The organism is Psychromonas sp. (assembly GCF_047632995.1).
Lineage (GTDB): Bacteria > Pseudomonadota > Gammaproteobacteria > Enterobacterales > Psychromonadaceae > Psychromonas.
This window is the reverse complement of record NZ_JBLIEK010000018.1, coordinates 1-46,891: the sequence shown is the minus strand read 5'-3', so window position 1 is coordinate 46,891 and position 46,891 is coordinate 1. Positions and strand designations below refer to the sequence as shown.

Annotated in this window: 35 protein-coding genes; 19 read left to right on the top strand and 16 right to left on the bottom strand. The window is 40.3% G+C overall.

Features of this window, described 5'->3' with window-relative positions; all coding sequences use genetic code 11:
- From ACJAT7_RS05260 to ACJAT7_RS05205, 12 genes are all read left to right on the top strand, one after another.
- A partial coding sequence (locus ACJAT7_RS05260; protein WP_415225752.1) for a PKD domain-containing protein occupies positions 1-512 on the top strand: 512 nt, incomplete at its 5' end.
- Positions 513-678: 166 nt separating this feature from the next.
- Positions 679-1,851: a non-hydrolyzing UDP-N-acetylglucosamine 2-epimerase gene (gene wecB, locus ACJAT7_RS05255; protein ID WP_415225754.1), complete on the top strand. Its 1,173-nt coding sequence runs from the start codon at positions 679-681 to the stop codon at positions 1,849-1,851.
- A 48-nt stretch (positions 1,852-1,899) separates the two neighbouring features.
- A complete protein-coding gene (gene wecC, locus ACJAT7_RS05250; protein ID WP_415225751.1) occupies positions 1,900-3,150 on the top strand; it encodes a UDP-N-acetyl-D-mannosamine dehydrogenase in 1,251 nt (416 codons plus the stop codon).
- A gap of 82 nt (positions 3,151-3,232) precedes the next feature.
- Positions 3,233-5,308, top strand: a complete 2,076-nt coding sequence (gene prsK / locus ACJAT7_RS05245) for an XrtA/PEP-CTERM system histidine kinase PrsK (protein WP_415225750.1) — start codon at positions 3,233-3,235, stop codon at positions 5,306-5,308.
- Positions 5,309-5,375: 67 nt separating this feature from the next.
- Positions 5,376-5,972, top strand: a complete 597-nt coding sequence (locus ACJAT7_RS05240) for an XrtA/PEP-CTERM system exopolysaccharide export protein (protein ID WP_415225749.1) — start codon at positions 5,376-5,378, stop codon at positions 5,970-5,972.
- A gap of 1 nt (position 5,973) precedes the next feature.
- Positions 5,974-7,539, top strand: a complete 1,566-nt coding sequence (locus tag ACJAT7_RS05235; protein WP_415225748.1) for an XrtA system polysaccharide chain length determinant — start codon at positions 5,974-5,976, stop codon at positions 7,537-7,539.
- The gene (locus ACJAT7_RS05230; protein WP_415225747.1) at positions 7,536-8,291 is read left to right on the top strand and encodes an AAA family ATPase; all 756 of its coding nucleotides are present in this window, start codon (positions 7,536-7,538) and stop codon (positions 8,289-8,291) included. Before ACJAT7_RS05235 ends, ACJAT7_RS05230 begins: the two co-directional genes overlap by 4 nt.
- Positions 8,281-9,591: a hypothetical protein gene (locus ACJAT7_RS05225; RefSeq protein ID WP_415225746.1), complete on the top strand. Its 1,311-nt coding sequence runs from the start codon at positions 8,281-8,283 to the stop codon at positions 9,589-9,591. The genes ACJAT7_RS05230 and ACJAT7_RS05225 overlap by 11 nt, the downstream gene beginning before the upstream one ends.
- Positions 9,592-9,616: 25 nt before the next feature.
- Positions 9,617-10,969, top strand: a complete 1,353-nt coding sequence (prsR, locus tag ACJAT7_RS05220) for a PEP-CTERM-box response regulator transcription factor (RefSeq protein WP_415225745.1) — start codon at positions 9,617-9,619, stop codon at positions 10,967-10,969.
- 59 nt (positions 10,970-11,028) lie between these two features.
- Positions 11,029-13,665 (top strand): hypothetical protein, encoded by a 2,637-nt coding sequence (locus tag ACJAT7_RS05215; protein WP_415225744.1) that lies wholly within the window; start codon positions 11,029-11,031, stop codon positions 13,663-13,665.
- 683 nt (positions 13,666-14,348) lie between these two features.
- Positions 14,349-14,894 (top strand): PEP-CTERM sorting domain-containing protein, encoded by a 546-nt coding sequence (locus ACJAT7_RS05210; protein ID WP_415225743.1) that lies wholly within the window; start codon positions 14,349-14,351, stop codon positions 14,892-14,894.
- 163 nt (positions 14,895-15,057) lie between these two features.
- A complete protein-coding gene (locus ACJAT7_RS05205) occupies positions 15,058-16,080 on the top strand; it encodes a hypothetical protein (RefSeq protein ID WP_415225742.1) in 1,023 nt (340 codons plus the stop codon).
- Positions 16,081-16,135: 55 nt separating this feature from the next.
- Here the strand turns inward: ACJAT7_RS05205 and pyrE are convergent, their stop codons facing one another.
- The 7 genes from pyrE to typA all read right to left on the bottom strand — a co-directional run bounded on the left by pyrE (position 16,136) and on the right by typA (position 26,184).
- Positions 16,136-16,777, bottom strand: coding sequence for an orotate phosphoribosyltransferase (pyrE, locus tag ACJAT7_RS05200; protein ID WP_415225741.1), 642 nt, complete (start codon positions 16,775-16,777; stop codon positions 16,136-16,138).
- Between the two features lie 4 nt (positions 16,778-16,781).
- Positions 16,782-17,501, bottom strand: a complete 720-nt coding sequence (gene rph, locus ACJAT7_RS05195) for a ribonuclease PH (protein ID WP_415225740.1) — start codon at positions 17,499-17,501, stop codon at positions 16,782-16,784.
- A 107-nt stretch (positions 17,502-17,608) separates the two neighbouring features.
- Positions 17,609-19,831, bottom strand: coding sequence for a transporter substrate-binding domain-containing protein (locus tag ACJAT7_RS05190; protein ID WP_415225739.1), 2,223 nt, complete (start codon positions 19,829-19,831; stop codon positions 17,609-17,611).
- Between the two features lie 176 nt (positions 19,832-20,007).
- Positions 20,008-22,896, bottom strand: coding sequence for an insulinase family protein (locus ACJAT7_RS05185; protein WP_415225738.1), 2,889 nt, complete (start codon positions 22,894-22,896; stop codon positions 20,008-20,010).
- A 71-nt stretch (positions 22,897-22,967) separates the two neighbouring features.
- Complete coding sequence (gene dtd, locus ACJAT7_RS05180) at positions 22,968-23,405, bottom strand: D-aminoacyl-tRNA deacylase (protein WP_415225737.1); 438 nt, start codon at positions 23,403-23,405, stop codon at positions 22,968-22,970.
- Positions 23,402-24,256 carry a virulence factor BrkB family protein gene (locus ACJAT7_RS05175; RefSeq protein WP_415225736.1) on the bottom strand — a complete coding sequence of 285 codons (855 nt, stop codon included), beginning with the start codon at positions 24,254-24,256 and terminating at the stop codon, positions 23,402-23,404. The genes dtd and ACJAT7_RS05175 overlap by 4 nt, the downstream gene beginning before the upstream one ends.
- A 107-nt stretch (positions 24,257-24,363) precedes the next feature.
- Entirely contained in the window at positions 24,364-26,184 is a 1,821-nt protein-coding gene (gene typA / locus ACJAT7_RS05170; protein WP_415225735.1) for a translational GTPase TypA, read from the bottom strand.
- A gap of 382 nt (positions 26,185-26,566) precedes the next feature.
- Here typA and glnA point away from each other — a divergent pair, with 382 nt between their 5' ends.
- The 5 genes from glnA (at position 26,567) to glnG (ending at position 33,693) form a co-directional block, all read left to right on the top strand.
- Positions 26,567-27,985, top strand: coding sequence for a glutamate--ammonia ligase (glnA, locus tag ACJAT7_RS05165; RefSeq protein WP_415225734.1), 1,419 nt, complete (start codon positions 26,567-26,569; stop codon positions 27,983-27,985).
- 315 nt (positions 27,986-28,300) lie between these two features.
- Complete coding sequence (locus ACJAT7_RS05160; protein WP_415225733.1) at positions 28,301-30,475, top strand: glutamine synthetase III; 2,175 nt, start codon at positions 28,301-28,303, stop codon at positions 30,473-30,475.
- Positions 30,476-30,592: 117 nt separating this feature from the next.
- Positions 30,593-31,147: a DUF4124 domain-containing protein gene (locus tag ACJAT7_RS05155; protein ID WP_415225732.1), complete on the top strand. Its 555-nt coding sequence runs from the start codon at positions 30,593-30,595 to the stop codon at positions 31,145-31,147.
- Entirely contained in the window at positions 31,147-32,217 is a 1,071-nt protein-coding gene (gene glnL / locus ACJAT7_RS05150) for a nitrogen regulation protein NR(II) (protein WP_415225731.1), read from the top strand. The genes ACJAT7_RS05155 and glnL overlap by 1 nt, the downstream gene beginning before the upstream one ends.
- A 75-nt stretch (positions 32,218-32,292) precedes the next feature.
- Positions 32,293-33,693 carry a nitrogen regulation protein NR(I) gene (gene glnG, locus ACJAT7_RS05145; protein WP_415225730.1) on the top strand — a complete coding sequence of 467 codons (1,401 nt, stop codon included), beginning with the start codon at positions 32,293-32,295 and terminating at the stop codon, positions 33,691-33,693.
- A 129-nt stretch (positions 33,694-33,822) separates the two neighbouring features.
- Here glnG and putP read toward each other — a convergent pair whose 3' ends face one another.
- Genes putP through recG form a run of 3 tightly spaced genes read right to left on the bottom strand, consistent with a single transcriptional unit; the run spans position 33,823 to position 38,785 of the window.
- Positions 33,823-35,319, bottom strand: coding sequence for a sodium/proline symporter PutP (gene putP / locus ACJAT7_RS05140; protein ID WP_415225729.1), 1,497 nt, complete (start codon positions 35,317-35,319; stop codon positions 33,823-33,825).
- 58 nt (positions 35,320-35,377) lie between these two features.
- Positions 35,378-36,667 (bottom strand): hypothetical protein, encoded by a 1,290-nt coding sequence (locus tag ACJAT7_RS05135; protein WP_415225728.1) that lies wholly within the window; start codon positions 36,665-36,667, stop codon positions 35,378-35,380.
- 45 nt (positions 36,668-36,712) lie between these two features.
- A complete protein-coding gene (gene recG / locus ACJAT7_RS05130) occupies positions 36,713-38,785 on the bottom strand; it encodes an ATP-dependent DNA helicase RecG (protein WP_415225727.1) in 2,073 nt (690 codons plus the stop codon).
- Between the two features lie 103 nt (positions 38,786-38,888).
- Between recG and ACJAT7_RS05125 the strand changes: the two genes are divergently transcribed.
- Positions 38,889-39,746, top strand: coding sequence for a phospholipase A (locus ACJAT7_RS05125; protein ID WP_415225726.1), 858 nt, complete (start codon positions 38,889-38,891; stop codon positions 39,744-39,746).
- On the opposite strand, the gene ACJAT7_RS05120 is transcribed toward ACJAT7_RS05125, so the two are convergent.
- The 5 genes from ACJAT7_RS05120 to ACJAT7_RS05100 form a co-directional block, all read right to left on the bottom strand.
- Entirely contained in the window at positions 39,741-41,135 is a 1,395-nt protein-coding gene (locus ACJAT7_RS05120) for a GTPase/DUF3482 domain-containing protein (protein WP_415225725.1), read from the bottom strand. The genes ACJAT7_RS05125 and ACJAT7_RS05120 overlap by 6 nt on opposite strands.
- A complete protein-coding gene (locus tag ACJAT7_RS05115) occupies positions 41,128-42,561 on the bottom strand; it encodes a DUF2868 domain-containing protein (RefSeq protein WP_415225724.1) in 1,434 nt (477 codons plus the stop codon). The genes ACJAT7_RS05120 and ACJAT7_RS05115 overlap by 8 nt, the downstream gene beginning before the upstream one ends.
- A 17-nt stretch (positions 42,562-42,578) precedes the next feature.
- Positions 42,579-43,283, bottom strand: a complete 705-nt coding sequence (trmH, locus tag ACJAT7_RS05110) for a tRNA (guanosine(18)-2'-O)-methyltransferase TrmH (protein ID WP_415225723.1) — start codon at positions 43,281-43,283, stop codon at positions 42,579-42,581.
- Positions 43,284-43,432: 149 nt separating this feature from the next.
- Entirely contained in the window at positions 43,433-44,026 is a 594-nt protein-coding gene (locus ACJAT7_RS05105) for a superinfection exclusion B family protein (protein WP_415225722.1), read from the bottom strand.
- Between the two features lie 144 nt (positions 44,027-44,170).
- On the bottom strand, positions 44,171-45,580 hold the full coding sequence (locus ACJAT7_RS05100) for a hypothetical protein (protein ID WP_415225721.1): 1,410 nt from the start codon (positions 45,578-45,580) through the stop codon (positions 44,171-44,173).
- Between the two features lie 156 nt (positions 45,581-45,736).
- On the opposite strand from ACJAT7_RS05100, the gene oxyR reads away from it, so the two are divergent.
- Positions 45,737-46,639, top strand: coding sequence for a DNA-binding transcriptional regulator OxyR (oxyR, locus tag ACJAT7_RS05095; protein WP_415225720.1), 903 nt, complete (start codon positions 45,737-45,739; stop codon positions 46,637-46,639).
- 82 nt (positions 46,640-46,721) lie between these two features.
- Here the strand turns inward: oxyR and ACJAT7_RS05090 are convergent.
- The coding region (locus tag ACJAT7_RS05090; protein ID WP_415225753.1) for a bL17 family ribosomal protein at positions 46,722-46,891 on the bottom strand (170 nt) is incomplete at its 5' end.

Below are 46,891 nucleotides of genomic sequence, written 5' to 3'. Positions count from 1 at the left end.
CTTCCGATCTTAAGGCCGGTAACATAGTTGAATTAAGCCCTAAAATCAATGAAGAAAGTACCGCTATAGTCACTTATCAATGGGAACAAACCTCTGGCTCTCTCGTATCTTTGACACCAGAGAATGAGCCATATGCAGAGTTTACGGCACTAGTAAACGACAATTTAACATTTAATCTTATCGCTACTGATGGCGAGGGCAATCAATACTCAGACACAATAAACATAACGGTATTACCCGCGGATGAAATATTAACCAGTGTCACATTAAGCTGGAGCAGCCCGCTTTATAATACAGATGGTTCAGAATTAACAAATTTAGCGGGCTATAGAATCTATTATGGGCAATCAGCAACTCAACTCGATATGCTAATATCAGTTAACGATCCCGAGTTAAGCGCATACAATATCGATAATCTTGTTTCTGGCACGAACTACTTTTTCAGCATTACAGCCTTTAACAGTGCCGGATATGAAAGCGATAGAACCGACACGGTAACACTTGCCTTGTAACTACCTTATAAATAAATTCGAATAACATAAGATTTAAACTTCTGACAAAAAAAAATTTTTGATATAACATGTTAACCATAAGTTAATTTTTTATGATTTATTTAACTTCACATTATTTTTTAGCATTATTAGGTTTTACAATTTATATGGAAATATTCTTGTGTCTATTAAAATATTAACTGTCTTTGGTACTCGACCAGAGGCGATCAAGATGGCTCCACTTGTGGATGCGCTAAAAAAACAGCCCGGTATTGATGCTAAAGTTTGCGTCACTGCACAGCATCGAGAGATGCTTGATCAGGTACTTGAACTGTTTTCAATCACACCAGACTATGATCTTAATATCATGCAACCCGGGCAGTCTTTATCTGATGTAACCACTAATATTTTATCAGGGCTTGAGCCTATTCTAAAAGAGTTCAGACCCGATCTTATCTTGGTACACGGCGATACCTCAACGACATTATCGACCAGTTTAGCCGCCTTTTATCAACAGATTCCAATTGGCCATGTTGAAGCAGGTTTACGTACTGGCGATCTGAACTCTCCTTGGCCCGAAGAAGGCAATCGACGACTGACCAGCGCCATTACTCAACTTCATTTTGCGCCAACCGAAAGCGCGAAAGCGAATTTACTCCGAGAGGGGATCTCCGCTGATAACATTGAAGTAACCGGCAACACAGTGATTGATGCTTTAATGCAGGTAACCAGCAAATTAAAAAACAACACACAACTTTCAAGCACATTAGCGGACAAGTTCCCGCAATTAGATGCCAATAAAAAACTCATATTAGTAACAGGTCACCGTAGAGAAAGTTTTGGTGGCGGATTTGAGAGAATTTGTGAAGCACTGGCAGATATTGCGAGCAGACATTCAAATGTCCAGATAATCTACCCTGTGCACCTAAACCCCAATGTGCGTGAACCGGTTAACCGAATTTTATGCAATCTTGACAATATCCATCTGATAGAGCCGCAAGATTACCTTCCTTTTGTCTATTTAATGGATAAAGCGCACCTTATTTTAACCGATTCTGGTGGTATTCAAGAAGAAGCACCAAGTTTAGGCAAACCCGTACTGGTGATGCGTGATGTCACAGAGCGGCCTGAAGCAGTTGCCGCAGGAACGGTTCAGCTGGTTGGTACGGACAAAAATAATATTATCAATACTGTTGAAAAATTACTGCAGGATGAAGTGATTTATAGTCGCATGAGTCGTGCACATAATCCCTACGGGGATGGTCAGTCTTGTCAGAAAATAATCAATAGAATAATGCATTATTTTGTTACACAAAAAGCGGAAGTAGCCACTGCAGCTTCAGAGTCGATTACAGTTTAACTTAACACCACTATTTAATAGATAAATAAAAGGTTACAGGGAATTATCATGGATTTTGAAAAAGTATCCGTAATTGGACTTGGATATATAGGCCTGCCTACAGCTGCAATTATTGCTTCGCGCGGCATGACCGTGATTGGTGTAGAAGTTAACCAAAACGCGGTAGATACGATTAATGCAGGACAAATTCATATCGTCGAACCGGATCTCGACATTGTCGTTCGCAGTGTTGTTTCCACTGGTAATTTACGCGCAGTAACTGTTGCAGAGCCTGCCGATGTATTTATGATTGCCGTGCCGACCCCTTTTATCCACAGTGATGATGATAGCCACCAACCCGACCTCAGTTATATTGAGTCTGCTGCGAACACTATAGCGCCAGTGCTTGAAAAAGGTAATTTGGTCATTCTTGAATCGACATCCCCAGTGGGAACCACTGAAAAACTGGCCACTTGGTTAGCGAAAGCACGCCCGGATCTCTCTTTTCCACAGGACAAGGGGGATGCAGCCGATATCAATGTAGCGCACTGTCCTGAACGAGTCTTACCAGGTTATGTTCTACAAGAATTAGTCTCTAATGATCGCGTGATCGGCGGCATGAGTAAAACCTGTAGCGAGAAAGCCGTGGCACTTTACCGCACATTTGTGCGCGGTGAATGCATCATCACCAATGCACGCACAGCAGAAATGGCAAAACTGACTGAAAATTCATTCCGTGATGTCAATATTGCATTTGCCAATGAGCTCTCTATTATTTGTGATAAGTTAAAAATAAATGTATGGGAATTGATCAAACTGGCCAACCGCCACCCCCGCGTTAACATTTTAAATCCAGGACCGGGCGTCGGTGGTCACTGTATCGCTGTTGACCCTTGGTTTATTGTCGACAGTTGTCCCGAAGAAGCAAATCTGATTAAACAAGCACGCTTAACCAATGATCACAAACCACATTATGTGATCGGGCAAATAGCGGATGCTGCAGATGAGTTTAAGCGTCCTGTTATTGCATGCTTAGGACTCGCCTTTAAAGCTGACATTGATGATCTGAGAGAAAGTCCAGCGTTGCAAATAGTTGAACAACTAGCCGATAAAAAGGTAGGACAAATTATTGCAGTAGAGCCCAATATTAAATCATTGCCGGACCATTTACTTAAAGCTGATGTGACATTTGAAAGCTTAGAACGCGCCCTCGAGGTTGCCAATATCATCGTCATATTAGTTGATCATCAAGAGTTTAAAACAACAGATAAAGCTCTTTTTGCAACCAAAGTGGTCATTGATACACGTGGAATATTCTAGCCTTAAATCCAACCTACTTGAAAATAGTAGGTTGCCAGTTTTAATTCATCCACAGTATTGATACAAGGAAAACAAAGTGCTTATGATGGATTATTACGCAACGCTAACTACGCCTGATTATTTAATAGCTTGCGTTGAAATTGCTTTAGCTTTGACTGCATTAGTTAAAATCAAAAATTTAAAAATAAAGCTTAGCTTTTGCGTGTTGGCTATTTTTTCTGCGATCTGGCATATCACTTTCAATTCCAACCCATTTTACAATTTACCATCAAGTTATCAATTTCAACTTCTTGAGGTACTGCGTTATATGGGCTGGTTTTTAGTCCTAATTTATCTGCTAATGTATTCGCAGAAAACTCGACTCCCCCTACGCTGGTCTGCCTTAATCTATATCTGTATTGCCGCAGTTTCAGCGCTTTGGATAGATGGTTTAAACGCTGAGTTAATTCCCTTTATGGATCCAAAATCATGGCTCTATATAAAAATAGTGCTCTGTTTAGCGGCCATTGTAATCGCAGAACAACTGCTTAGGCATGACCATTCCAGCCGTGTCAGCAAATTGGTTGCCCTTGTTGCAATAACGCAACTTGCCTATGATATGTTGGTTTTTTCAAATTTGTTATTATTTACCCAGACGAACAATAATCTTTGGTATGCGAGAAGTTTTCTCAATACCGCCACATCATTAATATTGGCGCTCTCTATTATTACCTACCCTTTCCAACAACGACAAGAGAGTAAATTTCAACTGTCCCGCTCAATTATTATTTTTAACATGAGTTTCATATTAGCGGGAGTTTTTTTATTGTGCATGTCACTCTTAGGTCTAATGGTTAAGTGGTTTAATATTGAATGGGCTGAGGTCTCGCAAATACTTCTTTACGTGATGTCGATCTTTATAATAGCAGCACTCTCGTGCGTAGAGAGGTTTCGTCAAGTTGTCACCGTATGGATAAGCAAAAACTTTTTTAGTAACAAATATGATTATCAGAAACAATGGATCGAATTAGATGCGCTTCTTTCACAAAAACGCACCGATAACAATGGTTATGAAATCGCACTCTCCGCCCTTACCACTTTGTTTAATTGCCAAAGTGGTGGAATTTGGCTTGAAGGTCAGCAATTTTACTCTCCAGTGGCATTAAAAAATTTCGAGTTACCCTCCTCGCGCGCAATCGAGGCAAATAATAGTCACTTCATTCAGCTTATGGCGAAAAATGAATGGGTATTTCAAGCACCGCGTCATACTGGCATTAATGATAGGGATAATAATAAATACTTGCCGAAATGGTTCACTGACACTGACGATGCCTGGGTCATAGTCCCACTAAATGCCCACCAAGGACTAATTGGTTTTGCCGTTCTATGTAAAAAATCTATTAATACATCGTTAACTTGGGAAGATTTGGATATATTAAAGTTAACCGGGCGACAAATCGGCAGTTATATTAGCAATCATCGTGCCTCTGAAAAATTAATTCAAAATAAAAAATTTGACTTGTTTAATAAAATCACCGCCTTTGCTGTACACGATATTAAAAATCTGATTGCTCAACAAAGTTTAATGCTTAATAATGCCGAAAAATTCAAACATCACCCCGAGTTTGTTGATGATGTCATTTTGACCATCGCTAACTCGGTTGAAAAAATGGACCAACTTTTAGTCAAGCTGCAAGGCAACCCGCATGGTAAACTTGAATCGGTCAACGTTAACGAACTTCTGCAAAATGCCATTGAAATGAATGCAACGGGATATCCAGAACCCTCGTTATCTGTACAAGGAGAACCTGCTTTTGTGATGGCGGATAGAGACAAATTGCAAATGGCACTTTATCATCTAATCAGAAATGCACAGGATGCCACCGAAGATAGTGGAATAATTACGATAAAATTGACCACTGAAATCGAAGCATTATGGCTAGAAGTCAAAGATACCGGGTGCGGTATGGACAAAGAATTTATTAAAGAACAATTATTTAAACCATTTTCTAGTACTAAAAAAAACCAAGGAATGGGGATCGGTGCATATCAAATAAGAGAATTGATACATTCATTACAGGGTGAGGTTTTTGTTGATAGTGTTAAAAATCAGGGCACTAAATTTTCAATTTATTTACCTTTACAAGTAATTGGAAAGTCAACGAATGAATTACAATGACAAGAAACGCAATAATAACATCAGCAAATTAAAACATAAGTTCATAAAAGAAATCTAAGAGGATTATATGAGAAAGTTTTTACTGTTTATCTTAAGCACATGCATAATTACAAGTTGCGCAGTGCCACTGGAAGTTCCAGAGCAGGGGCTTGAAATACCAGAATATAAAATTGGGGCTGGCGACCAGTTATATATTAATGTTTGGCAAAATCCTGACTTATCATTAAGCGTCCCGGTTCGTCCGGATGGTAAAATTTCAGTGCCCCTAGTCGGCGATGCACCAGCGGTCGGTCTTTCAGCTGAAACATTATCAGAAAATCTAAAAGAACAACTCAGTCAATTCATACGCAATCCGGAGGTTACCGTTATTGTAACTTCAGCTATAAGCGCAGAATACTTAACCCGTGTACGTATCACTGGTGCCGTACAGGCTCCGCAGTCCACTCCGTATCGTCAAGGTATGACAATACTTGACTTGCTTCTGCAAGCAGGCAGTTTAACTCCTTTTGCCAATGGCAATGATGCCATTTTATACCGTAAAACAAAAAGTGGTACGAAACGTTATTCGATCCGGCTGGATAGCATTATAAAAGAGGGTGACATATCAACTAACTATGAGTTGCGTCCATCAGATATCCTAATTGTCCCAGAGAGTATCTTTTAATATGGAACTTAATGAAATATTTAAATATATAACGGTTATATGGCATGAGATATGTCTAAGAAAATTCAAGGCCGCTATACTTGTTACCTTAGTCAGTTTTGCTGTTTTAGGCGTCGGGGTCTATAAACCGTCAGTGTTTAAGAGTGAAGTCACCATTTATGCAGACACGCAAAATGTTATTAAGCCGCTACTTGGCAAACAGACAGCAGTTACTAACGTAAAGGAAAACCGTGCAGCCCAGATTCGGGACATCATCTACTCACCTCGACAATTAAATAAAGTTATTGACCATATTTATGGCAAAAATGCTTTCCCTGATGCAGCTAGCCTCGAAAACAAACTAACCAATTTACGACAAAATTTAAAAGTTGAAGGGCAGTCCGGCAATTATATTAAAATATCTTATCAAGATAACAGTCCCGATAGGACATTTCGATTGCTTAATGAAGTGGTATTGTTATTTGTTGAAGACAGCGCCAGTACCAAAAGAGATGAAAGCCGCAGCGCATATAATTTCATAGAGCAACAGGTTGACAGTTATAAAGCACAATTACTGTTAGCTGAAGACAAGTTAAAAAACTTTAAATCAACTCATTTAGATGGAACAGAAAGTGAGGTGGAATCTCGAATTTCGACATTACGTAATAATATTGAAGATATGAAAATTCAACAGATGGAAAGCTTAACACGTATCTCTTCACTCAAGACGCAGCTATATTCACAAGATAAATTTTCATCTAATGATTATGAAGCATCCCTATATCACAGTAAACTCAAGGCGTTACAACAACATCTTGATAACTTGCTACTCACTTATAAAGACGATTACCCTGAGGTGATCGAAGTGAGATATCAGATCAGCGATATAAAAAACACCATTAAAAATTTAGCTGAGAATAAAAAAGAGACGGTAAATGTTGGAAATGAATTCAACCCGTTATATCAGGAGATCAGCAGCAAACTATCAACCGCACAAGTTTCACATAACACCATAAAAAATCGACTTAGTGCCTTTCAAGTACTACTTGAAGAGGCTTATGAACGACGTAAACGGATCGCCAATAATCAAGCTGAACTTTCTGAGTTGAACCGGGATAATAGTGTCGTCAAAGCCTTGTATGAAGACATGCTTGCTAATAAAGAAAAAGCGCGCTTGTCTATGGTGCTTGATATCGAAGGGCAAGGCGTTAACTATAAAATTCAAGAGCCCGCTACCTATCCTACGGTGCCTTCGGGGCCACGCTTTTTACATTTTTTGATCGCGGGTCCGATTTTAGGATTGGGATGTTTAATCATCCTGTTTATAGCCAAAATATTACTGGATAACAAGATCCGCTTTGCATCTCAATTAGAATCGTTTACCGGAGTGCCTCTGCTAGTGAGTATTAGCCATACCCTCAATCGTTCTGAAAGGAAAAGGCGACGAATTAACAACATCACACTCACTTTTTATCTGTTATCTACCTTTACTATCTATGTGGCTGTTGCCATTGCCCATAAATATGATATCCCTATAGATGAACTGCTCACGACATTCTATTCTCGACTAATGGAGTTAATGAGATGAGATCTGAAAATTCACAGGTGACACCATTACGCAACACAAATGAGGTTGCAGTCTCGATCGAAAATGATGGTCGCCAAAAAATTCGCAATATGAATGAAGATTGCTTACTGACGCCAGATGAGCTTAATGAGCTTAAAGTAATTTACCCTGGCTGCCTAGATGACAAAGCGCTTAATGATTATCGCGAGCTACGCACTAAACTATTAAAAGCGTCTAACAACAAGAATTTTGTATGCATGGTTTCTAGTATCAAACCAGCAGCAGGAACGACTCATGTTGCAGTGAATTTAGCGGCCAGTATTGCCTTAGATCACAGCAAAACCGCATTAATTATTGATTGTAATAGCTATACGTGCGGATTAGACAATTATTTAAAATCAAAACCGCAATTAGGCTTATCTGATTTTCTCGAGGATGATACAGACGACATTGAAGATATTATCTATCCTTCAGGTATTCGTCGTATAAGAATTATTCCTGCAGGAACGAAAACTGAGCATGCGGCAGAAAATTTTTCATCAGAGAAAATGGGACGATTTATAACAATGGTCAAAGAACGTTATCCAGATCGCTTTATTATTCTCGATACGCCTCCGATAGGGATCTTCGCTGAAAGCCAAATTTTAGCATCCATTTGTGATCTGGCAATCTTGGTTGTTCGCTACGGCCAAGCTAATGTATCTCACGTACAGACAGGCATTGATCTGATCAGTAGCGACAAGCTTGCAGGAATCATTCTCAATGATAAATAATATACCAGAAGACATCAGTAAATGGTCAATGTGGGTCTCTATATCCCTTTTCTGCATTGCTTGTGGTTCTCAAGCAAATGCCGCAGCAGCAGATAATGAGAATAGAAGTAAATTTATAGAAGTGGGTACTAGCTATGAATATAGCGATAATATCTATAAATTATCTAATAACGAGAAAAGCGGTAATACCGCTTTAATAGATCTCGAACTCGGCTATAAACAACAGCAAGCAAGCAATAATATTGCACTAAATTATTATACCGAATATGCTAAGGATATTGACAATGACCAACCAGACAGTAGTTATTGGATAGGCAGCTCGTCAATTTCACAACAACTCTTCACTGAAAAACTACTCTTTAACCTTGCACACACTCGCCAACGTTATCTCATTAATGAAAGCAAACCAAAACTCGATGAAAATCAGAGTGAACGAGATCTACTCGATCTGGGTTTACAGTGGTCTATCCCCTACTCCTCACGCACAACCTTTATTCTTGGCCTCACACACACGGAGGCTTGGTTTAATAACAGCAATAGCAGTGATAGCAACACTAATGAAGGGAAAATAAGTTGGCAATATACCCTAAATGAAAAATCAAACGTTCAGCTAAGCTATTTTGGCAGTGAGAATAGGTTTGATGATTTTGATAATACCTACACAAAACAGAAACTGGATGCCCGTTTTTCTAGTAAATACCGACTTGGAAATTATTCTATTAACACTGGCCAAACATGGGTTGACGGCTCCAGTCCCAATGATACATATAGTGGCATGCATTACGGGTTAACTATTGACACGCTTATCCGTAGACATCTATTTGTTCTCAGCGCATCGAGAGAGCAGAGCAACTCTTCGCAACAGATTGGAGAGAGTACTGAATTAGATTTTTCAGAAAATCAATTGTTTTGGCGCACACAAATATCATTAAGTCACCAATACACTATGCTCGATGACCGATTAGTTAGTAATATACGCTTATATTTCAATAATAATGACGTAATAGAAACAATAAACGGCACTGATGCAAGAGATACAAACAAGTATGGAGCATACGGGCAGCTTGTATGGTCGATAACAGAAAAATTAAGTTCCAGTTTATCTGCTGATTATTACGAGTCAGAGCTATCAACGGGGAGTTCAAAAATATATTCACAAGCTGAAATTTATGCAAGATACAATATAATAGATTCATTATACATTCAATGTTCCGCCGCTTTTGAAAAACAAAGAGATATTCAGGGCAGCCCTGGTTATGAAGAACAACATTATACAACCAGAATCGCTTTCAGATATTAAAGCGTTACTATTTTAAGGAGCTATTTTGCAAAAAAATAACGCTGACACTTTATTAATTGTTGAAGACGATATAGGACTACAGACACAGCTTAAATGGCATTTTTCTGATTATAATGTTGTTGTAGCTGCAAATTTAGATGAAGCTATTGTCGCAATCCGCTTACGCGAGCCTCAAGTCATGGTACAAGATCTCGGCTTACCCCCTGATCCAGAGGGTGTTACACAAGGCTTCGCTTTATTACAAAATGCCCTGCAAATAAATCCACATATGAAAGTAATTGTTATGACAGGCAATGATTGTAATGAGCATGCGCTCAAAGCGGTCAGTCTCGGAGCCTATGATTTTTACAGCAAACCAGTTAATCCTGCTACGTTAGCGCTTATCGTGCAGCGAGCCTTTCACATGCATCAACTCGAAACTAAGAATCGTGTATTTAATTTATCTCAAAGCAGCAATCTTGACGGATTGATCACTGCGGATGAGCGGATGTTAAAAGTTTGTAAGCTTATAGAAAGGGTAGCCCCCACCAACGCTGCTTGCTTACTACTGGGTGAAAGTGGTACAGGTAAAGAAGTTTTAGCAAAATCACTGCATACACTGAGCCCACGTAATGAAAGCCCATTTGTTGCCATTAATTGTGCAGCGCTCCCTGAAAATCTATTCGAAAGTGAACTGTTCGGCTATGAAAAAGGCGCATTCACCGGTGCAGTGAAAAGTACACCGGGGAAATTTGAACTTGCTGATGGCGGCACGGTATTTCTTGATGAGATAGGTGAAATGCCACTTTTATTACAATCCAAGTTGCTGCGTTTTCTGCAAGAAAAAGTGATTGAGCGAGTGGGGGGAAGAAAATTAATTTATCTAGATACAAGAATTGTTTGTGCAACCAATAGAAATTTAGAAGAGATGATGGCAAGCGGAGAGTTCCGGGAAGATCTCTATTATCGGATTGCTGAAATACAGATCGACATCCCACCATTAAGAGATCGAAGTTCAGATAAAGTCCTACTGGCTCGTTACCTATTAAAAAAATACGTACAGAAAGAAAAATTAAAAATCATTGGTTTTACTGAAGATGCGATTAGTGCGATTGAAGACTATTCATGGCCCGGCAATATACGAGAGCTGGGTAATAAAGTGACACGCGCAGCAATTATGTGTGACCATAAATACATTAATGCAGAAGATCTTGGCTTAAAATCGGTCGATACGACACCACTTAATTTAAAAGTGATTCGAGAAAGTGCTGAAATTAAGGCGCTCAAAACAACGCTTAGTCTGACAGAAAACAACATTTCTGCCGCGGCAAAATTACTGGGCGTTACTAGACCTACATTCTACGATTTAATGAAAAAACATAATTTAAATACGGACTAGATAATCAAATCGATTAAAAAGACGCTCCCTGAAAGTTAATTTAAATTGGAAATATCAGCATGAAACGAACAAAACTTAATATTCAAATAGAAAAAACATTCGCTGTAATATTACTTTCAGGCACTATCTTGCTGTCAGCTTGCAGCGAATCAAAGGATTCACAAAACATTTCAAAATCAGACGCTTACTTAAAACAAGGTGAGTCATCTCTGCAGATGAACCAATTTAAAGCCGCTTTTAGTGCTGCTAATGATGCGATTAAAGTAGATTCTGCTCGGATCGATGGCTACCTGCTTCTAGCCGAAATTTATCAACAATCGGGGCAACCACTACAGAGCGTTAAATCACTTGAAGCTTTTACTGGTATTAAAAACAGCGAGTATTATTTTTCTCTGCTAGCGGCCTATCAAAAATCAGGAAAATTAATCTCCGCACAAAATCTAATTAACGGGCAGACAAAAACATTACAGGAACAACCACAACGTTTGCAATTAGCACAAGCGCAACAGTTGCTTTATAGTCAGAAATTAGAGCAGGCAAAGAGTGCCTTTGAAGATTTATTAAAAATAGAAAATTATAAAATTGAAAGTATGCTGGGATTAGCAAAAATAGAGGCTTCGTTAAATAACGATAAAACCGCTCTCAATATGCTTGATGACATAATTAAATTAGACTCAAAAAACACTGAAAGTCTACTTATTAAAAGCATGATATATATCAAATCTGGCGATCTTGAAAATGCTGAAAAATCACTATCTGAAGCTCTGACAAAGCTTCCCACCACTGATGTTTTTACCACGCAAAGGGTTCAGATAATTCAAAGCTTGGCCGAAGTATTAACACGTCAAGGGCATAGCACCGAAGCGATGATCTACTCGCAAATATTAAATGATGAATTCCCTGCCGCTGAATCACTATCACTTCAATATAACAGAGCCTTAAAATTATTTGAAAATAAACAATTTTCCAGCGCTAAAAAGATCTTATTAGAAATATTAGACAACAACCCTGGAGATAAAAAATCCGCAACGTTATTAGGGATAATATTCTATCAAGAAGGTAATCCTAAAAGCGCTGAACAATACCTTGAAAATGTAGTTGATCCAGAGACTTCGCCTCTCAAACTTACCCAGTTATATATCGCGACTCAATTACAGCAAAAAAAATCAGATGATGTTTTGGCTTTGCTCGATCTTGTACCTGAAGCCAATAGAAACATCGATACATGGGTGCTTTATGCCAATGCCGCAATCCAACAAAAAGAATTTTCAAAAGCCAAAATGGCAATCGATACAGCGAAATCATTATCACCGCAATCATTTCGCATTGCCTTAACTGAAATTCTTTATTACAACAGCTTAGCCGAGCCAGAGCTAGCATTGCAATCAGCTTCTGCACTTTTAGCTGCCCATCCTGAGAATCAAAAAGCGCAATTATCGTACCTGCAACAACTGCTTATACTAAATAAAATAACAGAAGCTGACGACTATATAGCTCGTTTAAAGGAAAACTATAGTCAAAATACAGATAGCCAATTAATTGTTGCAAATTATTATATCTACCAACAAAAACCAGATCAGGCGAAACAAATAATAGAGCAAATTCTAGCCAAAGAACCGAGCAATCAACAAGCACTTTACAGCCTGGTTAAAGTAAATGGGATGCAGCAAAACTGGTCACTCGTGTTAACCAACTATCAAAACATAATTACTTTTTATCCTTCTGAAATAACTGCTTATCAAGGTGTTGTGCGAAGCCTAATGAAGTTACAACAAGATCCATTAAAAGCAGCTGAGCATATGCCCAGCAATTATGAGATGAGCGTATTGGCATTAACCTTGGCTAATTTAACCCTGCAGCAAAATAGATTAGAGCTGGCAGCTGCCTACGCAAAAGACGCGGGAAATGAACTGCCGCAGAAATACCAAGCAAGCCTAGACAGATTACTATTGCAACTTGACTTAGCCAATGCATCTATTGCTTTCAAAGAAAACGATGATCTCAAAGCAAAAAAAATAGTACTGTCAGCCCTTGAGAAAGCACCCAAAGATATTCCTCTTTTAAGCTTATTAACCCGTATTGAAATCCGCTCGAAAGAATATGAGCAAGCAAAGAAAATTAGTGAACAGATAGGTAGGTTATTACCCGACAGCTCGTTATCCACCCGGTTGGCGGCTGACATATTTAACGCTCAAGGAAAACCGCAACAAGCAATCAATTTATTAACGTCATACTGGCAAAACACAAAAGATGAAGAGGTAGCTACTCAGCTTTATCTTCAATTAAGAGACGACAATTTAGAAGAAGCACTCACCTTTCTTGATAACTGGCAAAAAACATTGCCAGAAAGCCGGATTGCCATGCGCTATAAAGCGATTGCTTTGCAAAATACAGGCAACAAAGAGCAAGCTCTGATTCTCTATGAAGCACAGCTAAAAAAGACGCCGAATGATGTGATCAGCCTAAACAACGCAGCATGGTTGTATTTTGAACAAGGCAATCCTATTGCCATCAGCCTAGCGCAGAAAGCATATCAATTAATGCCAAACAATGGTGCTGTTTTAGATACTTACGGCTGGATTTTATATAAGAATGGAGAATTACAGCAGGGCAAAGAATTAATTGAAAAAGCAGTTCTCTTATCACCAGATGATAATGATATTAAAGCTCACCTGCTTGAAATAAATAATAAATAAATTACAACTTATAGAAAATGCATTAATAAAGTGATTAAGTGATTAAGTGTTGCGGAATGACTTTAAATGGATCTGAAATGCAGCATTTGTTCGTGCTTTATACAAGGTAAAGCCTGCACGGTATAGTTATTATGTATAAGCAGGTGATACCATAGAAAGCACGAACAAATTTCTGCAACAACGAATGCGGAAGGTCAACAACCCTAGCGAGAGATAGCCCATACGCTTTTAAACGCTCTAAGTTAATGACTAATATATTAAGATCCGGCTCGAGTTAGAAACATAGCAGCAATGATCTGACGGAAAAATTTACACTCTGTTTTTAAAAAAAATAGAGTGTAACCAAGAAAAAGAACGGTTGATATATTTGATATAAATAAGATATTAAAAACAATCCCTGTTTTAACAAATAAAAGTCCGTATAACAGCTGACTTACCTCCCTAGCCACTTAAAAAATGCATGCCTAATTTATTGAAAAACAATAATTCATCTATAACGCAAAAACAGCACTGTTGAATAACTTTACAAGTCAAATACCTTTCTCTTTTATTTAGATATCTCCTTACTACAACTTATTGATAATAAAGTGTATTTTAAAAGTGGCACATTACATGCAATTTGTATTGTGAATTGCTAAATATTAACAATTTAGTAAAAAACACCTATTTTAAGGAAACTGAACATGAATAAATTTATAGGTTTATTAACAACTTCACTGCTGCTTTTACTAGCAACCAGTACAGCCTCTGCAAAGCTTATTGATGGGACTATTAATTTCGTTGGTTCCGCTACTGTCTCTACCAATGCAACTGAAGTCACTGCAATGGATTTTAATGGTACAAAAGTTAGTGATTTTGACTCTCTTGTAACAGGTGATTTTGATGGCTTGGAAGATAATATAGCTCCATTTACAGACTTCGTTGTTGGAAGCCCTACTCCTTACGCTTTCTGGTCGGTAGGTGGATTTACTTTTACGATTACAAGCATCAATACTAATACACTTGCATCAATTGGTGGGATAAATTTTGCGATTATTGGTGGTAACGGTACTATTACTAGTACTAATCCGTATTTAGATGAAACGGCTGGCACTTGGATAGTGACTGCAAATGGCGTTAGCGATGATATGTCTTTCTCATCAACTGCAGTTCCTGCACCAGCTGGCGCCGCTTTGCTAGGTTTGGGTCTACTCGGTTTTGGTTTCGCTCGTCGTAACAAAAAAGCATAATCAAACCTAAATAATAAATATCCCATTAAACCCAAGAGTAATAATTTACTCTTGGGTTTTTTTATAGATCTGGAAAACTTCCCCACAAAGATTAACCGGCACTTATCCCCTAGTATGAAATGCGTTATTATCATCTATTTACTTACTTCAATTGGAATGAATAATGGAAAACAATCAAGTTCAGTTGTTACTCAGCTTAGATTATGAGATTTTTTTTGGTAATAATTCTGGTAGCGTTGAAAGTTGTATCATTCATCCGACAAAAAAATTACTTGAACTGTTAGATAGACATAATTACAAAGTCAGCTTATTTGTTGATGCGGGATTTCTCGTTAAACTAAAGCAGCAATCGCTTGAATTCCCTATTCTTAAAAATCAATATGATGCGATTAAAGAGCAATTAAAATCACTCTCTTCACAAGGCCATGATATACAACTACATATTCATCCTCATTGGGAAGATAGCTATTATGATGGCAATGGCTGGGTTATTAATACCCAGCGCTACCGTCTACATGATTTTAGCCCACAGGAAATTGATGAAATAGTCGCAAGTTATAAACAAGAGCTCGAATCATGCAGTGAGCAACCCATATTTGCTTTCCGGGCCGGCGGTTGGTGTTTACAGCCCTTTGAGACAATAAAACAAGCTCTGCAAGATAATAACATTTGGTTAGACAGTACGGTCTTTTCACAGGGGCATTCTGATGATCCAACACGCTGGTTTGATTTTAATGCGATGCCCAATAAAGCCTATTGGTACTTTGATGATGATCCTCTCACTATAGATCAAGACGGCTGCTTTACGGAGCTCCCGATCAGTGCCACTAAAACATCTCCGCTATTTTTTTGGAAGCTCGCACTGCGTAAAAAGTTTTCCAGCCATCTTTTTACCCCCTTTGGCGATGGCCATGCGATGCTGGCCAATCGAAGTTATTATATTGAACGTTTAACTAAAACAACTTATGGGCCAGTTATGATTGATGGTTCAAAAGCAGGGCAATTAGAGAAAGCATTTAAAGAGCATCTAAAATTAGCAGATAAAAACAGTATTTTTAATGTGATGGGCCATCCAAAAAGCTTATCGCCCTACTCTCTCATAAAATTAGAACGTTTTATAAAAGAGCATCACAACGAGTTAACATCTATCACCTATCAAGATCTCAAACATCTTAAAAATAGTTGATATAAAAAAAAGCCACTAACAAGTGGCTTTTGAGGAAGTTTAAAAACGTTACAGTTTATACGCCGTATTGCTCGCGATACGCTTTGACGGAAGCAAGGTACTTTTGCATTTCGGGCTTTGTTTCTAGGTAAGTAATCAGATCACTTAGCTGCACGATAGAGATAACTTTTGCGTGGTAATCACGCTCAACTTCTTGAATCGCTGACAGCTCAGCTTTGCCTTTCTCCTGGCGATCTAGGGCGATTAATACACCAGCAAGCTGGGCATTGTGCGCCTGGATAATATCCATTGACTCACGAATCGCAGTGCCAGCGGTGATCACATCATCAACCAGCATCACTTTACCGGTCAGTTCAGAGCCAACCAAACTGCCCCCTTCTCCATGCGTTTTGGCTTCCTTACGGTTAAAGCAGTAAGGCACGTCTAAATTATAACTATCAGAGAGTGCAACCGCTGTCGTAGTAGCAATTGGAATACCTTTATATGCAGGGCCAAATAACAGATCAAACTCGATGGCGCAGTCCATTAATGCTGCTGCATAAAAACGCCCTAAACGGGCCAAATCACGGCCCGTATTAAACAGGCCTGCATTAAAAAAATAGGGGCTGATACGACCAGATTTCAAAGTGAATTCACCGAATTTTAGAACCTCTTTTTCGATTGCAAATTCAATAAATTCTTTTTGATACTCTTTCATTTTATTACTCCATGTTTAACGCTTTTTTCTGCTCAACGATTAGTGCATCGATACCGCCTTTTGCCAGGCTCAGCATAGCTAATAGCTCTTCATGGCTAAATGACCCATCTTCTGCAGTACCTTGAATTTCAATTAACCCGCCTGTTTCAGTCATTACCACATTCATATCCGTTTGCGCATTTGAATCTTCAGCATAATCTAAATCGCACACGGGTGTATCTTTATAAATGCCGACTGAAACAGCTGCAATCATCTGCTTAAGCGGGCTTTTCTTTAATTTGCCTTGTTTAACCATCCAGTTAAGGGCATCAGCCAATGCGATACAGGCACCTGTGATAGAAGCCGTTCGCGTGCCTCCATCGGCTTGAATAACATCACAGTCAACTGTGATCATATTTTCACCGAACGCCTCTAAATCAACGGCAGCACGCAGTGAACGTGCAATTAAACGTTGAATTTCTAATGTACGCCCGCCCTGCTTACCTTTTGCAGATTCACGCATATTACGAGTATGTGTGGCACGAGGCAGCATGGCATATTCAGCCGTTACCCAGCCCTTGCCTTTACCTTTTAAAAAACGTGGCACAGAATCAGAAACAGATGCATTACAAAGTACTTTAGTATTGCCCATCTCAATCAATACGGAACCTTCTGCATAATCAGTGTAGTTGCGGGTGATTTTGATATCGCGATTTTGTTCTGGAGTTCGATTACTAGGACGCATAAGTTAAAAAGCCTTCTGAAAAATGAAAGCGCATTATAAGATTAAAGTGAATTGAGGTCACGCGAAGAAAGTTTAATTGTATAGCCAAACGATTTGAATCTGTATCTTCAAGTAGTTTGGCTATAATGTCCGTAAAGCACATACTGGTTATAACCATTATGTTGTGCTTGAAACAAGCCATTATAAGCACGACGAGTAAGCTCATCGGCTTTGTATCGATCATTAAAAAATAGGGTTGCGCAGCCTGCGCTAATGGTGAACGGCGTTGCAGAAGCGATTCTATCGTCTGTTAATGCCCACTGCTGTAAAAGATAAAAAATATCTGCAGCAATCACTTTAACGCCATCCTCATCCGTTTCCGGCAAAATCAGCGCGAACTCTTCGCCATCATAACGAGCCACTAAATCGGCCGGACGCGTGATCAATTGCTGTAAGCGACGCGCAAACTCCACTAGGCAATCATCACCAGCATATCGCCCATGCAGCTCATTAAACTTTTTAAAATGATCAATATCTAAGATCACAACAGAAAGTGGTAACTTCGACCGTTTTGCCCGCAACCACTCGTTATTTAATGAGTCGATAAAATACTTCTGATTTGCTAATCCCGTTAAGGTATCACGCATAGCTAACTGCTCTAGCTTTGCTTGCACCTTGGTAAGTTTTCGATTGGCTTTGAGCAGAGAAGCAGAGTAGATAGTAAATACACAAAAGATAAAAATAACAGCCGCTAACAGATACCATAGCCAGGTTAAATCAGACTCTTTTTCATAAACCAACGGTAACCAGCGGTTAACTATTTGATCATGTTGTTGCACTGAAATTGATGCAACTACCTTATTAAGAATAGCCAGGAGAAGCGTATCTCCACCAGTAACGGCTAAAGAAAGCGAATACTTATGGTCAAATTTATCCGCAATTTTAAGTTCCGGATAAGTGCTTTTAATTTGTTGAGCCATCACAGGGAGTAAATCAATAAAACCATAAATTTCGCCACTCTCAACCGCAGCTAATCCCAGCTTTGCCGAGCTAAATTCCCGTAGGTTAGCGTGAGGGGTCTTATTTTCAAAAAAATCTTTGTAAGCGTAATCTTTCACAATACCCAAAGGTTTATCTAAAACCTCGTCAATCTTAGCGATTAAACGATCTTTTTTGGTGACTAATGCCAATGGAAAACGCAGATATGGAAACGAGAATGATAGATAGCGCTGCCGCTCTTCTGTTTTATTAATCAAAGGGATAACGTCACACTTCCCCTGCTTGGCGAAATCGAGTGTTTCTGTCCAGGAATCGGTTTTAACCAGTTTTATAACATTGCCTATACGTTGGCTGAATAAGCGCACAAAGTCAGCCCCCATGCCGACATACTCACCCTTTTTAAGGCCTTCTATTGGCAGCCAATCGGGATCAACGCAGATCCGCAAATCACCTTTATGCTGCAGATAAAGACGTTCATTTTCTCTAAAGATAGGCATTTTTTCCTGGAAATTTGTATCTGTAAATTGATTTGTTTGCTGTGTAGAGGATGACCAATTTTTTTGTAATTGAGATAACTCATTATCTGAAATGGCTAATAAACCTTTGTTTAAAATATCACGCAGGACGGAGTTGTTTTTATTAAGCCCCATATACAGAGGTGGATAATTAAATATAGGGTGGGTAAAGAGAGGCGTGTTCTTTACTCCGCTTATAAAATTTCGCTGAATATAATAATTTATCACCGCATAAGAGTCTAAAACTGCATCAGCATTCCCGAGCGCTAATTGCTCAACCGACTCCTCCGTGCTATTGGTCAATAATAAATTTATTTCCGGATAATGACTACGCATCAACTCTTCATAAAAAAAGCCCCGCACTAATGCAACAGTTTTATTCTTCAGATAGCTAAAATTGGCATAATCAGCCGTTTTGTTAAGGGTCAACAAACCATTAACTGCATTGAGCGGTTTATACTGTGTGAAAATGGCTGACTTTTCTCGTTCAGGTGTGATTTTCATATTGGGGATAAGATCAATATCTCCCTTTGCCAGCATTGCAACATAATCAGAACGGTCATACCCCGTGACAAACTCAATTTTCAATCCAATATTTTGTGCCACTAGACGCACTAAATCGTTGCAGTAGCCTTTAACTTTTTTGTCTTCGATAAAATTAAAGGGCGGCCAAGCCTTCTCGCCAGCAACTTTAATGGTTGAGTTCTCTTTTAAATAGAGTAACTCTTGCGGGTTAAATGTTATCTGCTGAGCAGATACACTTAATGCTCCACAGATGGCAATAAATGTGAAAACCAGCATGAATAGTTTACGAAGAAATAATAGAGAAGGGATCATTAAGTGCATTTTCTTGTATTAGAGTCACTAGATTAGATTAACATTTTATCAACAAACAAACACCAACAAGTAATAATCCCATCTTTTTTGTGAGCAATGACCTGAAATTAATGGCTAAGTTATTGTATTAGCCCTGCATTGCACAGGGCATTTTAGAAAACCGATAAAAAGAAAAATTATTTAGGCAATAGATCCACATCCATTATTTTCACTTCTCCTTCGAGAGTTAATCGCGGAGAGGTGATAAATTTTTCTCCTTGAACCTGAATTATTATCTCCTGCCTATTTTTACCCTCTATAAATATCTGCTGATAAAATGTTTGTATCTCCTGCAATGACGTTTCACGCAAACATTGAATATAAGCTTGTTTATTATTAATCTCTTTTCTGACATTTAACCATTCATTACTCAGGTATGAAAACTCCTTTGCAAGAGAGGTCGGTTTGGCTAAATAGTTGGCGATATGGGCATCTTTAATGGCGCTGAATTTTTCAGCCGTCGTTGTATTTAATAACTGACTAAAATTTTCTATAAAAACAGCAAAACGGTCATATAACAGACCATTATCGGCCGCAGGACTTTGTGTAAAGAGACCGAAAGCCACACTGTCATTGACCGGAAAACTCGCTGTAAAGGGAGAATAGGTTAGCTGCTCCTGAGTACGAATTTGATCGTAAAATGCAGGGGCTAAAAATTTATTTAACAGTTCAGCAATGGCAAGGGGTTTATCACCTTGTAAATCAGTAAGATAAATAGAGGCTAATGCATCATCTTGGAGCGTCGAACTAAGCTGGTAATTTAACGGGCCTTGTTTCAAATTAGCATGCAAACGCGCAATCGCATAAAATGGCTTGGCCTCTATCGCCACGATTTTGGCAAGCTCAGCATCTAACGCCAGTACCTTCTGTTGGCTTAAATTACCCAAAGCTAATAACCGTAAGCTTGATTTTTCAAACAGTTTTTTTACAAAAAGATCAAGATCTTTTAAGCTGACTTTATCTATTTGGGCAAGTAACGTCGCATCTGACCAGGCAGGGATGCGTACCACCTGCCGAAAGCCGTCCATCGCTAAATCCATCGCTTTAATCTTGGATTTATTGTTAAGCCGTCTATCTAACTCCTGCTTCGCAAGGGTAAGTGATTGCTCACTAAACCGAGCGTTTTTAATCTCGGTTAAGATATTTAACAGTAGCTTATCTTGCTTATCACTGTAACCCGATGTCCTGATCAGCAGGCCATTTGAACTACTTAATGAGAAACCTAATCCCGCTTCCTGAGTGACAAACGTTAATTCGGCAAATTGCTTGTTAAGCATAGTTAACAGCAGACTCATAGTGACACGCGATGCCGCATTTTGGTCGCTAATATTACTATTAAGCTGCAGTTTAAAACTTGCTTTCGGCTCATCTAGATAACTGCTTTGTTGAAACCAGACTGAATGGCCTAACTGATTAACTATCTGCACCGCCTTTTCCGTCTGCTGTTTTTTTATTAGGCTTAGGTTTTCAGGCGTCCACTCATTGACACTAGGTAGAAGCAATTTGATACCAGCGGCTTGTGTTAACCAGGCTTGCTGTGTTTGCTCGGAAATAGCATGGCTTGCATACTCGCCTTGATAATGGGGAATCTCTGTTCCACCTTTTGCATCGGGCGTTAACTCAAATAGGCGGCTATTTTTCGGCGTCAGGTAAGTTAATAACTGCGCAATAAATTTTTCATTAAAGCCATCGAGACGATAAGGGAAGAACAGTAAATCCTGATTTGGATAGTTCTGCATATTAGCCGACAGTCCCATCACATAGTTAAAGCCTGCATTTTTTGTTAAAAATTCAAAACTGGTTTCTAAACTTTTTTTCTGCTCGTTAAACTGTAACTCGTTAATCCCCTGTTTTTTAATCAATTCGATAAATGCAAATAGACCCGCCATTATTGTATCTTGCGCCTTTAAACCTGAATTAGTCAGTTTAAACTGTATGGTGAACTGCGAGTAGTTATCACTATAGGGGGCATAAAACCCTGCCATCACAGATTCAACTAATCCCGCCTTTTTTAAATAGTCAGACAGTCCACCTTGGTTCTCCGAGCCTAATAAACGGCTAATGTACCCACCCGGTTGATACATATATTCATCTTTGACACTCGGGACTAAAAAGTTTACCTGTAATAATTTAATATCAGCAGTGGGTTTCATTTCTACTTTTATTGCCAACTCTTTCTCTGTCAACATAGGGGCAAGAATAATAGGTTTTTGCACGTTTTTATTGGGAATTTGACTCAGATATGAGCTCGCCATTTGTTCGAGATCTGCGATTGAGCGCGGGCTGGTTAACGCCACTTTCATTAGATTAGCCGAGTAATAGCTGTCAAAAAAACGTTCTAATTCATCTTGTAACTTACTCCCGGGTTTATCAATTAATGTGGTTAAATCCCCTGTACTAAAACGGGCCATCGGATAATCGGGATTAAGGGTGTAGCGTTGCAGCGCATATAATTTGCGCATATCATTATCAAAATAAGTATTGTTCTCGGCATTAACCGTATGCCTCTCTTTTTCTGCATATTTTTCATCAAGCAGCGGAGCACGCATCACATCTGCCAATCGGTCCAGCGCCTCCCCCAAATACTCATCATTGACCTCAAAACCATAAACGGTACTTTCTTGAGAAGTGTAGGCGTTGGTATAACCACCATGCTGACTCATAAATTTGCTGTATTCATTGATCGTTGGGTAACGCTGCGATCCTAAAAAAAGCATATGCTCTAAATAATGCGCCAAACCTAATTGCTGATCAGGATTATGCATACTGCCGACAGGCACTGATAATGAAGCGGCACTGTTTTCTAAATCCGGGTCGGAGACTAACAATACATCCAAGCCATTATTCAGACGAATCATCTGGTAGACGCGCGGATCATTAGGGCTCTGTTTTATGACAGTATTAATTACCTCAAAAGATTTCATAGTAGACTCAGGTTTAGCAGCTGTGGTGTTGGCAATAGCTGTTGCAGACAAAAGCAAAGAAAAGCAGCTGGCAACGAAAGGGGTTAAATTTAATCGTGGCATACAAATATCTCATTAAAAGAGTTAAGAACAGTTAGTCTACTCAGGTAGTTTGGGCATAAAGTTCTATTTTTCTAAACCTGCAACCAAAAGGTCACTGGTCCGTCATTGGTTGAGCTGACCTGCATATCGGCAGCAAACTCTCCGCTTTCAACCTTACTCCCCATCTCTGCGCAGTTTTTATTAAACAGCTGGTAAAGTCGCTTCGCTTCAGATGGCTCTGCGCCCTTGGAAAAACCGGGCCGGCACCCTTTTTTGGTTTCTGCAGCTAAGGTAAATTGTGAAATTACCAATAAACTTCCACCCGCCTGCTGTACATTAAGATTCATCTTATCATCACTATCAGAAAAGATCCGATAACCTAAAACACGCTGTGCGAGTCGTTTGCATTTTTTTTCATCATCGCCTTTTTCAATCCCTAATAAAATTAATAAGCCGGCTGATATTTCCCCCACATTCTGCCCCGCCACCTCGACCTTTGCCTGCGTAACACGTTGAATTAATGCAATCATATATCCACACCTTGAACGGGGCCGCTTTGGTGTAAAAATTCCTCCAGCGTTGCCGTCACTTCGGCGCCAATTAAAACGATTAGCCAGCTAAAATAGATCCATAAAAAAAGAATCGGAATCACAGCAAGTGCGCCATAAATTATCTGTTGCGATGGGAAATTGGTAATATATAAAGTAAACAGATCGGTCGCAAAATGAAACAACAGAGAAGCGGCGAATCCACCTATTAGTGCGTAGCGAAATCTTACTCGTTGATGCGGCACTAAGGTATAAATCCCAGCGAAAGCGATCCAAGCAAACATAAATGGCATTAAACCCAATAATTTCTGGCCTAGTGAAAGAAAACCGACTTCCTGGAAAGAGGTAAAAAGGTAGGAGCTTAAGGCGATGCTGCCGCCGATAATAATTGGCCCCAGACTCAAAATAGTCCAATAGATAGTAAAGGCCTGCACTTTTGATCGTTTATTCGTGCAGCGCCAAATACGGTTGATCGTTTGATCGATTGTTGAGATCAACAGTAAAGCGATAACGATTAACGAAGCGATTCCCATCATACTCATTTTTTTGGTGTTTTCGATAAAACCAGTCATATGTACTTTAATGGCATCACCGGAAGTTGGCATGAAATTATTATAGATAAGATCTTCTATTATTTTATTGAGTTCGGAAAACATGGGAAAAGCCGATAACATATAAAAGATAATGGCTAATAAAGGCACTATAGATAATAGAGTCACATAAGCAAGATGCCCTGCTGGCACCTTAATATTATCCTGCTGACAGCGCTGAAACACAAAACTCAAGTACGTGTATGTCGCTTTAGCTTTATCGAAAATCAACTGCTTGTCCATCGGCTTTGCCCTTACTGACTGATATTGTTTAATAATACCCATATTATAGATAAAAAAAAGGTCTTACCGAGGTAAGACCTTATTAAGCTGTTATTGCTAACTAATTACTATTTAGTTGGACGCGATGCACGTTTACGTTCGTTTTCAGTAAGAAGCTTCTTACGGATACGAATGCTTTTTGGCGTTACTTCAACTAACTCATCAACATCAATAAACTCAAGCGCTTGTTCAAGCGTTAAAACAATTTCAGGTGAAAGTGTTTGCGCTTCATCTGTACCAGATGAACGAACGTTAGTTAATGATTTACCGCGTACACAGTTAACGGTTAAATCATTATTACGGTTATGAATACCGATGATTTGACCTTCGTATACTTCTGTAGCATGACCAAGGAACAGACGACCACGATCCTGCAGGAAGAATAGAGAGTAAGTAACCGCTTTACCTGTTTGATTACAAATTAATACACCATTTTGGCGCTGACCAATAGTACCGCCTTTATGTGGGCCATAGTGATCAAATGAATGGTATAAAAGGCCAGATCCAGACGTTAATGTCATAAATTCAGTTTGGAAACCGATCAGACCACGACTTGGGATCATAAAGTCTAAACGAACACGGCCTTTACCATCGGGTGTCATATTAGTTAGTTCCGCTTTACGGATACCTAACTGTTCCATTACACCACCTTGGTGTTGCTCTTCGATATCAACCGTTAGTGTTTCCATCGGCTCGTGTAATTTACCGTCAACCATGCGTTCAATAACTTCAGGACGCGATACTGCTAACTCGTAACCTTCACGACGCATATTTTCGATTAAGATACCTAAATGCAGTTCACCACGACCAGATACTTTAAATTTATCCGGATCATCAGTCTCTTCAACTTTTAGTGCAACGTTATGCACCAACTCTTTTTGTAAGCGATCCATGATATTACGTGATGTTACGTATTTACCTTCTTTACCACAAAATGGTGAGTTGTTTACTTGAAAAGTCATGGTTACCGTTGGTTCATCAACACTTAATGGTGTCATTGCTTCAACATTGTTTTGTGCACAAACAGTATCGGAAATTTTCAGTTCACCTAAACCACTAATCGCAACGATATCGCCAGCATCGCCAGATTCCATCTCAGTACGTTCAAGTCCTAAGTAACCTAATACTTGACCGACCTTAGCGTTACGTTTTTTACCGTCAGCGCCAATTACAGTTACCTGTTGGTTCACTTTAACACTACCGCGCGTAATACGACCGACACCGATAACACCCACGTATGAGTTGTGATCAAGTTGCGAGATCTGCATCTGCAAATCACCCTCGCGATCAGCTACAGGTGGCGAAACGTTATCGACGATAGTTTGGAATAGATCTTCCATGTTATCCGTCGTTTTTTCCATATCATTACTTGCCCAACCATTTAATGCTGAGGCATAAACAACGTGGAAATCTAACTGTTCATCAGTTGCGCCTAAGTTATCAAAAAGATCAAAGACCTGATCCATAACCCATTCAGGACGTGCACCTGGTTTATCTACTTTATTAATAACAACAATCGGCTTAAGGCCATAAGCAAACGCTTTTTGAGTTACAAAACGAGTTTGCGGCATTGGACCATCAACCGCGTCAACGATAAGACAGACGCTGTCTACCATTGACATGATGCGCTCTACTTCACCACCGAAATCGGCGTGTCCAGGCGTATCTACGATATTGATGTGGTAATCATTCCACACAATCGCTGTATTTTTAGCAAGGATAGTAATACCACGCTCTTTCTCTAAATCGTTAGAGTCCATTACGCGCTCTTCGCTGCCACCACGTGAATCTAATGTTCCAGACTGCTGCAACAATTTATCAACCAGCGTTGTTTTACCGTGGTCAACGTGAGCAATAATAGCAATATTTCTTAATTTTTCTAACGACATGATGAGCCTCAAAAGTAACAATTAATTTAAAATACCAATTAGATGAATCTAGCAGAGGACTATTCCCCAGACTGAACTTATCTAATTGGTATAAACGCGCACATTGTAACCATAATAAAAAAAATAGAAAGTTTTAACTACGTCACAATTAATTTATATGGCAGTTAGTGGTTCTTTTCTGGATTATCAGTAACCCAAACCGACGAGCAGCACCAAAATAGCGCAGCGGCGCACCGTTATGGTGCGTAAATTAGGGCTATTTGAGTTGTTAGGAAAAAATAATCTGTGATGATTTCGAGTTACTGCGTTTGATCCTGCTTGAGTTATAAAATATTTTTGCTATGGTTACTGTCCATTCTTAATGCCTATTGAGGTTCTAAACATGTCAGTACAAACAGCACAAGATGTTCTTGATCTAATCAAAGAGCAAGACGTAAAATTCGTTGATTTACGCTTTACTGATACACACGGTAAAGAGCAGCACGTATCTGTTCCATTTCATCAGGTTACGGAAGACTTTTTTGAAGATGGCAAAATGTTCGATGGCTCTTCAATTGCCGGCTGGAAAGGTATTCAAAATTCAGACATGGTATTGATGCCAGTTCCTGAAACTGCAGTTATCGACCCGTTTACTGATGATTTAACGCTTAATTTACGTTGTGACGTTTTAGAGCCAAATACTATGCTTGGTTATGACAGAGATCCGCGCTCTGTTGCTAAACGTGCCGAAGCATATCTACGTTCAACAGGTATTGCAGACACTATTTTATTTGGCCCTGAGCCAGAATTCTTCCTGTTTGACGATGTCAAATATGGTAACACTATGCAGGGCGCATTCTATTCAATAGATGCTAAAGAAGCAGCTTGGAACTCAGGCACTGCATATGACGAAGGTAACACAGGTCACCGTCCAGGTATCAAAGGTGGTTATTTCCCAGTGGCACCTGTAGATTCTGCGCAGAATATTCGCAGTGCTATGTGTTTAATCATGGAAGAGATGGGACTTGTTGTTGAAGCGCATCACCATGAAGTAGCAACGGCCGGTCAGAATGAAATCGCTTGCCGCTTTAACACTATGGTCAAAAAAGCCGATGAACTGCAAATTTATAAATACGTGGTACACAATGTAGCGCACGCCTTTGGACAAACAGCAACCTTTATGCCTAAACCACTTGTTGGTGATAACGGCTCAGGCAATCACTGTCACCAGTCTCTTGGTAAAGATGGGGTTAACCTGTTTTCAGGGGATCAGTACGGCGGCCTTTCTGAAATGGCCCTTTACTATATAGGCGGTATTATCAAACATGCTAAGGCACTCAATGCATTCACAAATGCATCAACTAACTCGTATAAACGTTTAGTGCCACATTTCGAAGCGCCAGTAATGCTAGCTTATTCTGCAGGTAACCGCAGTGCGTCTATCCGCATTCCAATGGTACCAACCCCTAAAGCAAGCCGTATCGAAGTACGCTTCCCAGATCCAACAATGAATCCATACTTAGGTTTTTCGGCAATGCTAATGGCTGGTCTTGACGGTATCAAAAACAAGATTCATCCGGGAGAGTCACTCGATAAAGATCTTTACGACCTACCTAAAGAAGAAGCGGATGCAATCCCGCAAGTTGCTATTTCTTTTGAAGAAGCGCTTGCGGCACTGGATGCTGACCGTGACTTCTTAACCGTAGGCGGCGTATTCTCTAATGATGCTATTGATGCCTATATCACACTTAAAACAGCTGAATGTGAAGCCGTTTCTCGTGCAACACATCCAAAAGAGTTTGAATTATACTACAGCGTATAACTCATAAGGTTTTGTTAGGCTATTATTAATCGTAATTTAACCTGCAGCGACAATAGCTTATATCGCGCTTGTGTTCATTCTACATAGCAGCAAAAGGATCAAGTTACTTGATCCTTTTTCACCCCCTCTATAAACCATTGGAATAGATAAAAATCATCCAATACCATTCTGTTTTTTATTAAAAGAAAATCTGCAGCAACCGCTATATCAATTGGTCTGATTCTTGCTTACAATCTCCTAGTCTTAATGTTTTAATTATTAAAAATAACGAAGCTGATCTCGTACAGCCCATATTTTATAAGCAAGGAGCCCCACATGAGTGGAAACCAAACCCGTCTTCAAGCAATTGAGCAAATCACTAATCGTGCACCAACATTGGTCAGTACCACTGAGCCATTGAGTAAAATTTGGGCTGAAGACGTTTTTAACCTTCAGAAAATGGAAGAAGCATTATCAAAAAATGCGTTTAAAGCAATTAAAAAAACAGTTCAAACTGGCAGTGCTTTAGATGCTGCAACTGCTGATGTGGTTGCTGCTGCGATGAAAGATTGGGCACTTAGCAAAGGTGTTAAATTCTACTCACATATTTTTTACCCTATGACTAACATTACCGCAGAAAAACATGATGGCTTCATCATTACAAATTCTGACGGAGCTGCTATTACTGAATTTACAGGCAGTCTGTTAATCAAAGGGGAACCAGATGGATCTTCTTTCCCCAACGGTAGCTTACGTATGACCAATGCTGCCCGTGGTTATACAGCTTGGGATCCAACAAGCCCAGCTTACATTATGCATACAGCGAATGGTTCAACCTTAATGATTCCAAGTGTATTTATGTCTTGGACAGGTGAAGCGTTAGATAAAAAAATCCCACTTTTACGTTCAATTTCAGCAATGGATAAAGCCGGACAAAAAGTGCTTGAATTGATGGGTGAAACTGATATCGCGCCACTTAATTCAAGCTGTGGTGCAGAGCAGGAATATTTCTTAGTTGATGAGAATTTTGCTAATGCGCGCCCGGATCTATTATTAGCAGGCAGAACATTATTCGGCGCTCCTCCAGCTAAAGGTCAACAATTTGATGATCACTACTTTGGTGCAATCCCTGAGCGCGTTCAAGTGTTCATGCAGGATTTTGAAAACAAACTTTACAAGTTAGGTATCCCGGCTAAAACGCACCACAACGAAGTGGCTCCCGGTCAATTTGAAATTGCACCTTACTACGAAGCTGCTAACGTCGCCGCTGATCATCAACAACTTTTGATGACGGTAATGAAGAGCACAGCGAAAGAACATGGTTTCCTTTGTTTATTACATGAAAAACCATTTGCAGGTATCAATGGTTCAGGTAAACATGTTAACTGGTCTGTAGGTAACAGCACGCAAGGTAACTTACTTGATCCAGGCAGCACACCGCATGACAACCTTAATTTCTTACTCTTCTGTGGTGCAGTTATTCGCGGCGTACATAAATATGGCCCATTATTACGCGCGGTAATTGCAACTGCTTCTAACGATCACCGTTTAGGTGCTAATGAAGCTCCACCGGCAATTCTTTCTGTTTATTTAGGTGAACAGTTAGAAGGACTATTTAACGATATTAAAAATGGCAAACTGTTAACTTCTGATACTGCTGGTTTAATGGATCTTGGTTTATCGCAAATCCTGCACTTTGAACGTGATCCGGGCGATCGTAACAGAACCTCTCCATTTGCATTCACAGGTAACCGTTTTGAGTTCCGTGCTGTTGGCTCATCGCAATCAGTATCGGGTCCATTAGTTGCTATGAATACTATGCTTGCTGATTCATTAAACTGGATTGCTGAAAAATTAGAAGTTGCCTTAACAAAATCAGAGAACCAAAGCGTTGCGGTTATCTCTGTATTAAAAGAGCTAATGGAACTGCATGGTAATGTTGTATTTGGCGGTGACGGTTACTCGGAAGAGTGGCACAAAATGGCGGTTGAAGAGCGTGGCCTGAAAAATATCCCAACCACTGCGGATGCTTTACCTGCACTTCGTGAAGAGTCAATCATTAAACTTTTCGAAAGCACTGAAGTATTTTCACCCGTTGAACTGGAAAGTCGTTACGAAGTTTATGCTGAGCAATATATTCTTTCTATTGACGTTGAAGCTAAAGTAGTTGTTGATATGGCAACCACCAAAATCTACCCTGCAGCAATTAGTTATCTGTCCGAGCTGAGTTTAACTTCTGCAGCTATGGCTGATTTAGGTATTGAACTTGACACTTCGCTTACGGCTTCAATCGCTGCACAAGCAAACGCTATGATGGCAGCCGTTGCTAAACTTAGTGAGGCAATTGCAACTCACGACTTTGCTGATGCGCAAGCACATATGCATTTCTGTGCTGATGTTATCTGTGATTTAATGGATGAAGTTCGTGTACACGGAGATGCGCTTGAATCATTGGTCTCTGATGAGTTATGGCCATTACCTAAGTATCAAGAAATGTTATTCATCAAATAAATATTTTTGATATAAGTTAACTTTTCAGTGACAAAACCCGCAGCGATGCGGGTTTTTTATTGCCATAATGATGTTCATGATCCACAATTACCGTTCTTGTATTTAAGGTGTATTATTATGAAATTTTCTACATTATGCTTATCCGCTCTGCTCTTTATCTTTTCATCTACTGCGGCACTGGCAGAGACCAAAATTTATCACTGGGTTGATGAACAGGGAAAAAGTCATTTTTCAGATACCGCTTCACCAGGGACAAAAGAGATCAGTGTTCACAATCAAAATTTATTAGTTAACAGCACTAAGCCAGAACAAGAAAGCGACTTGGCAATAAAAGCCAGCCAGGAAAATAGCGCTGCAATAAAATATCAAGCAACTATAACCTCCCCCTTAGATGATGTTGCCCTGCGCAGTAATGATGGAACAATTAATATTCAAGTGGCAACAACGCCAGAGAAAAAAAACAACCAAAAACTGCAGCTATTCTTAGATGGCAAAGCACTTGGTGAAGCGCAAATATCACCAACGATAAGCGCTCAGAACATTGACCGCGGAACGCATCAGGTACAAGTTCAGCTGCTTGATGAGAATGGTAAACTACTCGCTAAAACACAGGTGGTCACGGTGCATCTACTACGCGCCGCGGTTGGTAAAGCGAATACCGCGACTCAGTAATGTTAAGTGAGCAGATAAAAGAACTACCATTGGCACTGCTTGAAGAAGCAAATACGGCTTTTGTCGTGATCAGCTCAGATTTAAAGCTTATTTATGCCAACCCTGCCAGTGAATTATTACTCTCACAAAGTAAGCAGCGCCTTTACCAACAAAACCTAAAACAACTCGCCAAACATTATCATTTCAATCCCACATCGATCCAGAATATCTTTATTAACAGAAACGCTTTCACTGAAAATGAAGTTACATTACTGGTTGATGGACACCCGCTTCTGATTGCGTTAAGTGTGACCTACTTAAATTTTGCTAACACGGATCATGTGATTCTTGAAATGCGCTGTATTGAGCAACAACGTAAATTCAGCCAAGTCCATTATCAGGAACATCAACAAAAAGCCGCCCAAGATCTAGTCCGGGGACTCGCCCATGAGATAAAAAATCCACTGGGGGGATTGCGAGGTGCCGCGCAATTATTAGAGAGTGAGCTGACAGATCCAGAGCTCAAAGAGTTTACCCAGATTATTATCGAGCAGGCAGACCGTTTAAATGCTTTAGTCAATCGCTTATTGGGGCCACAAAAAATCGGCTTGCGGGCGACCCATAATATTCATTCAGTACTCGAAAAAGTGCGTAAATTAGTGTGCTTAGATCTGCCTGATTTTATTAAGATAAAAGTTGATTATGATCCAAGTATTCCTGATTTTGAGATGCAGCCAGATCAATTACAACAAGCATTCTTAAATGTGATTCAAAATGCGGTTCAAGCGTTGAGCGCCAATAAAAAAGAGCATTCGCAAATAACATTAAGAACACGCACCGCTCACCAAGTCACCATTAATGGCTTACCTCAACGTCTAGCGGCTGAAATTAAAATTATTGATAATGGCCCAGGTATCCCTGAAGAATTAAAAGACACCCTATTTTACCCTATGGTAACAGGTAGAAGTGACGGCACTGGCTTAGGCCTTTCCATTGCACAAGAGTTAATCAAACAACATAATGGACGTATCGAGTGCCACAGCACGCAAGGAAATACAGAATTTCTTATCTACTTGCCCATGATAATATAAAGAGCTGCTGCTCCTAAAAAAGCAGCATAAATTTCTTATCTATTTAGTAATGACAATTAAAAAGGGAAATAAAAAATGGCGACAGCTTGGATTGTGGATGATGACCACGCAATTCGTTGGGTTTTAGAACGAACATTAAAAGCTGAAAAAATCGAGTATGCCAGTTTTTCTGACGGTGAATGTTTATGGCAACAGCTACAAATTGAACAGCCTGAAGTTATTATTTCCGACATACGGATGCCGGGTATTGATGGGCTCGCTTTAATGGAACGTATTCATGGACGCTTTCCATTAATTCCTATTATTATAATGACCGCGCACAGTGACTTAGACAGTGCTGTAAATGCGTACCAAAGTGGCGCATTTGAATACCTACCAAAACCTTTTGATATTCATGAAGCCACGGCACTGATTCAACGCGCCATCAGCCATAGTTTGGAGTTAAAACAGAAGAAAAAACCCGTTGAAAAAACAGTTTTAATGCCCGAGATTATTGGTGAAGCCCCGGCTATGCAGGAGGTTTTTCGTATAATTGGACGATTATCTCGATCCAGCATGAGCGTCCTAATTAACGGTCAATCTGGTACGGGTAAAGAGTTGGTTGCCCATGCACTGCATAAACACAGCCCGCGTAAAGATAAAACATTTATCGCATTAAATATGGCAGCCATACCAAGGGAACTGATTGAAGCTGAACTGTTTGGCCACGAAAAAGGTGCATTTACTGGCGCAGCCAGTAATCGTCAGGGCCGTTTTGAACAAGCTGATGGAGGTACCCTGTTTCTAGATGAGATAGGCGATATGCCACTGGATGTGCAAACCCGTTTATTACGTGTGCTCGCCGATGGTAAGTTCTATCGGGTAGGCGGGCATCAGGGGATAAAAGTTGACGTGCGAATTGTTGCGGCGACCCATCAAAATTTAGAGAAAAAAGTGCAAAGTGGCGAGTTCCGTGAAGATCTTTTTCATCGTCTTAATGTTATTCGTATACAGCTGCCCTCATTAAAAGAGCGCCGTGAAGATATTAGCTTATTGGCACAACATTTTTTAAATAGTATTGCAGATGAGTTAAATGTAGAAAGCAAAAAACTCACTGACGAGACAAAAGAGTATTTGGGCCAATTACCCTGGCCGGGGAACGTGCGTCAGCTAGAGAATATCTGTCGCTGGTTAACCGTGATGGCCAGTGGGCAAGAGGTGCATATTTCCGATCTGCCGCCAGAATTAATCTTACAGGAAACGCAAGAGAGTGACGGTGAAACGCCACTCTGGCAGAAAAATCTCCAGCAGTGGACTTTAGCGGAGCTCAAACGGGGCGAAGACAATATTCTTGCCAATGCCTTGCCTGAATTTGAAAAAATAATGCTGCAAACCGCCCTCACCTTCACTCAAGGAAAAAAACAGGAAGCCGCGAAACTACTAGGTTGGGGTCGAAATACCTTAACCCGTAAGTTGCAAGAGTTTGATATTTCGTAACAGCATTAAAAGCTAGCGGGCAGGAAAGCAAAAGGCAGGAAAACCTTCCAGCTTTCCTGCCCTTTAACTGTCAAGCCTTCGGGCATTTCTACCCTTAAGCCTTATAACCTTCCAGCCGTCGATCTTTTCTTAATCAAACTCTTTTAGGTTCTTTTCAAACGCTTCAAACTGATCTGTTATTGATTTTTCCGGCTTAGCCGTGGCTAAACTGGTTAAAACAATCGCAGTAGTCGCAAAAATTATCCCCGGAACAATCTCATACAAATCGAAAATTCCGCCTGTTAACTGTTTCCAGATAACAATAGTGGCACCACCGACAATGAGCCCGGCTAAAGCACCATTTCTGTTCATTCGTTTCCAGTATATGCTTAATATTAATACCGGACCAAATGCGGCGCCGAAACCAGCCCATGCATAGGAAACTAAACTAAGCACAGAACTATCCGGATCCAGCGCGAAATACAAGGCTAATAGTGATAATAGAATCACCCCCAGACGTCCAACCATCAGCACTTCCTTTGAAGAAGCTTGAGGGCGGAGAAGCTGTTTGTAAAAGTCTTCTGCTAATGCCGAGGAGGAGACTAATAACTGAGAATCAGCGGTGCTCATAATAGCGGCAAGAATAGCGGCTAACAAAATACCAGCAGGGATGGGATGAAAGACCGCATTAACTAAAATCATAAAGATTTTTTCGCCATCGACTACTTCCATGCCTAAATTACCCTGCACAAATACCAGGCCAACCAGACCAACCATAACCGATCCAAATATAGAGAGGACCGTCCAGCTCACCGCAATACGGCGTGCTTTGGTTAAATCTTTATTGCTGCGGGTCGCCAGAAAACGCGCAAGGATATGTGGCTGGCCAAAATAACCGAGGCCCCAGGCGACTAATGAAACAATTGCAATCCACGATAACGGCTCACCATCTATGCCGTGCCATAGGGTTAGCAGTTCCGGATTAATATTGGCTAAATTTGTGCTTAGCTGATCGAATCCCTCCTGCATTACGACGATAGGTACAATCACTAGCGCTGCTGACATTAATAAGCCCTGCACTAGATCTGTCCATGATACTGCCAGGAACCCACCAAATAGCGTATAAGAAACAATGCATGTAGCACCTATAATAACGGCGTAGGTATAATCTAGACCAAATACAGTTTCAAATAATTTACCGCCGGCAACCAAACCTGAGCTGGTGTAAAAAAGGAAAAACATTAGGATGAAAAAAGCGGAGATAGTTTGCAGTAATTTAGTTTTATCATTAAAACGACGGGAAATAAATTCCGGCAACGTTAATGAGTCATCGGCAGTAATACTATAAGTACGCAGACGTTTTGCAGTGATCAGCCAGTTAGCCCAGCTACCAATTAACAGTCCACCAGCGAGCCACAGAGCCTCAATACCTGCCACATAGGCGTAACCAGGCAAACCCAGTAATAACCAGCCACTCATATCAGAAGCACCTGCAGATAATGCAGCTGGCCATGGGCCTAATGTACGTCCGCCTAAAAAATAATCCGAAGTGTTACTGGTGCGTTTATATGCGTAATATCCGATAAATAGCATGACAGCTAAATAGAAGATAAATGTTGCCGTGATGGCAAAGCTGTTTTCAATCATACGTTCCCTGTTGAGGTAAAGTTAAAAATGGCTGGAAATTATAACACAATAGAACGGTTTAATCTTTGTGGGTAACCAGCGCCTGATTTTCGCTTAATAACTGACCTATCACCTGTTCACTTTCGGTAAGGCTACCTGCGACGTGAAACGCTTCAATAATGCTATCTGCCCATTGTAAATAATCAGCTTGCAGGACAAATACGCCAACCTGATTACCTGCCTCCGATAAACTAGCCAGTTGATTATTTTTCAGTAGATAGAGATCACTGACACGACTGTTTAACCCTTTCACCGTTAACGGGATCTGTTTTTCTTCGCTGCGAATATTCACATTTTGCAGATTGACCTGTTGTAAAAATAGCGTTTCAATCGGCAGCTTGCCTTTGCCAAGCAGAGCACCTTCAGATTTCTGCATAAAATCCGGAATAGTTAGGTGCATATCTTTAAGCAATAATGACAATATCTGCAAGCGCTCGACGGATAAAGCGGGGGCAGGAAAAAGATCAAGGGATAGCAGCGCATCAGCTTGCAGGCTCAGCTCGCCGGAGAATATGTTGATAAATAATCGCGTTAAACTGAGTCTGTTTTTATCGAGTTGCAAGTCAAGCAAGCTGTTATCTACAATAATGTCAGCTTGATTGGGCAGACTAACAATAAACTCTTTAATTGACAGCGCCAACATCCCTTGCAGGTTAGGTAGATCCAAATCGCCAGATAATGATAGCTTATCAAACGTTAATGCTTTTAAATCATCCAACTGTATAGCAAGTGTTGCAAAGTCAAAGCGCACGTTTCCCTGAAATGATCTGCTAACGATTTTTTTATTATTGATAACAAGTAAATTATCAGAGCTTAGCGTTGCCTGTTGTAATAGCAGACTTTGCTGCGCATTACTTAAATCTAGGTTTAAGTCGGATACCCGTAATTTTTTTATATGTAATTTATCCCAAGGTAAATTTTGTGTCTGATATTTCGTTTTCTCTCTACTTTTTTGATCGATCGCTCGATCTTCTGAAAGGCTTTGGCTAAGATGCAGATCAATGCCCGCCAGAGAAACTAATTCAAAGTCTAACTGACGATTCCAAAGATCCACTCGGGCAATTTCAATATTGATCTTATCTATCTCTAGCTGCATCTCTGGACCACGCTGCACGGACAATCCTGAAATGGAAAACCGGAGATCCTGCCAACCGTTATGTTCAATTGCGACAAAGCTGATTTGATAACCAGTGGATTTTTCAATCTGTTGTGCGACCCATAGCGAGTAATCATTTAGATTAAAGAGGCAAGCTATCGAAGTCACAAACAGAGTGAGTAGCAAGGCTGATATAATGAAAAAACGTTTCATCTATTTAGCCTTATCAATTGCCAGCCAAGGCAAAGGAAAAAAAAACTAAGCATGCACATACTGGCCTTTCTCTCCTAACCAACGTTTACTCAATGGTTCAATCAGCTCGGGATAGTCCTGCATCAATTGCAGTGCGAGTTGCTGAGTTTGAGGAATTAAAGCTTGATCACGGATTAAATCTGCAATTTTAAATGTCGCAACCCCAGTTTGTCTGGTACCCAGCACTTCACCCGGGCCGCGAATCAGTAAATCTTGTTCGGCAATATAAAAACCATCATGGCTCTCACGTAAAATGTGTAACCGTTGTTGCGCGCTTTTGGAGAGCGGATTTTTATAAAGTAAAACACAGTGGCTGGCGACACTCCCCCGCCCAACTCGCCCGCGCAGTTGATGCAGTTGCGCCAACCCCAGGCGCTCAGGATTTTCGATAATCATTAAACTCGAATTGGGCACATCCACGCCCACCTCAATCACAGTTGTTGCCACAAGCAGGTCTAATTCACCCGCTTTAAAAAAATCCATCACATACTGTTTTTCAATCGTTTTCATCCGTCCATGCACTAAACCGATACGCAGATCAGGTAGAGACAGTTGCAAATTATTGGCGGTTTCTTCTGCCGCCTGACAATCCAAAGCCTCAGACTCTTCAATTAAAGTACAGACCCAATACGCTTGCCGTCCCTCATTTTTACAAGAGTGGTAAACACGCGCAATAATATCATCGCGCCGGGAATCCGGCAGAGCAACGGTTTGCACAGCAGTGCGCCCGGGGGGCAATTCATCAATGACCGACACATTGAGATCCGCATACGCAGTCATTGCTAATGTTCTCGGAATAGGGGTAGCGGTCATCGTTAACTGATGCGGTGCGAGTGCACCTAACTGCCCTTTTTCACGCAAAGCTAGGCGTTGATGAACACCAAAACGGTGCTGCTCATCAACAATAATCAGCGCTAAATTATTAAACTGTACGCCATCTTGGAACAACGCATGCGTGCCGATCACCATTTTAGAGAGACCCAGGCTGATATTTTCTAGCTGCGAACGCTTCTCTTTGACTTTCATTTTCCCGCAGAGCATACCGACACCGATTTTTAACGGTTCAAACCACTTTGTAAAATTAATCAGGTGCTGCTCAGCCAATAGCTCGGTCGGTGCCATTAACGCAACCTGATAACCCGCTTCAATAACGCGCAGCGCGGCCAGTGCGGCTACTAATGTTTTTCCAGATCCCACATCACCCTGCACTAAACGCATCATAGGCGTCGCTTGCTGCAGATCGGTGTGAATCTCTTGCACCACTCTCGATTGCGCATTAGTAAGTGAAAAACCAAGGCTGGCTAATAACTGTTTTTGCAATATGTCAGGTTCCCTAAACGGGATCGCTTGATGGCGCTGCGCATCAGCGCGCAGCGCAAGCATGCTAATCTGCTGCGCCAATAGCTCTTCAAGGATAAGGCGCTGCTGAGCGGGATGGGTTTTAGCTTCCAGCTGTTCGATAGAAGCATCTGATGGCGGACGATGAATATAATAAAGCGCATCGTTTAAACTTATCGGATAGGTGAGCAGCTTTAACGGCACTAATTCATCTATTTTATTTTGCCGCAAAAAAGCTAAGGCTTGCTCTGTTAAGTTGCGTAAACTGTTTTGTTTCAAGCCATCGGTTGATGGATAAACAGGGGTTAAGCTCGCCTCGATAGCATTTTTTTCGAGAGAAGCAAGCAGCGAATAATCTGGATGGATCACCTCAACACCTTGGTAACCGCGTTTAAATTCGCCAAAACATTTAATCAATGCCCCTTTTACAAAGCTATTTTGCTGTGCTGCATTAAAATGGAAAAAGTTAAGCGTTACACTGCCACTGCCATCGCTTATTTTACATTTTAATATGCGTCGCTTACCAGACTGCAGATCGCAGCTTAATACACGGCCTTGCACGCTTACCTGCATTCCATCCTTGAGATCTGCGATGGCATAAATTCGGGTTCTGTCTTGATAATGCAAAGGCAGATGAAAGAGCAGATCGGCCACGCTGTGTAAACCAATCTTAGCTAGCTTTTGCGCGGCTTTAGTACCAACCCCTTTTAGAACCGTTAAGGGCACTTTATCTAATTTCATTTTAAACCCCAAACAGTTAAACTCGGCAACATACAATAATCAGAACTTAGACCTATTATGCTTGAAGTTCTAATTATTTACATAATTTACCAAGGAAATGGATATGCATCTGTTATTTTTAATTTTTGTTTTTGTATTTAGCGCGGCCACGCTAGCAAAAGAATCTCCTGTGGATGAACGTATGGAGCAAGAAAAAAAACTGCAAAAGAGTCGCTTTTCTATTATCCCCCATAAACCCAATTATCTTTTGCCTTTTACCTTTAATAATAATATTCAATCTTACGAATCTTATAAAGATGTTGTTTCATCTGACGAACTTCAGGAATTTGAGATAAAATTTCAGATTAGTTTTAAAATCCCTGTCTTAGTTGATATTGCCGACTTACCCATTTCCCTTTATTTTGGTTATACCCAAGTTTCTTTCTGGCAAGCATATAATAGCAACAATTCATCACCATTTCGCGAAACTAATTATGAGCCAGAAATTTTTATACAGTGGTTACATAATATAGAATTAGTGAGTGATTGGCGTTTTAAAATGGCAACGCTGAGCGTAACCCATCAATCAAATGGTAGATCAGATCCTATCTCGCGCAGTTGGAACAGAATAGAAAGTAATCTTGTTTTTGAGAATGGAGATTTTACTCTCGCCGTTAATCCTTGGTATCGTTTTAAAGAAGACTATGAAAGTGATAATAATCCAGATTTATTGGATTATTATGGCCACGGAAAAATTTATGCTCTTTATCAAATGGATGAGCATAATTTCTCGATTACCAGTCGCAATAATATCGAAAGTGGTTTTAGCAAAGGAGCGCTGGAGATCAATTGGAGCTTTCCTATCCACGGTAGAATTCGCGGTTATTTTCAAATTTTCTCGGGATATGGCAACAGCCTGATAGAGTATAATGAATATACCAATACGATAGGGTTAGGCATCTCCTTAACTGACTGGTTATAAGTCACTTAACCCATTAACTATTTCCGCACTGACCTGTTCGATAAAGAGCAGACGCTGGCTATCATCGAGATCTGCGCCGTTTATATTCAGTGATGACCAGTGCGGGTGATTGCGTGATTTGCGTAACCATTTAGACCAGTTTTTGGGCATCTCATTTTTTTGCTTATGTTGGCTCACCTGATAATCAATTTTATCAAGACTTGCATGCCCTCTTTGCTGCAGGAGTGCTAATAGCTTCATCTGCCTTAACCACAATACCTGCAGCGTTGTATCATTTAAACAGATATAACGGTTGCCTTTGATTTTTGCCTGTATCTCATCATAATAGCGTTGCTTCACTCCCCATAACGCACCGGCAATTCCCCCTGTTAATGCCGCCACACCTAAGGTCATTCCGCCGGTAACCAGATCGACAGTGACCCCTAAACCGGCACCTTTAGCTATATTGCCGGTTAGCTTAATACCAAACTCCTGCAAGTTATCAGCGGAAAAAAGATCCAACGGCCAGCCATCTTGTTCAACGGGTAATTCGCTCTTTTCTAGATCCTCTTTGCGAAATTGATAGAGCGTTAACAATCGGCGCACACATTTTCTTTCCGCACTACGCACCGCTTGTTGAAGCTTAACGCTTGCCTGCTTAATCTCTTGCTCAGTATTGACCGCCTTGTAACGCACACACGCAGATTCAACAAATAGATTAGCAACGATCACACTTGCCGCATTAAAACGTTCAGACCATTGAACATGACGCTGATTGATGAACTCTTGCAACAGATCTTCTTTATCCGCCAGCAAGGTTTGCATTTTCTGGTAAATCTTAATTTCATCGATAAATTTAAAATGAACATTATCAAAGCAGACAAAAGCATGAAAGTTTAAACGTGCCAGCTGCATTTTCCACTGCTCTAAATTGGCGTGGCCCTGTTTGGTAAAATTAAGTACCGGGATAATTGGTTTAGCCGCATAGCTGAGAATCTGTAATTCATCCCGATATTTACCTAAAATTGGTTCTCGTAAATCAACTACATAAAAAATAAGGTCGTTATTTAGCAAGGTACGCAGTACTTTCGCCTCCTGCTCAAGTTCAGGGTATTGAGTGTGATGCGCAAGAAACTTTTGTATCCGTTCAACCCCATCGACAGAGTGGTCGGTAAAATAACCGCTTAAAATATGATGCAGGCGCATCGAGTCTTCCAAACCGGGCGTATCAAACAGGGCGAGACTATTATGCTCATCAATTAACAATGCACCGCCTTCAACATGACGCGTAGTGCCGGCTTGATCGGCAACTTCGCCGAACGCAGGATCACGTAATAAGGTACGCATTAATGAGGTTTTTCCGGCATTAGCATGGCCAACCACCGCAACTGACAACCCTTTTTTACTCATCTCGCCCCCGGACTTTTAACTGGATAATATTATCTAACGGGATATCCGCTTGTGCTGCAAGTAGATACCAATCACTGCGCCGCTTACTTACATAAGATGACTCCATAAGGCCTTCATCTATCAGTAACAGATAAAACGATTTTGAGGTTAAACAGGTTAATGATTTAATAAAGGCTAATAAACCACGATCCGGCAGACGCGCCAGTGTGACGTATAACACCACCGCTGGTTGGCTAATTGTTGCAATCTCATTTAATACGCACTGCTGAGCTTGAAAATCACAAACATTTTTTAATAGTACAAACTGCTCTGGAGAATAGTGTTTTACATGTTGCCTGCATTCAATAAATTGACTTTCAGATAACTCTATCGCCACAGGATAAAAGCAGGATGGAAGTTGATGCGATGCCGTTTGTAAGTGCTGGGGGTGAGTCGCTTCAATTTTAGAATGATCCGGATCGCTAATTCCCAAAGAGGTCACATTGGGCTTTAACTGTTGCCGTAACTGTACGTAATAAGGCAGGCTGAGCTTTAAATTAAATCGCTCTGTTTTTCTAATGGATAAAAAACGCATTAATAACAATAAGAAAAAGCGCGGCAATATACCGTAAATCAGCAAACTGCTAATTAACAGGCTAGACCAAACTAAGCGGCTATTTTGCGCGTCAGCAAGTAGATTAACCGCCCCTAAATGGATTTGCTGTATCTGCTGGGGATCCGGTACGGCAACCCCCAATAGATTAGGGATATAGGCGAGCAACTCAGTTAGCCACTGAAAGCTTTGCTTGGATAAAATACTAGTCTGCCAAATAAAGTCCACCTGATGGGTGGCCAGCATAATGACCAGCATGATGGTTGCGCCGACAAAATAACTTAACCACAACAGATGAGTTACATAAGATAACTGATAACGCCCTAAATCACCGGATAAAATGATTTTAAAATAGCATCTAAATATTGGCCAAAAATGAGGATGCTGTGCGGCTTGCGGATTAAAACGTTTTTCAACGGTTTTGAATAAGAACAGACTAAGATGAGCCAGCCAACCCCCGCTTAATAGATTGGCTTGTAAAAACAGGAAGAACCAGAGACACAAGGCCAAAAGATTGGGAATAAAGAACAGACCGAACGCCCAAAAAAAGTTTATCTGCGTGCCCTGCTCAGTAAAAAAAAGCTGATCTACACTGCTTGCGCCCAGCACCAATAAAAGTAGGGAGAGCAAAATAAAAACGTTTTTAGTTAAGGCCTTGAAATGGGTAAAGAGTACGGAGATTTGCAGCTCCTGATCAAGCTGTTTCGCGCGATCTAACAGCAACAGTTCAAAGTCAGCATCTGCATTGCTTAACGGAGGCGCAGATAAAGCCGGGTAATCACCTTCAGCAGCGCGTACACCTTCGGCTAATAAACGTTGCTGAAATAGACTCAATGAAACTTCTCCCGAATTTATTTAGTTTGCGGACTCTTTGCCGATGAACGGATAGCCAGCCACCAAGCCTCATCCGCATCAATTTGCCCCTCTTCGTCCAATGGAGGATAAGGTAAATTTTTCTCTTTGCATAATTTAGTAAAAATGGGATGGCCACCTTCAAATAAAATACGCTTTGTTTCATCGCTAGGTAAACGGCATTCACCGTTATACATACCCGCTAGTTCCCGTTGACGTTGTGCTTCATACAATATAAGCGCAGAAGCAACTGAAACATTTAACGACTGGCACATGCCGACCATGGGAATAATCACATCCTGATCCGCAAGTGCTAATGCCTCGCTGCTGATACCATGTTTTTCCTGGCCCATCAAAATAGCAGTTGGCTTGGTATAATCCACCTCGCGAAAATCAATTGCGCTATCAGAGAGGTTAGTGGCAATAATCTGCATTCCTTGGGCGCGTAACTCTTTGACGGCATCCTCTAAGGTATCGTATGAATGGACGTTTACCCAATTCTGACTGCCGGTTGCAGTACTGCCAGAGAGACGTTTTGCCCGGCTTTCCCAAGTTGCATGCACATCACTTACGCCAACAGCATCGGCAGTACGTACAATAGCCGCTAAGTTATGCGGTTTCTGTACTTGCTCTAAAAACACAGTCAGATCGGGTTGACGATAATTTAGCATTTGTGTAATACGGGCAAGGCGTTCAGGCGACATAATAACTCTCAAAAAAAGGGCGGAAGATTAATAAGTTATTATACATAAAATAACGAGGGCAAAAAAGAAAGATATAAGAGAGACAAAAATCCCAGCGTAGAACAGCACTGGGATAGTAGGTTAGAAAACAAGGAAATTTAAGTAAATTATTAATCTCGTAATGCGATGTAATTGGTTCGCGCATAGTCAGGTCGGGCAGACTTTAAAATAGCGGCTTCTTGCTCGCTTAATTTACCCGTAGGTAGCCCTAATACTTTATGAGTTAGTTGCTCTCTTGCATCAATCGCAATTGATAATTTTATAATACGTCCACTGCCTTTAATTTCCTGAGTCTCAAACGCAGGCACAAGTACACCAGAGCGTAATAAGTTACTTACAGCCAGTTCATTCATTGGCAGTGACAGGACGTTTTTACGCTGAATAATAAATTCACGTAAAACCGCTTTCTCTTCAAAGTCCAATTGACGGATCATTTTGTTGCGAGTGTCTAAAAGTTGACGCTTGGTGAGCGCGGCGCAAATATAAGCGAATAGAAATATCACTAAACGTGTCAGCAGATAGGATCCTGTCAACAGCGCCAAAATCCAGACATAAGGAGAGTAAAGTTGCGACCACTGTGCCGTACCTGACTGATTGAGGAGAGAAACGGGTACAATCAACAGGGTTGCACTGGCGATACACATCCAAGCCATGGTCAGCGTAATGCTTTGTTGTTCTTTTACGCGTCGAAATAACTGCATCATAATTAAGCTCCTTGCCAAAAAGTTGTTACACAAAGTGTATATAGCAAGGTCCGTGCCAGTGTTTGTTTTAAAGGGGGCTGGGGGAGTTTTAGATAAGAAAAAAGGAGCCGAAGCTCCTTTTTTCTTATTCTTATTGTTCAAAAATTAATCATCAATCGTCAATACACATTTTGTTGTGAGAGTTGATGGTAAAGGAGCTAAAGATTTAATCACCAAAGAACCAGTGCTAGTGTCATCATCAGCAGCCAATTCAACGCTAAATGAGTATGCGCCGTCAGAGTTAGGCACAGTCCATGAAGTATCTCCATTTATCGTACCATTCGTTGTAGATGCAGTGATCACAGTCCCTACAGCTGGAGTGTTATTATTCATATCAGAAACTTGAACTGTTACTGTTGTTTGTGTTACGGCTCCAGATAAGTCTACACTACCGACTGAGAATGCGCACTGTTGCTCATCAGTGGTTGCTGTGATTTGTGTTTGTTTATAAATATAAATAAAACGTTGGTCACAATAGGCAACATTGTCTTCACATTGCATACCTGTATATTTAGTATCACCATACGTATAAGCTGAATCTTTTGCACCATATGCATCATCTACATCGTGATACCACTCACCATCGTTGTAAATACCATCAGAGTTTTCATCTAAAAAGACCTCAGCATTATCTGTGAAAACTTCACCATCGTTGTATGTCCCATCTGACGGACTAACATCTTTAAAACTTTCAACACCCAAAGCATAAGCTAAAATCGTCACCTTACCATCAATAGCTGGCATATCACCGATTGATGTCCAAGTCATCACACATTCACTTTTATTAGTCGTACATGATCCTACCGTACCCGTTAATGCATCCTCAATTCGCCCGGCTTCTGCTCTAAATGATACTGCCGTTCCATCAGGAATTGGATTATTACCATCAGCATCAGCAAAGTTAACCGTAACAGCGACTTTGGCATCATTATGATTTATTCCAGGAACAGATGATTTATCCACTCCGATCGAGAAACTACCTTGGTCAGGATAACCTGTTGAAATATATAAACCTGTAGATGTGTTAAAAATAGTGGGATCGTTGACTGCAATAACCTTAACCGTTGCAGGGCCTGCTGCTCTACCAGATTTAATTAAGGTAGTTACTAAACCAGTCGAATCACTGATATCGTCTTCTATCGCAATAGATGAACCATCTGGCCCCGAAAGCTCAAAAGTCACAGGTTGCGACACAACTGGAGTACCATTATCGTCTACTAACTTAAATGTCACCATTGCTGTTTCTTTACGATCGAAACCACCAGTGCCTTTAATCGAAATCCATTCGGGAGTAGCTCCTTCATAAGTGAAATAAGAGGGATCACCTGCCACTGCATCTACGCTTGGAACAATAGTATCTGTAGTTGTCGTAGTGTTGGTAGTCGCAGTAGTGTCTGTAGTATCTGTAGTATCTGTAGTATCTGTAGTCGTAGTCGTCGTGCCATCTAAACTGCCACCACATGCAAAAAGCAAGAGTGAAAGCATTGTGATAATTAAAGTTTGCTGCAATTGCATGGAAAGTTCCTTCTAATAAATATAAAATTGCCAATAAGTTGAGGAGTATAGAGTAAATTCTTTTTAGTTATTAGATTATTATCTGTTTTTTGGACACCGCTCAATAGCTATTGATATAAATTAAAGCTATTTTGTTTACAAAGAAGGTTTATTGTTATGAATTTTAGAGATTTAGAGTATCTGGTTGCATTGGAAGAGTTAAAGCATTTCCGAAAAGCGGCGGAAAGGTGCTTTGTCAGTCAACCTACATTAAGCGGTCAGATCCGTAAACTTGAAGATGAACTGAATATCCAGTTAATGGAACGGTCATCGCGTAAAGTTATCTTCACTCAAGCAGGGCTTGATATTGTTAGCAAAGCAAAAACAATATTATTAGAGGCTAAATCATTAAAAGAGATAGCCAAAAGCTATAATGATCCGATGCATGGTAGTCTGCATATAGGATTAATTCCCACAGTTGCTCCCTATCTATTACCTTTGATTGTACCGACGGTAAAAAAGCATTTTACTGAATTAGAACTGTACCTGCATGAAAATCAAACGGATATCCTATTAAAGCAACTTGAAGAGGGAGAGCTCGATTGTTTGCTGCTGGCATTGCTACCTGATATGGAATCATTTCAACATTATCCGCTTTATGAGGAGCCACTTGAGCTTGCCTTAGCGGAAACACATCCATGGGCAAATAAAAGCTCAATTGATTTAAATAAACTGCGCGGAGAGCGGGTTTTAATGCTCGAAGAGGGACATTGTTTACGCGATCAGGCACTCGGTTTTTGTTTTACCGCAGGTGCAATTGAAGATCACAGCTTTAAGGCAACCAGTTTGGAAACTCTGCGTCATATGGTAAGTGCCGATACGGGCCTTACTTTATTACCTCAGCTGGCGGTACCGAGTAATCGTCATCAGGCAGGTATCAAATATATCCCCTTTAACGAACCAATTCCATCAAGGACGATTGCCTTGCTCTACCGTAAAAATAGTGTGCGGAAAATATGTTTTGAAAAATTATCTAAACTAATTGGTGAAACCGTGCAGATTAAATTGGATAGTTATTAAATTGAAATGACAAATCTTATAAAAAATAGAGACAAAAAAGCCGAACAAAAGTTCGGCTTTTTATTACGGTATTAAAAGAGGCTTACGCTTCTTCTTCTGCCGCTGGGCGGTCTACTAATGTGATATAAGCCATAGGAGCTTTATCACCAGTACGGAACCCACATTTAATGATACTAGTGTAACCACCAGGACGAGTCGCGTAGCGAGGACCTAGTTCATTAAATAATTTTGCAACCGCTGCATCATCACGAA

Excerpts from the sequence above, each read along its gene's own strand:
- wecC (WP_415225751.1), top strand. The coding sequence starts at position 1,900 with ATGGATTTTGAAAAAGTATCCGTAATTGGACTTGGATATATAGGCCTG.
- prsK (WP_415225750.1), top strand. The coding sequence starts at position 3,233 with ATGATGGATTATTACGCAACGCTAACTACGCCTGATTATTTAATAGCT.
- ACJAT7_RS05240 (WP_415225749.1), top strand. The coding sequence starts at position 5,376 with ATGAGAAAGTTTTTACTGTTTATCTTAAGCACATGCATAATTACAAGT.
- ACJAT7_RS05235 (WP_415225748.1), top strand. The coding sequence starts at position 5,974 with ATGGAACTTAATGAAATATTTAAATATATAACGGTTATATGGCATGAG.
- ACJAT7_RS05230 (WP_415225747.1), top strand. The coding sequence starts at position 7,536 with ATGAGATCTGAAAATTCACAGGTGACACCATTACGCAACACAAATGAG.
- ACJAT7_RS05225 (WP_415225746.1), top strand. The coding sequence starts at position 8,281 with ATGATAAATAATATACCAGAAGACATCAGTAAATGGTCAATGTGGGTC.
- ACJAT7_RS05215 (WP_415225744.1), top strand. The coding sequence starts at position 11,029 with ATGAAACGAACAAAACTTAATATTCAAATAGAAAAAACATTCGCTGTA.
- ACJAT7_RS05210 (WP_415225743.1), top strand. The coding sequence starts at position 14,349 with ATGAATAAATTTATAGGTTTATTAACAACTTCACTGCTGCTTTTACTA.
- ACJAT7_RS05205 (WP_415225742.1), top strand. The coding sequence starts at position 15,058 with ATGGAAAACAATCAAGTTCAGTTGTTACTCAGCTTAGATTATGAGATT.
- pyrE (WP_415225741.1), bottom strand. The coding sequence starts at position 16,777 with ATGAAAGAGTATCAAAAAGAATTTATTGAATTTGCAATCGAAAAAGAG.
- rph (WP_415225740.1), bottom strand. The coding sequence starts at position 17,501 with ATGCGTCCTAGTAATCGAACTCCAGAACAAAATCGCGATATCAAAATC.
- ACJAT7_RS05190 (WP_415225739.1), bottom strand. The coding sequence starts at position 19,831 with ATGATCCCTTCTCTATTATTTCTTCGTAAACTATTCATGCTGGTTTTC.
- ACJAT7_RS05185 (WP_415225738.1), bottom strand. The coding sequence starts at position 22,896 with ATGCCACGATTAAATTTAACCCCTTTCGTTGCCAGCTGCTTTTCTTTG.
- dtd (WP_415225737.1), bottom strand. The coding sequence starts at position 23,405 with ATGATTGCATTAATTCAACGTGTTACGCAGGCAAAGGTCGAGGTGGCG.
- ACJAT7_RS05175 (WP_415225736.1), bottom strand. The coding sequence starts at position 24,256 with ATGGACAAGCAGTTGATTTTCGATAAAGCTAAAGCGACATACACGTAC.
- typA (WP_415225735.1), bottom strand. The coding sequence starts at position 26,184 with ATGTCGTTAGAAAAATTAAGAAATATTGCTATTATTGCTCACGTTGAC.
- glnA (WP_415225734.1), top strand. The coding sequence starts at position 26,567 with ATGTCAGTACAAACAGCACAAGATGTTCTTGATCTAATCAAAGAGCAA.
- ACJAT7_RS05160 (WP_415225733.1), top strand. The coding sequence starts at position 28,301 with ATGAGTGGAAACCAAACCCGTCTTCAAGCAATTGAGCAAATCACTAAT.
- ACJAT7_RS05155 (WP_415225732.1), top strand. The coding sequence starts at position 30,593 with ATGAAATTTTCTACATTATGCTTATCCGCTCTGCTCTTTATCTTTTCA.
- glnL (WP_415225731.1), top strand. The coding sequence starts at position 31,147 with ATGTTAAGTGAGCAGATAAAAGAACTACCATTGGCACTGCTTGAAGAA.
- glnG (WP_415225730.1), top strand. The coding sequence starts at position 32,293 with ATGGCGACAGCTTGGATTGTGGATGATGACCACGCAATTCGTTGGGTT.
- putP (WP_415225729.1), bottom strand. The coding sequence starts at position 35,319 with ATGATTGAAAACAGCTTTGCCATCACGGCAACATTTATCTTCTATTTA.
- ACJAT7_RS05135 (WP_415225728.1), bottom strand. The coding sequence starts at position 36,667 with ATGAAACGTTTTTTCATTATATCAGCCTTGCTACTCACTCTGTTTGTG.
- recG (WP_415225727.1), bottom strand. The coding sequence starts at position 38,785 with ATGAAATTAGATAAAGTGCCCTTAACGGTTCTAAAAGGGGTTGGTACT.
- ACJAT7_RS05125 (WP_415225726.1), top strand. The coding sequence starts at position 38,889 with ATGCATCTGTTATTTTTAATTTTTGTTTTTGTATTTAGCGCGGCCACG.
- ACJAT7_RS05120 (WP_415225725.1), bottom strand. The coding sequence starts at position 41,135 with ATGAGTAAAAAAGGGTTGTCAGTTGCGGTGGTTGGCCATGCTAATGCC.
- trmH (WP_415225723.1), bottom strand. The coding sequence starts at position 43,283 with ATGTCGCCTGAACGCCTTGCCCGTATTACACAAATGCTAAATTATCGT.
- ACJAT7_RS05105 (WP_415225722.1), bottom strand. The coding sequence starts at position 44,026 with ATGATGCAGTTATTTCGACGCGTAAAAGAACAACAAAGCATTACGCTG.
- ACJAT7_RS05100 (WP_415225721.1), bottom strand. The coding sequence starts at position 45,580 with ATGCAATTGCAGCAAACTTTAATTATCACAATGCTTTCACTCTTGCTT.
- oxyR (WP_415225720.1), top strand. The coding sequence starts at position 45,737 with ATGAATTTTAGAGATTTAGAGTATCTGGTTGCATTGGAAGAGTTAAAG.